51 protein-coding genes and 2 tRNA genes are annotated in these 56,548 nt (G+C 65.0%); 26 read left to right on the forward strand and 27 right to left on the reverse strand.

All coding sequences use genetic code 11. The features are described 5' to 3' along the window. Positions 1-155 precede the first annotated feature (155 nt). The 3 genes from AC1DHL_RS13225 to polA form a co-directional block, all read right to left on the reverse strand. Positions 156-1,058 (reverse strand): LysR family transcriptional regulator, encoded by a 903-nt coding sequence (locus AC1DHL_RS13225; RefSeq protein ID WP_478162252.1) that lies wholly within the window; start codon positions 1,056-1,058, stop codon positions 156-158. 18 nt (positions 1,059-1,076) lie between these two features. After that, on the reverse strand, positions 1,077-2,375 hold the full coding sequence (locus AC1DHL_RS13230; RefSeq protein WP_478162253.1) for a M20/M25/M40 family metallo-hydrolase: 1,299 nt from the start codon (positions 2,373-2,375) through the stop codon (positions 1,077-1,079). 133 nt (positions 2,376-2,508) lie between these two features. Then, positions 2,509-5,301: a DNA polymerase I gene (gene polA / locus AC1DHL_RS13235; RefSeq protein ID WP_478162254.1), complete on the reverse strand. Its 2,793-nt coding sequence runs from the start codon at positions 5,299-5,301 to the stop codon at positions 2,509-2,511. A 98-nt stretch (positions 5,302-5,399) separates the two neighbouring features. On the opposite strand from polA, the gene AC1DHL_RS13240 reads away from it, so the two are divergent. From AC1DHL_RS13240 to AC1DHL_RS13250, 3 genes are read left to right on the forward strand one after another with little or no spacing between them, the layout of a single operon-like run. Next, positions 5,400-5,780 carry a hypothetical protein gene (locus AC1DHL_RS13240; protein WP_478162255.1) on the forward strand — a complete coding sequence of 127 codons (381 nt, stop codon included), beginning with the start codon at positions 5,400-5,402 and terminating at the stop codon, positions 5,778-5,780. Positions 5,781-5,787: 7 nt separating this feature from the next. After that, positions 5,788-6,831, forward strand: coding sequence for a homoserine kinase (locus AC1DHL_RS13245; RefSeq protein ID WP_478162256.1), 1,044 nt, complete (start codon positions 5,788-5,790; stop codon positions 6,829-6,831). 9 nt (positions 6,832-6,840) lie between these two features. Then, a complete protein-coding gene (locus AC1DHL_RS13250) occupies positions 6,841-7,635 on the forward strand; it encodes a BPSS1780 family membrane protein (RefSeq protein ID WP_478162257.1) in 795 nt (264 codons plus the stop codon). Between the two features lie 122 nt (positions 7,636-7,757). Here AC1DHL_RS13250 and AC1DHL_RS13255 read toward each other — a convergent pair whose 3' ends face one another. Continuing rightward, positions 7,758-10,160, reverse strand: a complete 2,403-nt coding sequence (locus tag AC1DHL_RS13255) for a UvrD-helicase domain-containing protein (RefSeq protein ID WP_478162258.1) — start codon at positions 10,158-10,160, stop codon at positions 7,758-7,760. Between the two features lie 211 nt (positions 10,161-10,371). Here AC1DHL_RS13255 and AC1DHL_RS13260 point away from each other — a divergent pair, with 211 nt between their 5' ends. Next, positions 10,372-11,349, forward strand: a complete 978-nt coding sequence (locus AC1DHL_RS13260) for a GMP reductase (RefSeq protein WP_478104830.1) — start codon at positions 10,372-10,374, stop codon at positions 11,347-11,349. A gap of 27 nt (positions 11,350-11,376) precedes the next feature. On the opposite strand, the gene AC1DHL_RS13265 is transcribed toward AC1DHL_RS13260, so the two are convergent. Beyond that, positions 11,377-12,243, reverse strand: a complete 867-nt coding sequence (locus AC1DHL_RS13265) for an alpha/beta hydrolase (RefSeq protein WP_478162259.1) — start codon at positions 12,241-12,243, stop codon at positions 11,377-11,379. A gap of 93 nt (positions 12,244-12,336) precedes the next feature. On the opposite strand from AC1DHL_RS13265, the gene AC1DHL_RS13270 reads away from it, so the two are divergent. Next, positions 12,337-12,412, forward strand: a tRNA-Ala gene (locus tag AC1DHL_RS13270). Positions 12,413-12,427: 15 nt separating this feature from the next. On the opposite strand, the gene AC1DHL_RS13275 is transcribed toward AC1DHL_RS13270, so the two are convergent. From AC1DHL_RS13275 to AC1DHL_RS13285, 3 genes are all read right to left on the reverse strand, one after another. After that, positions 12,428-13,765, reverse strand: coding sequence for a threonine/serine exporter family protein (locus AC1DHL_RS13275; protein ID WP_478104827.1), 1,338 nt, complete (start codon positions 13,763-13,765; stop codon positions 12,428-12,430). A gap of 35 nt (positions 13,766-13,800) precedes the next feature. Then, the gene (locus tag AC1DHL_RS13280; protein ID WP_478162260.1) at positions 13,801-15,183 is read right to left on the reverse strand and encodes a DUF1254 domain-containing protein; all 1,383 of its coding nucleotides are present in this window, start codon (positions 15,181-15,183) and stop codon (positions 13,801-13,803) included. 159 nt (positions 15,184-15,342) lie between these two features. Continuing rightward, positions 15,343-16,050, reverse strand: a complete 708-nt coding sequence (locus tag AC1DHL_RS13285; RefSeq protein ID WP_478104825.1) for an SDR family NAD(P)-dependent oxidoreductase — start codon at positions 16,048-16,050, stop codon at positions 15,343-15,345. A 97-nt stretch (positions 16,051-16,147) separates the two neighbouring features. Between AC1DHL_RS13285 and bktB the strand changes: the two genes are divergently transcribed. The 3 genes from bktB to AC1DHL_RS13300 all read left to right on the forward strand — a co-directional run bounded on the left by bktB (position 16,148) and on the right by AC1DHL_RS13300 (position 18,046). Continuing rightward, entirely contained in the window at positions 16,148-17,329 is a 1,182-nt protein-coding gene (gene bktB / locus AC1DHL_RS13290) for a beta-ketothiolase BktB (protein WP_478162261.1), read from the forward strand. Between the two features lie 65 nt (positions 17,330-17,394). After that, positions 17,395-17,470 (forward strand) — tRNA-Lys (locus tag AC1DHL_RS13295). A gap of 198 nt (positions 17,471-17,668) precedes the next feature. Beyond that, positions 17,669-18,046 (forward strand): helix-turn-helix domain-containing protein, encoded by a 378-nt coding sequence (locus AC1DHL_RS13300; protein ID WP_478162262.1) that lies wholly within the window; start codon positions 17,669-17,671, stop codon positions 18,044-18,046. Positions 18,047-18,448: 402 nt separating this feature from the next. Here the strand turns inward: AC1DHL_RS13300 and AC1DHL_RS13305 are convergent, their stop codons facing one another. Together AC1DHL_RS13305 and AC1DHL_RS13310 are read right to left on the reverse strand one after the other, a co-directional pair. After that, on the reverse strand, positions 18,449-18,688 hold the full coding sequence (locus AC1DHL_RS13305; protein WP_478162263.1) for a hypothetical protein: 240 nt from the start codon (positions 18,686-18,688) through the stop codon (positions 18,449-18,451). A gap of 15 nt (positions 18,689-18,703) precedes the next feature. Beyond that, positions 18,704-19,063 carry a surface-adhesin E family protein gene (locus AC1DHL_RS13310; protein ID WP_478162264.1) on the reverse strand — a complete coding sequence of 120 codons (360 nt, stop codon included), beginning with the start codon at positions 19,061-19,063 and terminating at the stop codon, positions 18,704-18,706. Positions 19,064-19,610: 547 nt separating this feature from the next. On the opposite strand from AC1DHL_RS13310, the gene AC1DHL_RS13315 reads away from it, so the two are divergent. From AC1DHL_RS13315 to AC1DHL_RS13330, 4 genes are all read left to right on the forward strand, one after another. Next, positions 19,611-19,982 carry a DUF2493 domain-containing protein gene (locus AC1DHL_RS13315; RefSeq protein WP_478162265.1) on the forward strand — a complete coding sequence of 124 codons (372 nt, stop codon included), beginning with the start codon at positions 19,611-19,613 and terminating at the stop codon, positions 19,980-19,982. Positions 19,983-20,186: 204 nt separating this feature from the next. Then, entirely contained in the window at positions 20,187-20,759 is a 573-nt protein-coding gene (locus tag AC1DHL_RS13320) for a TetR/AcrR family transcriptional regulator (protein WP_478162266.1), read from the forward strand. Between the two features lie 69 nt (positions 20,760-20,828). Beyond that, positions 20,829-21,302, forward strand: a complete 474-nt coding sequence (locus AC1DHL_RS13325; RefSeq protein WP_478104801.1) for a (2Fe-2S)-binding protein — start codon at positions 20,829-20,831, stop codon at positions 21,300-21,302. A 13-nt stretch (positions 21,303-21,315) separates the two neighbouring features. After that, complete coding sequence (locus tag AC1DHL_RS13330) at positions 21,316-23,568, forward strand: xanthine dehydrogenase family protein molybdopterin-binding subunit (protein ID WP_478162267.1); 2,253 nt, start codon at positions 21,316-21,318, stop codon at positions 23,566-23,568. A 24-nt stretch (positions 23,569-23,592) separates the two neighbouring features. Here the strand turns inward: AC1DHL_RS13330 and AC1DHL_RS13335 are convergent, their stop codons facing one another. Both AC1DHL_RS13335 and AC1DHL_RS13340 read right to left on the reverse strand, forming a co-directional pair. After that, on the reverse strand, positions 23,593-25,056 hold the full coding sequence (locus tag AC1DHL_RS13335) for an alpha/beta hydrolase (protein ID WP_478162268.1): 1,464 nt from the start codon (positions 25,054-25,056) through the stop codon (positions 23,593-23,595). Next, positions 25,053-25,724, reverse strand: coding sequence for a TetR/AcrR family transcriptional regulator (locus AC1DHL_RS13340; protein ID WP_478104797.1), 672 nt, complete (start codon positions 25,722-25,724; stop codon positions 25,053-25,055). The genes AC1DHL_RS13335 and AC1DHL_RS13340 overlap by 4 nt, the downstream gene beginning before the upstream one ends. Positions 25,725-25,840: 116 nt before the next feature. On the opposite strand from AC1DHL_RS13340, the gene AC1DHL_RS13345 reads away from it, so the two are divergent. The 4 genes from AC1DHL_RS13345 (at position 25,841) to AC1DHL_RS13360 (ending at position 30,434) form a co-directional block, all read left to right on the forward strand. After that, complete coding sequence (locus AC1DHL_RS13345; protein WP_478162269.1) at positions 25,841-26,677, forward strand: thioesterase family protein; 837 nt, start codon at positions 25,841-25,843, stop codon at positions 26,675-26,677. Positions 26,678-26,718: 41 nt separating this feature from the next. After that, complete coding sequence (locus AC1DHL_RS13350) at positions 26,719-28,353, forward strand: acyl-CoA dehydrogenase family protein (protein ID WP_478162270.1); 1,635 nt, start codon at positions 26,719-26,721, stop codon at positions 28,351-28,353. Between the two features lie 13 nt (positions 28,354-28,366). Beyond that, positions 28,367-29,878, forward strand: a complete 1,512-nt coding sequence (locus AC1DHL_RS13355) for a class I adenylate-forming enzyme family protein (RefSeq protein ID WP_478162271.1) — start codon at positions 28,367-28,369, stop codon at positions 29,876-29,878. A gap of 79 nt (positions 29,879-29,957) precedes the next feature. Then, complete coding sequence (locus AC1DHL_RS13360) at positions 29,958-30,434, forward strand: guanylate cyclase (RefSeq protein ID WP_478162272.1); 477 nt, start codon at positions 29,958-29,960, stop codon at positions 30,432-30,434. A gap of 15 nt (positions 30,435-30,449) precedes the next feature. On the opposite strand, the gene AC1DHL_RS13365 is transcribed toward AC1DHL_RS13360, so the two are convergent. Together AC1DHL_RS13365 and AC1DHL_RS13370 are read right to left on the reverse strand one after the other, a co-directional pair. Beyond that, complete coding sequence (locus AC1DHL_RS13365) at positions 30,450-30,965, reverse strand: DUF1697 domain-containing protein (RefSeq protein ID WP_478104791.1); 516 nt, start codon at positions 30,963-30,965, stop codon at positions 30,450-30,452. Positions 30,966-30,985: 20 nt separating this feature from the next. Next, positions 30,986-31,132, reverse strand: a complete 147-nt coding sequence (locus tag AC1DHL_RS13370) for a hypothetical protein (RefSeq protein WP_478162273.1) — start codon at positions 31,130-31,132, stop codon at positions 30,986-30,988. Positions 31,133-31,382: 250 nt separating this feature from the next. On the opposite strand from AC1DHL_RS13370, the gene AC1DHL_RS13375 reads away from it, so the two are divergent. From AC1DHL_RS13375 to AC1DHL_RS13400, 6 genes are all read left to right on the forward strand, one after another. Then, on the forward strand, positions 31,383-32,288 hold the full coding sequence (locus AC1DHL_RS13375; protein ID WP_478162274.1) for an SDR family NAD(P)-dependent oxidoreductase: 906 nt from the start codon (positions 31,383-31,385) through the stop codon (positions 32,286-32,288). Positions 32,289-32,368: 80 nt separating this feature from the next. Further along, positions 32,369-33,271 (forward strand): LysR family transcriptional regulator, encoded by a 903-nt coding sequence (locus AC1DHL_RS13380; protein WP_478104787.1) that lies wholly within the window; start codon positions 32,369-32,371, stop codon positions 33,269-33,271. A gap of 10 nt (positions 33,272-33,281) precedes the next feature. Continuing rightward, complete coding sequence (locus AC1DHL_RS13385) at positions 33,282-34,169, forward strand: LysR family transcriptional regulator (RefSeq protein ID WP_478104785.1); 888 nt, start codon at positions 33,282-33,284, stop codon at positions 34,167-34,169. Positions 34,170-34,270: 101 nt separating this feature from the next. Then, entirely contained in the window at positions 34,271-35,425 is a 1,155-nt protein-coding gene (locus AC1DHL_RS13390; protein ID WP_478162275.1) for a mandelate racemase/muconate lactonizing enzyme family protein, read from the forward strand. A gap of 29 nt (positions 35,426-35,454) precedes the next feature. Then, a complete protein-coding gene (locus AC1DHL_RS13395) occupies positions 35,455-36,468 on the forward strand; it encodes a Bug family tripartite tricarboxylate transporter substrate binding protein (RefSeq protein ID WP_478104783.1) in 1,014 nt (337 codons plus the stop codon). Next, positions 36,469-37,182: an arylmalonate decarboxylase gene (locus AC1DHL_RS13400; RefSeq protein ID WP_478162276.1), complete on the forward strand. Its 714-nt coding sequence runs from the start codon at positions 36,469-36,471 to the stop codon at positions 37,180-37,182. A 10-nt stretch (positions 37,183-37,192) separates the two neighbouring features. On the opposite strand, the gene AC1DHL_RS13405 is transcribed toward AC1DHL_RS13400, so the two are convergent. The 11 genes from AC1DHL_RS13405 to AC1DHL_RS13455 form a co-directional block, all read right to left on the reverse strand. Continuing rightward, a complete protein-coding gene (locus tag AC1DHL_RS13405) occupies positions 37,193-38,038 on the reverse strand; it encodes an HpcH/HpaI aldolase/citrate lyase family protein (protein WP_478162277.1) in 846 nt (281 codons plus the stop codon). A gap of 12 nt (positions 38,039-38,050) precedes the next feature. Then, a complete protein-coding gene (locus AC1DHL_RS13410) occupies positions 38,051-39,406 on the reverse strand; it encodes an MmgE/PrpD family protein (protein ID WP_478162278.1) in 1,356 nt (451 codons plus the stop codon). 46 nt (positions 39,407-39,452) lie between these two features. After that, positions 39,453-40,643, reverse strand: a complete 1,191-nt coding sequence (locus tag AC1DHL_RS13415) for a CaiB/BaiF CoA transferase family protein (protein WP_478104841.1) — start codon at positions 40,641-40,643, stop codon at positions 39,453-39,455. Positions 40,644-40,721: 78 nt separating this feature from the next. Continuing rightward, positions 40,722-41,882: an acyl-CoA dehydrogenase family protein gene (locus AC1DHL_RS13420; protein ID WP_478162279.1), complete on the reverse strand. Its 1,161-nt coding sequence runs from the start codon at positions 41,880-41,882 to the stop codon at positions 40,722-40,724. Positions 41,883-41,922: 40 nt separating this feature from the next. Beyond that, complete coding sequence (locus AC1DHL_RS13425) at positions 41,923-42,783, reverse strand: HTD2 family dehydratase (RefSeq protein ID WP_478162280.1); 861 nt, start codon at positions 42,781-42,783, stop codon at positions 41,923-41,925. Positions 42,784-42,818: 35 nt separating this feature from the next. Further along, a complete protein-coding gene (locus AC1DHL_RS13430) occupies positions 42,819-44,096 on the reverse strand; it encodes a class I SAM-dependent methyltransferase (RefSeq protein WP_478162281.1) in 1,278 nt (425 codons plus the stop codon). 66 nt (positions 44,097-44,162) lie between these two features. Then, the gene (locus AC1DHL_RS13435) at positions 44,163-45,644 is read right to left on the reverse strand and encodes an arylsulfatase (RefSeq protein WP_478162282.1); all 1,482 of its coding nucleotides are present in this window, start codon (positions 45,642-45,644) and stop codon (positions 44,163-44,165) included. A 162-nt stretch (positions 45,645-45,806) separates the two neighbouring features. Then, the gene (locus tag AC1DHL_RS13440) at positions 45,807-46,205 is read right to left on the reverse strand and encodes a hypothetical protein (RefSeq protein WP_478104772.1); all 399 of its coding nucleotides are present in this window, start codon (positions 46,203-46,205) and stop codon (positions 45,807-45,809) included. A gap of 36 nt (positions 46,206-46,241) precedes the next feature. Beyond that, positions 46,242-47,249, reverse strand: a complete 1,008-nt coding sequence (cydB, locus tag AC1DHL_RS13445; RefSeq protein ID WP_478104770.1) for a cytochrome d ubiquinol oxidase subunit II — start codon at positions 47,247-47,249, stop codon at positions 46,242-46,244. Further along, positions 47,246-48,655: a cytochrome ubiquinol oxidase subunit I gene (locus tag AC1DHL_RS13450; protein WP_478104769.1), complete on the reverse strand. Its 1,410-nt coding sequence runs from the start codon at positions 48,653-48,655 to the stop codon at positions 47,246-47,248. The genes cydB and AC1DHL_RS13450 overlap by 4 nt, the downstream gene beginning before the upstream one ends. A 15-nt stretch (positions 48,656-48,670) precedes the next feature. Next, positions 48,671-50,479 (reverse strand): outer membrane protein assembly factor BamB family protein, encoded by a 1,809-nt coding sequence (locus tag AC1DHL_RS13455; protein WP_478162283.1) that lies wholly within the window; start codon positions 50,477-50,479, stop codon positions 48,671-48,673. 189 nt (positions 50,480-50,668) lie between these two features. On the opposite strand from AC1DHL_RS13455, the gene AC1DHL_RS13460 reads away from it, so the two are divergent. The 4 genes from AC1DHL_RS13460 (at position 50,669) to AC1DHL_RS13475 (ending at position 55,307) form a co-directional block, all read left to right on the forward strand. Continuing rightward, positions 50,669-51,304, forward strand: a complete 636-nt coding sequence (locus AC1DHL_RS13460) for an FABP family protein (protein ID WP_478104767.1) — start codon at positions 50,669-50,671, stop codon at positions 51,302-51,304. Positions 51,305-51,498: 194 nt separating this feature from the next. Then, positions 51,499-52,320 carry a methyltransferase domain-containing protein gene (locus AC1DHL_RS13465; RefSeq protein ID WP_478104765.1) on the forward strand — a complete coding sequence of 274 codons (822 nt, stop codon included), beginning with the start codon at positions 51,499-51,501 and terminating at the stop codon, positions 52,318-52,320. A gap of 94 nt (positions 52,321-52,414) precedes the next feature. Beyond that, positions 52,415-53,380: a tripartite tricarboxylate transporter substrate-binding protein gene (locus AC1DHL_RS13470; protein ID WP_478104764.1), complete on the forward strand. Its 966-nt coding sequence runs from the start codon at positions 52,415-52,417 to the stop codon at positions 53,378-53,380. 76 nt (positions 53,381-53,456) lie between these two features. Then, positions 53,457-55,307: a GAF domain-containing sensor histidine kinase gene (locus AC1DHL_RS13475; RefSeq protein WP_478162284.1), complete on the forward strand. Its 1,851-nt coding sequence runs from the start codon at positions 53,457-53,459 to the stop codon at positions 55,305-55,307. A 100-nt stretch (positions 55,308-55,407) separates the two neighbouring features. On the opposite strand, the gene AC1DHL_RS13480 is transcribed toward AC1DHL_RS13475, so the two are convergent. Together AC1DHL_RS13480 and AC1DHL_RS13485 are read right to left on the reverse strand one after the other, a co-directional pair. Beyond that, positions 55,408-55,686 carry a hypothetical protein gene (locus AC1DHL_RS13480; protein ID WP_478104761.1) on the reverse strand — a complete coding sequence of 93 codons (279 nt, stop codon included), beginning with the start codon at positions 55,684-55,686 and terminating at the stop codon, positions 55,408-55,410. A gap of 411 nt (positions 55,687-56,097) precedes the next feature. Then, a complete protein-coding gene (locus AC1DHL_RS13485) occupies positions 56,098-56,544 on the reverse strand; it encodes a c-type cytochrome (protein WP_478104760.1) in 447 nt (148 codons plus the stop codon). Between the last annotated feature and the right edge of the window lie 4 nt (positions 56,545-56,548).

Genomic DNA, 56,548 nt, shown 5'->3' on the forward strand with positions numbered 1-56,548 from the left:
AGCGCAGCGGTACGCGGATCAGGGCTGCGCGTGTTTGAGCGAAGCGAGTTTCGCGCGGACCCCGCGTACCGTGAGCAGCGCAGGGCAGCCGCGAAGCGGCCGGTGACGTCGGCCGGCCCAGCGCACACCGCCCGCCTCCGCCACCCCAAGACCCTCTACCTCATCTCCTCAATAGCTTCCCGCATAAACCGTGTGATGCTCCGCACAGCCACAGAATCCGGCCGTCCCGCAAACCGCAGCGCCCGAATCGGCACCGGAATGTGAGGCTCCAGCGTCAACACATCCACTTTCTCCCGATCCGCCGAACAGGCCGTGCATCCATCAACCAGCGCAACCCCGAGCCCGTGATGCGCCATCGCAAGCGCCGCGTGATAGGTCTGCACCGTGACCACCGCCTGCTGAAAGCCAACCCCCGCCTGACGGCAAGCCTGGCTCAGGCTAGTGCCGACCGGATCGCGACTGTCGAGCCCCACCACCGGCAGATTGACCAGATCGTGCAAGGCCACCGACCCATTGCGCAGAAGCGCGCGTGACAGCATCCCCTTCGGCGCGATGCACACCATGCGGCTGTCCGCCAGCGCTTCTTGCGTCAACGAAGGATGCACCGCCGGACTGAACGCAAAGCCCACGTCTGCCTCCTGTAGAAGCAGCGCCGACATGATCTGCGGCGAGTGCAGTGACTCCACCGTCACAGCCACGCCCGGATGCTTCTCCCGGAAACGCTTGAGCGCGCGCGGCAGCACTTCATAGCTCAATGCCAGCACCGTGAGGATGCGCAACTCCCCCGCATCACTGGCCGTGCGCAGGTTCGCCGCCAGCCGCTGCACCTCGTCGAGCTGCGCGAAAAGCCGCTCGATGTGCGGATACAGCGTCAACGCCTCCGTCGTCGGCGTCAGTCGTCCCTTGGCGCGCTGGAAAAGCGCAAACCCCAGTTGGATCTCCGCATGCTGCAAGGTCCGGCTCACTGCCGGCTGCGTGATGTTGATGAGTCGCGCTGCCGCGCTCACGCTCCCGGTGAGCATGATCGCGTTGAAAACCTCGATGTGACGTAGGCGCATCGCGAGAGAAGCTGCGCCTCAGTTGGAAGCAGGCCCGACCTTGCCGCGCGACACGTCCATGATCATCTGCGTCGCCAGATAGAGCCGCGGTTCGATCGAATCGATCAGTACATATTCGGCATCCATCGAATGCGCGCCGAAGCCCTGGAGGCCGAAGCGCTCCACCACCGCCGCCTTGGTCTTCAGTGCGGCAAAGGCGGCGTCGGTGCCGCCGCCGGCGACCTTGTTGTCCGCGCCCAGCGGCAGGCCAAGCTCCCTGTAGATCTGCTGCGCATGCGCTGCCAGCGCGCGCGATGCATCCGTGGCCTCCAGCGGCGGACGACGGCGCTCGAACTTGACCTCGACCTTGGCCTGCGGAATCAGCTGATTCTTCGCGCGCTCCCGCACCTGCTGCTCGATGCGGTCGTAGTCGCTCACCTTCAGCACCCGCACATCTGCGCCCGCCGTCGCAGTGGCTGGAATCACGTTGCGATTGGTGCCGGCGCGCGAGATGGTCCAGTTCATCTTCAGGCCGGTCGCCGGATCGGACAGGTCACGCATCTGCAGGATCTGATTCGAAAGCTCGTACAGCGCATTCACGCCCGCCTCGGGTGCCGAACCCGCGTGCGAAGCCTTGCCCGTGACGTTGAGCGTGACAGACGCAATGCCCGCGGTCGCGAGCGACAGCTTGTCTTCGCGAACCGAAGACCCCTCGAACGACATCACCACGTCATGCTCACCGCCCAGCCTCGTAATGAGTGAACGCGCGCCCGGCGAACTGATCTCCTCGTCGCCGTTGATCAGGACCGTCAATGTGCCGTAGTCCTTGAAGTTCAACGCTTTCAGCAGCGCCACCGTGTGAGCGATGACCGCGACGCCCTGCTTGTCGTCCGCAATCCCGAGCCCATAGGCCTTGTCGCCATCGATGCGAAACGGCTGCTGATTCGACATGCCGATCTGGTAGACCGTGTCCATGTGCGCGATCAGCATGATCTTCTTCGTGCCCGTCCCCTTGAACGTCGCACGCACCACCTTGCCGATCTTCTCGGGCGTGTCCTCCATGCGGTAGGCATCGGCCGACGGATCGATCAGTTCGACCTCGCCGCCAAGCGCCCTGAACTTCTCGACAATCAGATTCGCAATCTTGTCCAGCCCTTCCAGATCACGGCTCCCCGATTCCACAGAAACCAGCTGCTTCAATGTCTCCAGCAACGCCGGCTTCTCCTTCGCGGCAAGCGAAGCGAGACGCTCATCAGGCGCAGCAAAAGCGCAAGCACAAGCAAAACTCAGCGCCGTAAGGACAAAGGCCCGACGCCCAAAAGCAGTAGCAACATTCATTGTTCTCAGTTCTCCAAGAGAGGGACATTCCAGAAACACCGCGGAACCGGCTTCGCCGGGCCGCTGGTGTTGCCCCCGGTAGGGGGTGGGCGGCTACACGAAGTGAGCCAACCTGGGGGCGAGCGTATCTAGGCTAGTGTGCTTTATCCCAATTGGGCCCAAAGCCGATCTCCGCAAGCAGCGGCACCTTGAGTTCCGCAACGCTCGCCATGATCCGTGGGATCTCGATGCGAACCCACTCGACTTCATCTTCAGGCACTTCGAACACCAGTTCGTCGTGCACCTGCATGATCATCTTTGTCCCGCGCTTCTCGGCGTCGAGCACGTCCTGCACTTTCACCATGCTGAGCTTGATGAGATCGGCAGCGGTGCCCTGCATCGGCGCGTTGATGGCCGCACGTTCGGCGCCGCCTCGACGCGGGCCGTTGGGCGAGTTGATCTCCGGCAGATAGAGACGGCGGCCGAACACGGTCTCGACGTAACCTTTCTGCTTGGCCAGCGCCTTGGTCTCGTCCATGTACGCCTTCACGCCGGGATAGCGCGCGAAGTAGCGCTCGATGTAGGACGCCGCGGCCTTGGTCTCGATGCCCAGGTTGCGCGCAAGGCCAAAGCTGCTCATGCCGTAGATCAGCCCGAAATTGATCACCTTCGCGTAGCGGCGCTGCTCGCTCGACACCTGGTCCACCGCGACGCCAAACACCTCGCCGGCCGTCGCCCGGTGCACGTCGATGCCTTCGGTGAATGCGCGCAGCAGCGATTCGTCGCCGCTGATGTGGGCCATGATGCGCAGTTCGATCTGCGAATAGTCGGAGCTCGCGATCACACTGCCCGCCGGCGCGACAAAAGCCTCGCGCACACGGCGGCCCTCGACCGTGCGGATCGGGATGTTCTGCAGATTGGGGTCGTTGCTGGACAGCCGCCCCGTCACTGCAACGGCCTGCGCGTAGTGCGTGTGCACCCGACCGCTGCGCGGATTCGCCAGCAAGCCAAGCTTGTCGGTGTAAGTGCCCTTGAGCTTCGACAAACCGCGATGCTCCAGGATCTTGGCAGGCAACGGGAAATCCTCGGCGAGCTTTTCCAGTACCTCTTCGTCGGTGCTCGGTGCGCCGCTCGGTGTCTTCTTGACAACCGGCAGGCCCAGCTTGGTGAAGAACACCTCGCCGATCTGCTTGGGCGAACCGAGATTGAAGGGCTGGCCCGCGAGTTCGTAGGCCTCCTGCTCCAGCGCCATGATGCGCTTGCCGAGTTCGTTGCTCTGCGCGGCCAGCGTGGGCGCGTCGATCAGCACGCCATTGCGTTCGACGCGGTAGAGCGTCTCGCTGGATGCGATTTCCAGCTCGTAGATGAAGCGCAGCTTCTCGTTGGCTTCGAGTTGCGGCCAGAGGACGCGATGCACGTCCAGCGTCTGGTCGGAATCCTCGCACGAGTATTCGGCGGCCTTGTCGATCGACACCTGGCTGAACGAGATCTGGTGTGCGCCCTTGCCGCAGAGGTCTTCGTAGTCGATGCCCGTACGGCCCAGGTGCCGCTCCGCCAGACTGGCGAGGCCGTGCGGCTTGTGCACCTCCAGCACGTAGCTCTGCAGCATCGTGTCGTGCGCATAGCCTTGCACCTCGATGCCGTGGTTGGCGAACACATGGCGGTCGTACTTGATGTGCTGGCCGAGCTTTTTCTTCGTGCCGTCTTCGAGCCAGGGCTTGAGCTTTGCCAGGACTTCATCGCGCGGCAGTTGAACGGGCGCGTCGGGATAGTTGTGGCCCACCGGGATGTAGGCCGCCTCGCCCGGCGTCACGCTGAAGCTCAGGCCGACGATTTCGGCGCGCATCTCGTCGAGCGAGTTGGTCTCGGTGTCGATCGCCACGAGCTCGGCCGCCTGGATTTTGGCCAGCCAGGTGTCGAAGGCCTCCCAGGTCATGATCGTGTCGTAGGCCAGGTTGGAGACCTTGGCCGCGGCTTGGAAACTGGGATCGTCGAAGAGGCCGGTGCCGCCTTCCGGTCCCTTGCGCTTCTTGTTCTCCTCGATCAGTTCGGGCTGCACCTCGTGGGCTTCCAACGTCTTCACCAGGGACTTGAAGCCGTACTGTTCGTAGAAGGTCTTCAGGGCATCCGTCTGTTGCGGTCCGATGGCGATGGCGTCCAGCGAGGGCAGCCCGCTCACATGCTCGCCGAGGTCGCAATCGGTCCGGATGGTCACCAGCCGACGGCCTTGCGGCAGCCAGTCGAGCGCCTTGCGCAGGTTCTCGCCGGCCTGGCCCTTGACCTCGCCGGCACGTGCGATGAGCGCATCGAGCGAACCGTATTCGAGCAGCCACTTGGCGGCTGTCTTCGGACCGACCTTCTCGACGCCGGGGACGTTGTCGACCGTGTCGCCGACCAGGGTCTGGTAGTCGATCATCAGGTTCGGCGGCACGCCGAACTCGGCCGTCACGCCGGCCACGTCGCGCTTCTTGCCGTTCATCGTGTCGATGATGGTGACGTGCTCGTCCACGAGTTGGCTCAGGTCCTTGTCGCCGCTGGACACCGTGACTTCAATGCCCTGGACGGCGGCGGTCCGGGCGAGCGTGCCGATCACGTCGTCGGCCTCGATGTCGGGCACGCAAAGGACCGGCCAGCCGAGCATCCGTACGACCTGGTGGATCGGCTCGACCTGGCTGCGCAGGTCGTCCGGCATCGGCGAGCGATTGGCCTTGTAGGCGGGGTACCAGTCGTCGCGGAACGTCTTGCCCGGCGCGTCGAAGACGCAGGCGGCGTAGTCGGCCCGCACCTCGCGGCGCAAGGCCTGCATCATGTTGATCATTCCCCGGATGGCGCCCGTGGCGGGACTGCTGTTGTCGCCGGGTACGGCGCGCAGGTCGGGCATCGCGTGAAAGGCGCGATAGAGATAGCTCGATCCGTCGACGAGCAGCAGCGTTTTCTTGTCGGTCATCAAGGCATTTTGCCGTGCCGCGACCGGCCGTCCGGAAGGTGTGCCGGAACGCCACGGACTTGTATCCCTGAAGCGAGCGCGGACCTACAATCCTGATCATGTCTTCCACGTTGCTTCACGTTTCCCGCATTCGCCTGGCCACGCTGATGTTCGCCAGCGTCGCGGCGATTGCCGCCGTACAGGCCCAGACCCCCCCGCCGGCGCAGCAGCCGGCCCCGGCGGGCAAAACGGAAGCGGACAAGGAAAACGGCCGCCAAAACCAGAAGATCGAGCACATCCATACCGAAGACAGCGGCGCCACCGTCGACGAGGTTCGCGTCGGCGGCCAAACGATGAGCATCACCGTCAAGCCCAAGAACAACGCGCCGGCGTACAACGTCATGCCCAACCGCGAACAGGGCAGCAACATGCAGGGCCAACCCGATTCGAGCAACTCAGACCCCGGCTCGCGGGTCTGGTGGAACGTCTTCAAGTTCTGAGCGCACGGTGGCAGTTTTCACGGAAGTCGGATTCGACGAAGCCGACGCGCTGGTGCAGCGCCTGGGACTCGGCCCGCTGAGCGAACTTCGAGGCATCGAAGGCGGGATCGAGAACACCAACTACTTCGCGACCACCGCGACGGGTGAGTTCGTGCTGACCTTGTTCGAGCGCCTCGGCCCCGAACAGCTTCCGTACTACCTTTGTTTGATGAAGCACCTCGCGGCACGGGGTATTCCGGTGCCGGAGCCAGTGGCCGATCCGAAGATCGAGCCGATGCAAGGGCACCCGCTTTCGATACCCGCCAACGCGCCTTGCGAGTTGCTGCACACGGTGGCCGGCAAACCTGCCGCCGTGGTGCAGCGCCTTCAGGGCAAGAGCGTACTGGCACCCACGGCACGACACTGCGCTGAACTCGGCCGCCTGCTGGCTCACATGCACATTGCTGCGCGAGACTATCCGCGCATCCAACCCAATCTGCGCGGCCTGCCGTGGTGGAACGACACCACGCCTGTGGTCTTACCCTATTTGGAGGCCCCGCAAGCCGCACTGTTGCGCAGCGAACTCGCCTACCAGAACCACATCGCCGAATCCTCGGCCTACGCCGCGCTGCCGCGCGGGCCGATCCACGCCGACCTGTTCCGGGACAACGCGATGTTCGACACCCACGCCAGCGCCGACGCGCCACGGCTGACGGGCGTCTTCGACTTCTATTTCGCCGGCACCGACACATGGCTTTTCGACGTGGCCGTGTGCCTGAACGATTGGTCCATCGACCTCCAGACCGGCCGCCACGATGCCGCACGCGCCGCCGCGCTGCTCGCCGCCTACGGCACCGTGCGCCCCCTGACCGGCGCCGAGCGCGCCCTGCTGCCGGCCATGCTCAGGGCCGCCGCGCTGCGTTTCTGGATTTCGCGGCTGTGGGACTATCACCTGCCGCGTGAAGCAAGCATGCTCAAGGCGCACGATCCGACGCACTTCGAACGCGTGCTGCGCGAGCGCGCCCATGCGACCTTCGAGTTCTCACATGGCGACGAACTGCAGGCCGCCTGACCCGACCCGATGAAACTCAACCTTGTTCCGGCACGCACCGGCGTGCTGTGGGTCCGCAGCGGACTCAAGGCCTTCGCGCGACAGCCGCTGGCCTTCATTTCGCTGTTCTTCTTCTTCATGGCGCTGGTGTCGATCGCCTCGCAACTGCCGCTGATTGGTGCGGCGATTGCGTTGATGCTGCTGCCGACCATGACGCTGGGCCTCATGGCGGCGGCTGCGCGGGCCGCCGGGCCTGAAAAGCCGCCTGCGGGCACCGTGTTCATGGCGGCGTTGAATGCAGTCCGTTCCGACGTCCGGCCCATGGCCGTGCTCGGCGCGATGTACGCTGGCTTGTTCCTCGCGGTCATGGCGATCTCCGCGCTGGCCGATGGCGGGCAGTTCGCCCGGGTGTACCTGCTCGGCGGCCCGCTCACGCGCGAATTGGCGGAAACCACCGAGTTCCAGGTAGCGCTCTGGATCGCGATGGGTCTTTACCTGCCGCTATCGCTGGCTTTCTGGCACGCGCCGGCGCTCGTGCACTGGCACCGCGTGCCACCGGCCAAGAGCCTGTTTTTCAGCTTCGTGGCCTGCTTCAAGAACTTCGGCGCGCTCACCGTCTTCGGACTGGTCTGGACCGGTGTCTTCATCGGCGCAGGCATCGTGTTGAGCCTGATCGCGACCTTGCTCGTGGCTGTCGGCGCGATGGGCATCGGCGCGGGCGCCTCGGCGGCCGGCGGCGCGGTGATGGTCGGCGGCGCGCTGGTGATGGCAGCAATGTTCTTCACCAGCACCTGGTTCACCTTCAGGGATTCATTTCAAGAATAGCTCGCCCCCAGGTTGGCTCACTTCGTGTAGCCGCCCACCCCCTACCGGGGGCAACACCAGCGGCCCGGCAAAGCCGGTTCCGCGGTGTTTGACCAACAGGCCTGGCTGCGCCGGCCGTTTGGTCAGACCGGGGTTAGCTTTGCTACTGAGAGGGCCAGCCACTTGACGCCGTGGCGGGGGAAGTTGACTTGGGCGCGGGCGTCGTCGCCGCTGCCTTCCAGCGCCAATACGGTGCCTTCACCGAACTTGTTGTGGAAGACCTGCATGCCTGAGCGCAGGCCGTGGGATGGCGCGGCTTTTTGGGGCGGGACGGGAGGGCTGGCGAAGGTTTCCTTGCCGTAGTTGCCTCCACCGCTGCCGCGCGTGCTTGCGTAACCGCCGCCATAGCCGAAGGCCGAGGGCGTGAAACCCTGGTTCTTGGGGGTGAGCCACTTGAGGGCGCTCTCGGGCAGTTCGTCGAAGAAACGGCTCTTGACGTTGTAACGGGTCTGGCCGTGCAGCATGCGGGTCTGCGAATGGCTCAGGTACAGGCGCTTGCGTGCGCGGGTGATGGCCACGTACATCAGGCGGCGCTCTTCCTCGAGGCTTTCATAGTCGCTCATCGAGTTCTCGTGCGGGAACAGGCCCTCTTCCAGGCCGGTGATGAAAACGCAATCGAATTCCAGGCCCTTGGCGGCGTGCACGGTCATGAGTTGTACTGCGTCCTGGCCGGCCTGGGCCTGGTTGTCGCCGGATTCGAGGGCGGCATGGGTCAGGAACGCCGCGAGCGGGCTGAGCGTCTCGCCCGTTTCCGCATCGGGCGCGAGCGGTTCGTCGGTGACGGGGCGGTTCGGATCGATGCCTTGACTGACCGGTGATTGCCGCAGTTCGTCGACGGGCAGCGCCACCGCATCGCGGCCGAAGCCTTCCTGCGTGACGAAGCTTTCGGCGGCGTTGACCAGTTCTTCCAGATTCTCGATGCGGTCGGCGCCTTCGCGGTCGGCCTTGTAGTGCTCGATGAGGCCGCTGTGGTCCAGCACCAGTTCGATGATCTCGCGCAGCGACATGCCCTGCGTCTGCTCGCGCAGCACGTCGATCTTCGCGACGAAAGCGGAGAGATTTCCGCCGGCCTTGCCGCCGACCGCGCTGACGGCGTCGTGCAACGAGCGGCCGGCCGCGCGGGCCGCGTCCTGCAACTGCTCGATGCTGCGCGCGCCGATGCCGCGCGGCGGAAAGTTGACGATGCGCAGGAAGCTCGTGTCGTCGTCCTTGTTCTCCAGCAGCCGCAGGTAGGCCAGTGCGTGCTTGATTTCGGCTCGCTCGAAGAAGCGCAGGCCGCCATACACGCGGTACGGCACAGCGGCATTGAAAAGCGCCGTTTCGATCACCCGGCTCTGCGCATTGCTGCGGTAGAGCACGGCCATCTCCTTGCGATCGATGCCGTCGCGCACCAGCTGGCGCATCTCCTCGACCATCCATTGCGCTTCGGCGAAATCGCTGGTCGACTCGTAGACGCGCACTGGTTCGCCCGGGCCCTGGTCGGTACGCAGGTTCTTGCCGAGGCGCTTCTTGTTGTGGCTGATGAGTTCGTTGGCCGAATCGAGGATATTGCTGTAGCTGCGGTAGTTCTGCTCCAGCTTGATCTGGTGCGACACGTTGAATTCGCGCACGAAATCGGCCATGTTGCCCACACGCGCACCGCGGAATGCATAAATGCTCTGGTCGTCGTCGCCGACCGCGATCACGCTGTTGTCGGCAGGTGCGAAACGGCCGTCGACCATGGTGCCGGAGAGCATCTTGATCCACGCGTATTGCAGGCGGTTGGTGTCCTGGAATTCGTCGATCAGGATGTGCCGGAACCGCCGCTGGTAGTGCTCGCGCACCGGATCGTTGTCGCGTAGCAACTCGTAGCTGCGAAGCATCAGCTCGCCGAAGTCGACCACCCCCTCGCGCTGGCATTGCTCCTCGTAGAGCTGATAGAGCTCGACCTTCTTGCGGTCGTCATCGCTGCGGATCTCGACGTCGCGCGGGCGCAGGCCGTCTTCCTTGGCACCGGCGATGAACCATTGGGTCTGCTTGGCCGGAAAACGCTCGTCGTCGACGTTGAATTGCTTCATCAGCCGCTTGATGGCGGAAAGCTGGTCCTGCGTGTCGAGAATCTGGAAAGTGGAAGGAAGCCCTGCGAGCTTCCAGTGCGCACGCAGGAAGCGATTGCACAGCCCATGGAAGGTGCCGATCCACATCCCGCGAACGTTGACGGGCAGCATAGCGGTCAGCCGCGTCATCATTTCCTTGGCGGCCTTGTTGGTAAAGGTCACGGCGAGGATGCCGCCGGGCGACACCTGGCCGGTCTGCAGCAACCACGCGATCCGTGTGGTCAGCACCCGGGTCTTGCCCGAACCGGCGCCGGCGAGGATCAGCGCATTCCCGGCAGGGAGCGTCACGGCTGCAAGTTGCTCCGCGTTCAGGTTGGCGAGCAGGGGGGACGCGGCGGGCGCTTCGCCCTGGGCGTCGGGCGCGCCGGAAAACAAGTCATATGGGAGCATGTGCCCATTGTAGAAACGCCCCACCCGCCGTGGGGCGAGCGGGTAGAATCAGTCACCGGGCCCAAGTTTCTTGACGTCCGGTTTTTTTGTGCCTGCGCATTGCAGGGTTCGGTGACGCCGCACGGCGCACCCGCAAAACCGGGCTCCAAGCCAAGCGCCCCATCGCCGCCGAAATCCTTCGGGGACGACCTTTCAAGGAGCTTGGAATCTCATGCAAATCTTCGACTACGACAACATCCTTCTGCTGCCCCGCAAATGCGTGGTGGAAAGCCGCTCCGAGTGCGACGCCAGCGTCACCCTCGGCGGCCGCAGTTTTCGCATTCCGACAGTGCCCGCCAACATGAAGACGGTGGTCGACGAGACCATCTGCACTTGGCTCGCGAAGAACGGCTACTTCTACGTGATGCACCGCTTCGACCTCGACAACGTCAAGTTCGTCAAGGACATGCACGCGCAGGGGGTGTTCGCCTCGATTTCGCTGGGCGTGAAGAAGCCGGATTACGACACGGTGGACCAACTCGTTGCTGCCGGCATGGCGCCCGAGTACATCACGATCGACATCGCGCACGGCCACGCCGACAGCGTGAAGAACATGATCGCGTACCTCAAGAAGAAGCTGCCGAAGTCCTTCGTGATCGCTGGCAACGTCGGCACGCCGGAAGCAATCATCGATCTGGAAAACTGGGGCGCCGACGCGACCAAGGTGGGCATCGGCCCCGGCAAGGTCTGCATCACCAAGCTCAAGACGGGGTTCGGCACCGGCGGTTGGCAGTTGTCGGCGCTCAAGTGGTGCGCGCGTGTGGCGACCAAGCCGATCATTGCCGACGGCGGCATCCGCGACCACGGCGACATCGCCAAGAGCATCCGCTTCGGTGCCTCGATGGTGATGATCGGCTCGCTCTTCGCGGGTCATGAGGAATCGCCGGGCAAGACGGTGGAAGTCGACGGCGTGCTCTTCAAGGAATATTACGGATCGGCCAGCGACTTCAACAAGGGCGAGTACAAGCACGTCGAAGGCAAGCGCATCCTCGAGCCGATCAAGGGCAAGCTGGCCGAGACGCTGATCGAGATGGAGCAGGACATCCAGAGCTCCATCAGCTATGCGGGCGGCCGCAAGCTCATGGACATCCGCAAGGTTAACTACGTCACGCTGGGCGGCGACAACGCGGGCGAGCACCTGCTGATGTAGGCCCGCGCCGCTGCTCGACGGCTGCGCTCAAGCGTCGAGCAGTTGCATCGCCAGCGCGTGCAGGCGGTGCGTGGGGTCGGCCAGAGCGTCCACGACGCCGAAGTGGTCGAGACCCGGCAGCACTTCGCTGACCGGCACCGCGGTGGATCCCCACGCGTCGCGAATCAGGGCGTTCTGGCGGATGAATTCCTCGCTCTCCCCGCTGCCGACAACCGTATAGAGCTTGCCGCGCTTCGGCGCCGGCCAGAACGCGGGGCTGAGGCGCAGCGCTTCGGCCTCGGTGAGGCGCAGCGCATCCGCGATGAAGGGCGCGTGCTGAAGCGGCCGAAGGTCATGGACGCCGGAAATCGAAAATGCGTTGCGCACCAGTTGCGCGGGCAAGTCCGGCGCGACCGCCTTCCAGTCGCATCCCAGCAGCATCGCCGCCAGGTGTCCGCCCGCCGAATGGCCGGAAACCGTGATGCGCGAAGGATCGCCGCCATGCGCCGCGATGTTGCGCCAGGTCCATTCGAGCGCGCGAACCATTTGCAGCGCGATATCGGCGACGCAGACCAGCTGCTCGACCGAACCGGGGCAAAGCGCGTAGTTGGGCACAACAACGCAGACGCCACGGTCGACGAATGCGGGGGAAACCATGGAAGAGTCGCTCTTGTCCAGCGAACGCCAATAACCGCCGTGGATGTACACCAGCACCGGCGCATTCGGAACCGTTGCAGGAAACACGTCGAGCGTCTCACTCGGCCCGTCGCCATAAGGCAGATCCAGCCTGCAATCCAGGGAAGCGCGCGCGCTGGCGGACTTCGAAGCCCATCGCGCCAGATGCACGGGGTGCTCCGGCACACGGGCCCGGTTGTTGTACATGCTGTCCAGCCAGGCGGGGTCGTACAGCGCCATTCTTCTGTCTCCTTTTTCTTGAAAAGGAGCGCATCTTGGCATGGTCATGCCGTGCAACGGGCGGCCGCTTCTGGTTAGAATTTGCGCTGCGTTGGGGGGGTAGCTCAGCTGGGAGAGCGCCGCGTTCGCAATGCGGAGGTCGTGAGTTCGATCCTCATCCTCTCCACCAACCTTCATTCGCTGCTCAACGCCGCAGCCTCAGGTACCGCAGCATCACATCCGTCATGGTGCCGGCCCGCTGGAACACGGGTTCGAACAGTGCGTTGTAAACCCCGGTACCAATCACCGACCCCAGCCCGATCGAGACAATCGTGAACAGCGTCGCCACGAAATTCTCGACGCCCGCCAGCCGGTTGGTGCCAACCAGCTCGGCCATCCCGATGAGCCCCAGCGAACCAGGCACCAGCAGCCACATCGCCGGCGTGAACGTCACCATCGAAGGCGGCCCACCGAGTCGGTACTGCACCATGTACGACGCCGGGGTGATCAGCATCGCCGCGAAGAAGCCGCTCATGTAGCCGCCGAACGCGGCATTGCCGATCAACTGCCCGATCTGCGCGACGAACAGAAGCGCCAGCAACCACGGCAATGTGCGCAGTCGCGCAGAGTAGTGCAGCACATGCCCCACCCCGAACAGCAGCACCCCTACCCACGGCGCCCATGCGCGCAATGCGCCCTCGGACTCAGGTTCGAGCAACTTGTCCGGCGGTAGCCCGACGATCGACGTCGCGGCCAGCATGCCGAGGACGAGGAACACGAGTTGCAGCAGCCCCGAAACGAATCGCGTGCCGCCCGAGACGATGTCGCCGTAGGCGAGTTCGACGGTCGCCGTGGCGAGCGTGCCGCCCGGCAGGAAAGTCACCAACGACGCGACGAGCACGTAGATGGGGCTGGCCCTGAACCCATGCTGGGCGGCCAGCAATGACACCAGCGCCACGACGAAAGCGGCAACAGTGGGCATCAGCGTCGTGATGATCCCGCGGTCGCGCGCCAGGACCTTGAGGACGCCGACGATCAGCCCGAAAAATGCTGCGGCGCCCACCACGTCGGATGCCGGCCGCAGCACGAGGGCGATCCCGACGGTCGCAAGCACATGCCCCAGAACGCCCCACATCAACCCGAAACGCGCAGGCAATGACAGGATGGCGTTGATCCGCTTCAAGCCCTCGGACGGATCGATCGGCTCGCGTTCGGCGTCGCGCGCCAGCTCGTAGGCCCCTTCGATCTGGTCGTATCGAAGCACGAGCCCCTGTTCAGAGGTGAACTCGATCTGCAGGGAGTCTTCCTCGGCGAAATTGACGAACACGACCGTCGGCAACGCGAGCGCGTTGAAGTGGTCGACGCGGTTGACGCGCGCCACGCGACGCAGGGTTGTCTCCACAAGCCCCGCGGGCGCGCCGGTCGCCAGCAGGAGGTGGCCGAGTCGAAGCAGAAAGCGCAGCAGATGCCGACGCTCGGCCAAGCTGCGTTCGCCGACGCCATCGTCGATCCGCAAACTGGAATGCTGGAGATCCGCGCTCATTCGGGAAGGACCATGAATCCATCCAGTATGCGCCGCTAAGGCACCCTGACAACCGCTGGCGGCGTCCAATGGCCATTCAACACGGGCTCTTCGGGCCAGTACGAACGGATGTAGAGGGAGAACTCGCTCGTGCCATCAGCCGGAGCGGGCAGCCAGTTGCCCTCCTCCTCGGCGCCCGGCGAGTCGGCCTGCACGCGGATCGTCAGCGATCCGTCCGTGTCATAGCGAAGCGCCTTGCTCTTGGTGCCGACCGAATAGCGCGCAAGGCGGTTCGGCTCGAAGAAGTGGTGCTTGTTGTAGAGCGTGAGCGACCAGAAGCCCTTGACCGGCGGAGTCTCTCCGCGAGGGAAGGTGACCGTGTAGCGACGGGAGGCATTCAGCCGCGCGCCTTCCGCGTCGAGGTCCTGGTAGAAATATTTCGTCTCGCGCTGCCTGTTGACGAAGATGTTCGATTTCGCAACCGCGGTGCGCGTGAAGTAGTCGGTGCCGAAGCCCGCGCCGTTGGCGATGGTGGACCAATGGTGCGGCAGTTGCCGGCCGTAGTTGCGGAACTCGAAGAGCGGATCGACCAGTTCCTTTTCCGCTGCGACCACCGCCCGGTCGAACACGTCCCGGACGTGCGGTTCCCTTGCAGCCGCATCGACCACAGCGAGCACCTGCGCGTAGCGGGCCGACTCCCCGGGCAGCGGCTTGGCGTCGGCAAGCGCGCCCGGCAGCAGGTCGCGGAACGCCGCGGGCGGCACCCAGCGGGTTTCCGCGCCGTCGCCCCCGCTCGCCGGATTGCTCGCCACGGGCACCTTGCGCCAGTCGGTGATCTTCGTTTTTCCGTTGAACTCGGCGACCGGGTAGAGACCGATCCGGTTGATGACGGACTGGACCGCCGCCAGATCCTGCGGTGTGTCTTCGCGAAACACGCGCGGAACCACGACGCCCGTGCAGGTCTGCGACGCGAACACCTTGCTGATGCCATGCGGCACCGTGCCGACCCAGTTCGGCCCGACCAGCAGATAGAAGCCAGGCCGAGTGCCGTACATCTTTCCCAGTTCGGCGAAGCTGTCGGTTCGAGAATCCACCACCTGGTACACCCAGAAGCGGTCGCCGAAATCCGGGACCTGCAGCACGACCGGCGACTCGTCGAGCGCAACGATCCCGTTGCCGTACACCACGTCCTGGTTCGGGCAGGCGACCGCACGCTCGGCCGGATCGATGTAGTCGGTGAGCATCGTCAGCGTGTTCACCGGCCCGACCGGCAACACGCCGCCGAGGAGCATCGGGTGCGGCAGCTGGCCGAAGGTGCTGCGGCGGTTGTAGACGTTGACGATCGGCCACGCCCAGAAGAAGGCGTCGCGCGCGACGAGGCGGACGTACTCGTCGCTGAGCTTCATTTGCGTATCGGGTCCGGGGATCACGTGCGCCATCGTCATCTCCTCCTCGAATCAATCGGCGCGGCAACATTCGCCGCGCCGAAGCACCCACCCGATAGCATGCGCAGGTCGCGGGCAAAGCGCACTTGTCCGATGGTGAAGCGCTGATTGCCCCTTGGTGCACGTACCCGGCGCGAAACCGGGCCGAGCCGGTCAGGCGTCGAGCGTCAAATGCTGGCCGTGCAGTGCGGCCGCCGCGGGAGAAACCAGGAAACCGATGGTCTGGGCCGCCACGCTGGTCGACACCCATCCGGCCGGATTGGCGTCCGGCATGGCCTGCCGGTTGGCCGGTGTGTCGAGCACGCTGGGCGCGATGCTGTTGACGTTGATGCCATGCGGCGCAAGTTCGGCCGCCGAGGCCTCGACGAGGCGCTGCAGGGCGCTCTTCGATGCAATGTAGGCGGCCATGGCCGGCAGGCCGCGCATCGCCGTCTTCGCGGTGACGGCAACGATGCTGCCGGTCTTGCGCTCGATCATCGACGGCGCCAGCGCCTGCGAAACCGCCACGAACGACCATGCGTTCAGGTTCATCATGCGGTCCCAGGCAGCACGGCTCAGGGCGTGCACCGCCTCTCCCATCTCGAAGCCGCCCGCGATGTGGACCAGCGCATCGACCTGCTTGAAGGCGCCGAGGATGCGCGTTGCCGCGTCGGCCATCGCCGGCACCGATGTGACATCCGCCTCCAGCAGGAGGTGCTGCGAGTTGTCGAGCCCGGGAAAGGCACTGTTCAGGTGCTCCATCCGATGATCGATCAGGGCCACGCGGGCACCCGCGTCGAGAAAATGCCGCACTACGGCGCGACCCAGTGCGCCGGCGGCGCCCGTCACGACGATGTGACGGGCGGCGTTCGCTTCGTTCATTGAAGGCTCCTAGTAAGGGCACGGATCGTAACGCCGCCATCACCCCGGTGGCGCGCGTGCTGGCATCATCGAGGTTTTGTTTGCACGGAGAGTCGTCATGAAAGAAGTGGTTGTCGTCAGCGGCGTTCGCACCGCCATCGGTACTTTTGGCGGAAGCCTGAAGGATGTTCCCCCCACCAAACTGGCCGCGTTGGTTACCAAGGAAGCGCTGGCGCGCGCTAAGGTCGACGGCAAGGACGTGGAAAACGTGGTCTTCGGCCACGTCATCAACACCGAGCCGCGCGACATGTACATGGGCCGCGTGGCCGCGATCGAAGGCGGCTGCGCACAGGAAACGCCCGCGCTCACGGTCAACCGCCTGTGCGGCTCGGGCCTGCAGGCCATCGTGAGCGCAGCGCAGAGCATCCAGCTCGGCGACGCCAAGGTGGCCGTCGGCGGCGGCGCCGAGAGCATGAGCCGCGCGCCCCTTTCCTCGCTGACCGCTCGCTGGGGCGTTCGCATGGGCGACACCAAGCTCGTCGACATGATGATCGGCGCGCTGCACGACCCGTTCCAGAACATCCATATGGGCATCACGGCCGAGAACGTGGCCAAGAAGTGGGACATCAGCCGCGAGACGCAGGATCAGACCGCGCTCACCAGCCATCAGCGCGCCCAGAAGGCCATCGAGTCCGGCTACTTCAAGTCGCAGATAGTTCCGGTGCCGCTCGAAAGCCGCAAGGGCCCGACGCAGTTCGACACCGACGAGCACGTTCGCTTCAACGCGAAGATGGAAGACATGGCGAAGCTCAAGCCTGCCTTCCTGAAGGAGAACGGCACCGTCACGCCCGGCAATGCTTCCGGCCTCAATGACGCAGCCGCTGCTGTGGTGCTGATGGAAAAGGAAGAAGCCGCACGACGCGGCCTCAAGCCGATGGCGCGCATCGTGGCCTACGCTTTTGCCGGCGTCGATCCGGCCTACATGGGCATCGGGCCTGTGCCGGCCTCGCGCAAGGCGCTCGAAAAAGCCGGGCTCAAAGCCTCCGACATGGACGTGGTCGAAGCCAACGAAGCTTTCGCGGCGCAGGCCTGCGCGGTGACGAAGGACCTCGGTCTCGACCCCGCGAAGGTGAACCCGAACGGCTCGGGCATCTCGCTGGGCCATCCGATCGGCGCAACGGGTGCGCTGATCACGGTCAAGGCGCTGTACGAGCTCGAACGCATCCAGGGCCGCTACGCGCTCGTGACCATGTGCATCGGCGGCGGCCAGGGCATCGCGTGCATTTTTGAGCGGGTGTGACGAACTGCTCAAAAAGTTGTGGCTATAATCGTCGGATTGCCTGAAACGACAGAAATGTTGATCAGGGGCTCTTAGCTCAGTTGGTAGAGCAGCGGACTCTTAATCCGTAGGTCGAGTGTTCGAGTCACTCAGGGCCCACCAGCAAACCCACTCTGGTAAAGAAACGGCGCTATCAAAACGGTAGCGCCGTTTTTATTTGGGCGCCCGAAATGAGACGCCAATGTGACGCGTCACATATCCAGTAGCGCTCGCGCGTGCAGGCGTACCGGACGCCAGAAAGGTCTCGATTGGCCGCACGAAGGTGGATCGCAGCGTTGACCAGTTCAAAGGAGCCTGATCATGGAAGTCAAAGCCATCCGCACTGAAGCCGACTATCTCGCCGCGCTGGAGCAGGTATCGGCGCTGATCGACATCGACCCGGCGCCCGACACTCCCGAGGGTGAGCGTCTGGATGTGCTGGGCACGCTCGTGCAGGCTTACGAAGCAAAGCACTACCCGATCGACCCGCCCGACCCCATTGAGGCGATCAAGTTCCGCATGGATCAATCGGGCATGAACGTCAAAGACCTTGTGCCGTACATCGGCCCGCTGAATCGCGTGTACGAAGTACTCGCGCGCAAGCGACCGCTGACGCTGCACATGATCCGCCGGCTGAGCGACGGCCTGCACATTCCGGCCGAGGTGCTGATCCGCGAGTCGGAAGCAGTCGCAGCCTGATAGCACAGACCGGGGTCGATCGAAGGCCCCGATTTGCACGGACCCGCAAACTGTCCGCCGCCCGCGGGCTTTTTCATGCGTATCTGCGAGTGAGGGCGGACACCGTCGTCCTGGGCCATCATGCGTCGGATCGCAGGGGACTCAAAATCCCCCGCCGCAAGGCGCGCCGGTTCGGCCGACGCTGGCGTTAGGCGTCGACCTTGCGGGTGCTGACGAGCACGACTTCGCTCGGCGACTTGGCTCGCGCCGCCGCAGCGGCCAGCAGTTCGTTCGTCTTCTTCTGCTCCGCGATCAGCGTGCGCAGCAGCGGTTTTGTGCCGAAGATCGCGAACCCGCACTACCGGCGTGACAGGCCGGTATTCCACAGCGCGGCGAATACGGCCTGCGCCCCCGACATCGGACCTACCTCAGTTTCAGCGCAGGCGCCATTCCCAGGAGAGAAAGCAGCCCCCAGAGGATCAACGCTGCACCGCCGCACATGTACAGCACCAGAAAGATGCGGAACGCCAACGGGTCGTCATCCCTGTTGGGACGGTAGGGGCGGAGGAAATTGGAGCCAGCAGGTAGCTCACCATCGCGATAGCCGCGCCAGGCGACGACAAGCAAGCCGGCACCCATCACGAGCAGAAAGAGTGCGCCCAACGTTCTCACCGCGGCTTAGCCGATCGACTCCAACGCATCGGTTCCGCAGAGCGACTTGATCAGCCTGGTCGGCCGCCCGTCAGCGGTCACCCAACAGACCACCGGCATCCTGCCCTCGACGTATACCTGAACCTTTACCGGGGCGCCTCCGAAATTCGGCCTGTCGAAGTAGCTCGCCCTCGCATAGCTCGCCGAGCCGCGCTTGCAGTTGACAACGGCAGTGGCGTCAAAGGAGCGATAGGCAAAGCCATCCATCCCTTGCGCGTCGGCCCGACTTGCACGCACTCCCACAAATCGAAGGTCGCCGCTTTTTTGGATCGAATCAGGGTTGAACTGAAAGTAGTCGCTGGTTGGATCCCCGGCGACGCCGGCCATCGTCAACCATTCTGAGTGAGCGGCGCTGGAGAGGCACACGGCAAGCGAAAGGAAAATCAACTTCGGTCGCATCGCGTCATTTTGCCTACAGCCTCTACTCCACGTCGATCTCCGTCACGTTGGTCTGCAACTGCGCGCACGGGCCGCATGATGATGGCCTCTTAATCCGTAGGTCGAGTGTTCAAGTCACTCAGGGCCCACCAGCAAACCCACTCTGGTAAAGAAACGGCGCGATCGCAACGATAGCGCCGTTTTTTTTGGCGTCCGACAAAGAGCCGCCGAGACTTGCATCTGGGCGGGTTGTTCTGGAAGCACCACGCCCCTCCTTGAAGTGCCTTGATTCCGTGCGAAACCACACGCCAATCGCCGCAAAGGCCGTGCCCTCCATGCTTCAGTCTGGCTACATTGCGTCCTGGACGTGCCGGTCACTGAGCACGCGATCGCCTTTTCCTGCTCAAACTTCCCCATGCACACATCAAGAGCCCACAGACATGAAGGACGCCCAGATGAAGACGTGGCCTACTGCATGGACCCGTTGAGCTGATCCGTGAGAGTGCTCGTCTGCGGCGGTCGCAACTTCGACGACTGGCCCTTCATCGTCCATGTGCTCGACCGCATGCATGCGCGTCAGCCCATCACGACCCTCATCGAGGGCGGAGGCACGGGTGCCGACGAGTTCGCGCGTCGATGGGCCAGGACACGCGGGATCAAGATCGCCACTTACCCTGCAGACTGGGAACGCTACCCGGGTCGTGCTGGGCTCATCAGAAACGCTCAGATGCTGCGCGAGGGGCGTCCAGAACTCGTCATCGCATTCAAAGGTGGTCGCGTGACCGCGCATATGATCACTATCGCGTCGGCAGCGCTCGTACCGGTGTTGAAGACCTGGAGGTTGAAGGGTGAGTCACGGTCGGCTTGAATCGCAAACGGCATTGCCGCCCGCTCCAACTGTCAAGTAGCCCGAAGCGCGAAGTCCGCGGCCGCGTGGATCGCTGCATCAACGTCGTCGGGCAGCGCCTTTCCATAGGCCAGGAAGCCATGGTTCACCCCTGATGCTTCGCGTTCCGCGACGTCATTGAATGAATTCTTGTTCACCCAAGAACAAAAAACTAAGATCGGCGCCGTGAAACTCAAAGACGACGAGAAGCTCCGCGCCATCGCCCAGGCGACGTTCACGCTCGTCGGGCAAACCGGCTTGAGCGGCCTGACCATGGCCGCCATCGCCCGCGAAGCGGGCCTGGCCACCGGCACGCTGTACGTCTATTTCAAGTCGAAGGAAGAGTTGATGGTCGCGCTCTACGAGCAGGCCAAGACTGCAACCGCCGCCAGCCTCATGCATGGCGACAACCCGAAGGCGCCGTTTCGCAGTCGCTTTCGACACATGTGGATGAACTGGCTCGAACACCGCCTGACGCACTATGCGCAAGTCGTGTTTCTGGAGCAGTACTACAACTCCCCCTGGTTCAGCGAAGAAAGCCGCAACCTGTCGGCCCGGCTCATCAAGGATTGGGTCGACCTGGTCGAAGAAGCCAAGGCCGAGCAGATCCTGAAGGACGTGCCGACCGTGCTGCTGATCAACAGCTTCGGCGGCTCGGTGCGCGAGACCGCGAATCTGCTGCGCTCCGGCACGTTGGCCCACACCAACGCCAATCTGACGATGGCTTTCGGACTCTGCTGGGACGGCATCAAGGCCTGAGTCGCTTGACCGCGAGAAGCGACAGGTCTATCGTTTGGCCGAATTAATGTTCGCCCAAAGGACCCCGCGATGACGACGCTCCATATCAACGGCCAGGACCGACAGGTCGACGCCGACCCTTCCACCCCCATCCTCTGGGCGCTGCGTGACACGCTCGGCATGACGGGTACCAAGTTCGGCTGCGGCGCAGCGCTGTGCGGCGCCTGCACGGTACATCTCAACGGCCAGGCGATCCGCTCTTGCGTGACGCCGATCTCCGCGGCCGCGGGACAGAAGATCTCCACCATCGAAAGCGTCACCGACGGCAGCGACAAGGTCGGCAAGGCCGTTCACGAGGCCTGGGTCAAGCATGACGTGGCGCAATGCGGCTACTGTCAGAGCGGCCAGATCATGTCGGCGACCGCCTTCCTCAAGACGGTCCCGCCGGGCAAGCTACCCAGCGAGGCCGATATCGATTCGGCCATGGCCGGCAACATCTGTCGCTGCGGCACCTACGCGCGCATTCGCGCCGCGATCGCCGATGCCGCCAAGACGCTGGCCTGAAGGAGATCACATCATGAACTTCGATCAGACCACCTTCGAACTGCCCGCCAACCTGCGGGCGCTGATGACACGCCAGGACGGTGCCCCCGAATCCCGAGGCCTCCCGCGGCGCAGCTTCCTGAAGCTCACCGCCATGAGCGGCTTCGCGCTCGGCGTCTTCCCGATGAGCGCGCTGGCGCAGGACACGACCGCCGCAGGCGCCAAGCCGGCCGGTCTGAAGCCGTTGCAGCAGCCGTCGGCCTTCGTGCGCATCGACCGCGACGGCACGACCACCATCACCATCAACCGGCTCGAATTCGGACAGGGTGTGCAGACGTCGCTGCCGATGATCCTGGCCGAGGAACTCGACGCCGACTGGTCCAAGGTCAAGAGCGTTCATGGAAGCAACGATCCGGCGTATGTCGATCCAGCGTTCGGCATGCACATCACGGGCGGCTCGGGCTCCATCAAGAATTCGTACACGCAGTACCGCGAGCTCGGGGCACGCACGCGCGCCATGCTCGTCAGCGCGGCGGCGGCACAGTGGAAGGTTGACGCGGCCACGCTGCAAACGCGCAATGGCGTCGTCATCGGCCCTGGCGGCAAGCAGTTCGGCTATGGCGAGCTTGCAGAGGCGGCAATGAAGCAGCCGGTGCCGGAGACGGTCAAGCTGAAGGACCCCAAGGACTTCCGCCTCATCGGCAAGCCCACAGGCCGGCTCGACGCGCAAGCCAAATCCAGCGGCCACCAGAGCTACGGCATCGACATGCGCCTGCCCGGCATGCTCACCGCCGTCGTGGCGCATCCGCCGGTGTTTGCTGCCAAGCTCAAGTCCGTGGATGACAGCGCGGCAAAGTCGATCAAGGGCGTCAAGGCCGTGCTGCGCGTCCCCGTCGATCGCGGCGGCGAAGGCGTGGCAGTGATCGCCGACGGCTACTGGGCCGCCAAGCAAGGTCGCGACGCACTCAAGCTCGAATGGGACAGCAGCAGCGTCGAGAAGGTCGACAGCGAGAAGCAACTCGCGCAATACCGCGACCTTGCGACGAAGCCCGGTCCGCGCAAGTACGACGCCGACGTGTCGAAGCTCGCCAGTGCGCCGCACAAGATCAACGCCGAGTTCGTGTTCCCCTACCTCGCGCACGCGCCGATGGAGCCGCTCAACTGCACGGTCAGCCTCGCGGGCGACAAGGCCGAAGTCTGGACCGGCACGCAAATGCCCGGGATCGACGGCATGGCGGCCGCCAAGGTCCTCGGCGTGCCGCCGCAGAACGTCAAGGTCAACGTGCAGATGGCGGGCGGCGGTTTCGGTCGTCGCGGCCTGCTGACCAGCGACTTCGTGGCCGAGGCCTGCAGCGTCGTCAAGGCGGCGCAGGCGGCGGGCATCACCGCGCCGATCCGCACGCTGTGGAGCCGCGAAGACGACATCAAGGGCGGGTACTACCGGCCGATGCATCTTCACACCGCGAAGATCGGCTTCGACGCGCAGGGAAAGATCACCGGCTGGGACCACGCGATCGTCGGCCAGTCGCTGCTGATGGGCAGCATGTTCGAGCCGATGATGGTGAAGGACGGCATCGACGCCACCGCCGTCGAGGGCATGAAGGAGCCGTACGACATCCCGATGCGCCTCACGGTGCATCACCCGAAGCTCAACGTGCCGGTGCTCTGGTGGCGCAGCGTGGGCTCGACCCACACCGCATTCGTCATGGAAACACTGGTCGACGAGATCGCCCGCACCACCCGGCAGGACCCGGTCGCCTATCGCATGAAACTCATCGGCGACCAGCACCCGCGGCACAAGGCGGCGCTGCAACTGGCGGTGGACAAATCCGGCTACGGCAAGAAGAAGCTCGAAGCGGGCCGGGCCTGGGGCGTGGCCGTGCATGAATCGTTCAACTCGGTGGTGGCGTATGTCGTCGAGGCCTCGGTCAAGGACGGCACGCCCACGCTGCACAACGTGACGGCGGGCGTGCACTGCAATCTGGTGGTCAATCCGCAAAGCCTGGAAGCGCAGGTGCAAGGTGCCGCGGTCATGGGCCTGTCGATGTGCCTGCCCGGCGCCGCGATCACGCTCAAGGACGGCGTGGTGCAGCAAAGCAATTTCGGCGACTTCGTCGTGCCCCGCATCAGCGACATGCCGCAGATTGCCGTGTACACGGTGCCGAGTGCCGATGCACCCACAGGGATGGGCGAGCCGGGCTTGCCGCCGCTTGCTCCGGCGTTCGCGAACGCCGTGGCTTCGATCACCGGCAAACCCGTGCGCGCGCTGCCTTTCAAGCTCGCCTGACCTGAATGCGCGGATGCGGCATCCCTACCGTTGCGGGCGTTGCGGGATGCCCTCCTCGATTCGCTCGGCCATGTAGGGATAGAACGGATTCGACAGCAGCCTCGTGAGGAAGTCCGAGCTGACGACCATCGCGCGGTTCTCTCCTCGCACGGCCAGGGCGCCGAGGTTGATGCCGAAATCCTCGCTCCCGTCCGGCTGCAGTCCGTACAGCGCATCAGTCACTGGAAACGGCAGCGCCACATGCGACAGCGAGAACACCTGGCGCGGAAATGCGAGCCCCAATGGCCGGGTCTTCTCCGCCACGGCGCCGGCATCGACGCTGCGCTCCACCACGGACAACGAGCCCACGTCGTCATTGGTGATCCACGTCGACCTGAATGACCTCGGCGCGGGCGGGAGCAAGCGGGCCGGCTCCGGATCGCTCGCATCGTTCAGCAGCGGACCAAACTTGGCGCTGCGGTTCATGTCGAAGAGCACCAGTTCGCTGCCGTTGGCCGGAAGACGCGCGTACAGGGCGGTCACGATCGCGCGCGTGCTGACCGTGGCGTCGACGACCGACTGGAAGGTGAGGATCGGCGGCAACTTGGCGAGGCGCCCGGAACTCTCCTCGCGCGCAATGTGAGCCTGGAGGTCCCGCGTCAACAGCGACGATTGCCGCGCGCCGTTCACGGGGAACGAGTTGTACTTGAAGGGATTGAACTCGGGCGTGATGCCGAGCCACGCCGCTTTCTCGAAGGCCGGGAAAATCGCGGGCCACCCGAGCACGCCTGCGAAGCGCGAGAGTTCGGTCACGCCGATCATCGGCGTGATGAGAACGAGCCGATCCGGCCGCGCGAGGCTTTCGTCGTCCAGCGCGTCGAGTGCGTACTTCATCGCGAGCGCGCCGCCGTTGGAGTAGCCGACGATGTGCAGCGGCAGTGGCGCCGGCACACGGCGGCGGGCCTCCCGGACCGCGAGGCGCGTCGCTTCCGACCAGTCCGCCCAATCGACGTTGGTCAATCCTGCGGGCACGGTGCCGTGACCGGGCATGCGGATCGCGACGGCGACGAAGCCGCGGTCGCGGTACAGCTTGGCGATATGCCGCAGGCTGTACGGCGAATCCGTCAGTCCATGCAGCAAGACGACGGCGCCGAGAGGCGGTCCCTTCGGCTCGAGCACGAAAGAGCGATTCCAGTCCCGCGCGAAATGCGCCGCATTGAGCGGGCTCGCCTCGTAATAGCGGTTGCCGGGCACTTGGTCGCCTGGAGGCAGCTTGTCCATGACCTCCGTTCGCACTTCCGCGAAGACCGCGTTCTCGGCAGCGAGGTAGGCGGCCCAGTCGGCCTTGCGAAGCTCATTGCGGGAGAGTTCGTGCGGCACATGTGTGTGCCAGGGTTCGAGCGCTGGCCCGCTCTGGATGCTGTAGATGCGCCCACCGACCAGCACGACCACGGCAGTGACCGCGATGAGGCCGATCCGCTTGAGGATCCTGATCCATCGAGGCGTCATTGCGGTCCTCTCGTGAGTCTCGTCGCTGGCGAAGCAGCGCAAAGGGATGCCAGATAGGCGTTGATCGCCGATCGCGCCTGCAGCGACAACGCCTGCAGATCGGGCTTGCCGCGGGCGCCGATGTGCGCGTGGGCGAAGAGGCCGTACATGATGGTGAAGCCGACACGCGCCGCCTCTTCCTTCGCGAGCGTCGGCGGAACGTCGGCGGCGGCATCGAGCGCGCCGAGCCATTCATCGACGAAACGGTCGTACATCTTGCGATAGGCCTCGGGCCCGGAAAGATGCCGCTCCAGCAGGTAGTGGGCACCCCATTCGAGCGGATGCTCCCGGTGCGCCTCGATCTGCGATTGGATCAGCGCATCGACGATCTCGCGCAGCGGCCGGCCCGTGTGCCGCTCGACAGCGTCGTGCAGCGCCATCAGCAACGCCTTGGAGCGCAAATGCAGACACACGCGCGCCAAATCTTCCTTGCTCGCGAAATACTCGTAGAAACTACCCAGCCCCGTGCCGGCGACCGCGACGATCTCCCGGATCGTGATACCCGCGTAGCCGCGCTCGACCAAAAGCCGAACAAAGGCTTCCTGCAGGGCCAGGGAGGTATGGCGCGCGCGCGATTGACGCGGCTTTCTCCTGGGCACGGCGGCAGAACGGCCGGCCTTGGCTTTCATGCGGCGGAACCCGAACACCCTCGGCGCATGTTCTTCCTAGAATTTTCGATGGCCATCGGACGCATTTTGCAGTGCGCCCGAAGGCGTGGAACGCACCCCGCTGCGCAGGAGACAACATGACCGACAACATCCCTACCACCCAGACCGAGTCCGCGCTCGCGGTGTACACCCGCAATGGCGAGATTTGGCAACCCGGCGACCTTTCGCGAGGCCCCTGGGATCCTCGTGCGCAACACGGCGGCGCACCGTCCGCGCTGCTGGCGCACATCGCGGAGAGCGCGATGACCGAGCCCGGCTGGCAACTGTCGCGGCTGACCGTCGAACTCGTCAGGCCGGTGCCGATCGCGCCGCTGACCCACCGCAGCACGGCACAGACCTCGCGCTCGACCGCCCGGGTGAGCATCGACCTGCTGGCGGGTGACACGCTCGTCGCCCGTGCGCACGCGCTGATGCTTCGCGGCCAGGCATTGGCCTTGCCGGCCGGCTTGCCGGGTTGGTCGCCACCGAACCTGGCGCCGCTGCCGGACGCCTGCAAGGATCGCGTTCGCATCCCTGGCCTGCCGGACGGCATGTACTTCCATCGCCAGGCAGTGGATTCGCGTGTGGCGCATGGCGATCCTGCCAATCCGGGGCCGGCTGCCGCATGGTTCCGGCTCATCGTGCCGATGGTGCAAGGCGCCCCCACCTCGCCGGCCATGCGCGCGGCGGCTGCGGCGGATTTCGGCAACGGCCTGAGCTGGGTCCTGCCGCCCCAGCGCTACCTGTTCTCCAACGCCGACCTCAGCATGCACCTGCACCGTGCGCCTGTGGGCGAATGGATCGGCCTCGCGTCCGAGACGCAGGCCGACGGCAGCGGCGCGGGCACGACGCTTTCGCGCCTCTACGACGAGCGCGGACCGATCGGCGTCGCCATCCAGACGCTGGTGCTGCGCGAGCGCGGCGCCGGCGCATAGACACATCCCCAACTCCATCCATCGACCCATCGAAACACATCATGATCGGCATCCATCCAGACAACCAGGTTCCCGAACTCAAGGACTACAACGTCTACACCAGCGACCCGGCACTGCGTCGCGCCGTGACACGCGGCGGTGCCGATTGGCGCGACGACGAACTCGTGCGCCAAGGCGCGGAATACGGCGCCGAAGCCACGCTTCGCGCCGCCGAGGACGCCAATCGCCACGAGCCCGAACTGCACACCCACTCGCGCACCGGCGAACGCATCGATCTCGTGAAGTTCCATCCCGGCTGGCACACCATGATGTCGATCGCGCGGCGCAACGGCATCGCCAACCTGCCCTTCTTCGACGAGCGTCCCTCGGCCTGGACCGCCTACGGCGCCTCGCTCTACATGCACAGCCAGATCGAATCGGGCTCGACCTGCCCGACGACGATGACCAAGGCCTGCATCCCCGTGCTGCGCCACAACGGCGCACTCTTCGGTGCCGTCGGCGGCAAGCTCGCATCGATGGAACACGACGCGCGCGACCTGCCGCTCGAACAGAAGCGCTCCATCACCGTCGGCATGGGCATGACCGAAAAGCAAGGTGGCAGCGACGTGCGCACCAACACCACGCGCGCCGTGCCTGTCGGCCAGGGCCCGTGGGGCAGCGAGTTCCTCATCACCGGCCACAAGTGGTTCTTCTCGGCGCCGATGTGCGACGGGCACCTGGTGCTCGCCAAGACCGACGAGCGCGGCTCATCGTGCCTCTTCGTGCCTCGCTGGCGGCCGGACGGCAGCAAGAACCCGATCCACATCCAGCGCCTGAAGGACAAGGTGGGGAACCGCTCCAACTCCAGCAGCGAGGTCGAGTTCAAGGAAGCCTGGGGCGTGCTCGTGGGCGAGGAAGGCCGCGGCATCCCGACCATCATCGAGATGGCGACCTACACGCGGCTCGATTGCGCGCTGTCGAGCGCGGGCTTCATGCGCCAGGCGTTGGCGCAAGCGCTGCACTACACGCGCAACCGCCATGCCTTCGGCAAGGCGCTGGTCGACCAACCCGTGATGACCGAGCTGCTCGGCGACATGGCCCTCGAATCCGAGGCCGCGACGCTGCTCGCGATGGACCTCGCCTCGCATTTCGGGTCCACCGATCCGCTGGACGTCGCATGGCGCCGGCTGATGACGCCCGCCGCCAAGTTCTGGAACTGCAAGCGCGCGGTGTCGCTGACCGGCGAGGCCATGGAAGTCTTCGGCGGCAACGGCTATGTGGAGGACGGCCCGATGGGTCGCCTGTTCCGCGAAGCGCCGGTCAACTCGATCTGGGAAGGCTCGGGCAATGTCATGAGCCTGGATGTGCTTCGCGCCGTGTCGCGCAACCCGGACGATGCCCACCTCGTGCTCGACCATCTGCAGGCCGTGGCGTCGCAGGACGCCCGCGTGCGGGCCCAGGTGCAGACGTTGCGCGACGCCGTCCAGCTGTCGCCGGTCGAACTCGAACGCCAGGCTCGCCGTTTCACCCAGCGTCTCGTGCTCACGGCGCAGGCTTGCCTGATGCTCCAGCACGCGAGTCCCGAGGCCTCGGCCGCCTTCATCGGCAGCCGCTTCGATCCGGATTGGGGCCCGGTGACGGGTATCAGTTCCGGCACCAGCGACCCGGCTGCGCTGCTTCGCGCAGCCTGGCAGTGAGGCGGAGGCATCGATGACAGATTTTGTTTCGGTGATCGACCAACACGCGCGCGTGCAGGCCGACAAGGAATGCCTGCGTGCCGCCGGCCGTTCGATCAGCTATGCCGAGTTCGCCGACCTGACGCGCCGCGCAGCCACCGTGCTGCGCGACAACGGCGTGGGCCCGGGAGACAAGGTCGCGCTGCTGTGCTTCAACACGCCGGGCTTCGTCATCGCGCTGTTCGGCGCATGGCGACTCGGTGCGGTCGTGGTGCCGATCAACCACAAGCTCCAGGCGCCGGAGATCGACTACATGCTCGTGCATTCCGGCAGTCGTCTTTGCGTGGTGGACGGCGCGCTCGCGACGGTCGCACAGCGCATCGAGCACGCGGTGACCTGGATGGCGACGGACAGCGCCGCCGCCGGCATGCCGCTGTTCGAAGATCTGCTGGAGCGGGCCGAACCTTGCGCGGCAGGTGCTCCGCCCGCCGCCGAAGCGCTGGCCGAGATCCTCTACACCTCGGGAACCACCGGCAAGCCCAAGGGCTGCCTGCACTCGCACGGCAACGTGTTCCTGGCCGCGATCTGCGCCGCCGCGAGCACGGGCCTCTCACGCAATGAACGCACACTGATCGCGATGCCCGTGTGGCATTCGTCGCCGCTCAACAACTGGCTGCTCGGCACGCTGCTGATGGGTGGCACCGCCGTGTTGCTGCGCGAATACGCGCCAAAGGCCTTCCTCGACGCGCTGGCGCAGGAACGCATCAGCTTCGCCTTCGGTGCGCCCATCGCGTTCCTGGCGCCGCTGTCTGTGGTGCCGGACGTGGGCTCGTACGACTTCGGCGCGATGCGCATGTGGGCCTATGGCGGTGGGCCGCTGGGTGCGGACATGGCGCGCAAGCTCGCCGCGAGCTACCGCAGCGACCGCTTCGTGCAGGTCTACGGCATGACGGAGTCCGGCCCGCTGGGAACCGTCTTGTACCCGGAGGAAGCCATCGCCAAGGCCGGCTCCATCGGCCGCTCGGGCGTTCCGGGCGTGGCGATCGAAGTGCGCCGGGCCGACGGCCAGCGCTGCACGGCCGGGGAGGTCGGCGAGATCCACCTGCGCTCGCCAGCCGTCATGAAGGGCTACCTCGACAACCCCGAGGCCACCGCCGCCGCCTTCGATCCGCAGGGCTGGTATCGCACGGGCGACCTGGCGCGCGTCGACGAGGACGGCTTTCTCTTCATCGTCGACCGGCTGCGCGACATGATCATCACTGGCGGCGAGAACGTGTATTCGAAGGAAGTCGAGGACGCGCTCGCGACCCATCCCGACGTGCAGGATGTCGCCGTCATCGGTCGGCCGCACCCGGAGTGGGGTGAGACGGTGACGGCGGTGCTGGTCGCGCGCACAGGTCGCACGCTCGACGAGGAAGCCCTGCGCGAATTCCTCGCGCCGCGCCTGGCACGCTACAAGATCCCGCGCGCCTACGAGTTCCGCGACACCGTGCCGCGGACGGCAACCGGGAAGCTGCTGAAGCACCTGCTGCGGCCGTCGGCCTGAAACAAAAAGGAACGCGGGCGTTCTTTGCGCACTGCGCGTTTGCTCTATAGTCATTCGAGCCCCTTCCAGGTGAGCAAGGATGATTACTCTGGCACCACGAAACATCGATGCGTTTTCAGCGGTGCTGCTCAGCGAAGGGCCGGCCGCCGCGCTGGAGTACCTGAACAGGGGCGTGCCTCATCGCTACACCGCCGTCTACAGGTTCGACGACAACCTGTTGCGCAATGTGTTGCTGCACGACAAGCGCGATGAGCTTCGCCCGCAATTCCTGCTTGCCGTGCCCTTCGAACACAGCTTCTGCCAGTTCGTGCGAAAGGATCAATCGTTTCGCACGGACGATTCGGGCCGTGACCAAAGGCTGGAGGGCCACCCCTATCGCGGGGTGGTCGTGTCCTATCACAGCGTTCCGCTGTCGAACGATTTCGGCGAGCTATGGGGAACGCTGAGTCACTTCGACATGGTGAGACAGCCGATGCCGGACGAGGAGTTCGACCTGCTCGAACGCGCGGCCCGCATCCTGGGAAGTCACCTGGACAAGCCGATCACCGAGACCTGAGGGCCAACCGTCCGTTCAGGCGGCGGCGCATTTCCTGACCGTGTCCCAGGTGCGGGTGGTCACGCCGTCGCCGAACGTCTTCTCGATCAACGCCATGAACACCGGGCCGCGGGGTCCCGGAACGTAGGCCGAAAAGACTTCGCCTCCATTCATCGCCAGGATGCGCGCAGCATCGAACTCGATCGGGAGCGAAAGCTTCGCTTCCTGACGGTTGCGCAGGAAGGTCACGACCCGTTTGGCGTTCGCCGGCAGGCTGAAGGCGGCGTAGGGATCGGCGTCAAGAAGGGCAAGCAACGCATCGACCGGCCGCACGATGGTGCGGAATGTGCGGTCCAGGTGCTTCGCCATGGCCGCCTCGGCCTTGCGTTCGAGCGCTGCGTCCGCCGAAGTCCGCGCGTTGAAAACGACGTTGCCGCTCGACAGCACCGTCTTCACGTCGGTGAAACCCGCGCTCTCGAAGCAGCGCTTCAGTTCCGGCATCCTGGCGTTCATCGGGCTCACGCCACGAAGAAATGCGACGTAGCGAGGCATGGTGCGAGAGCGGGTCGCCGTCAGTCGCAACGATAGGTGACTTCCCCCTCCGGCGTACCCGGCCCCTTGGTGTTGAGGAAGCGCATCGGTGCGCCGAAATTGCGGCAATAGGCTTCGGCTTCAGCGGCGGTGGGCGACTTGAGCACGCCGTCGCCGAGAAAAGTCACGCGGGGCGCTTGCCGGGACGACGCACACCCCATGACGAGGGTCGCAAGGACGAAGACGGAAAGAGTGGCGAATCGGCGCATGGGGAAACGCATTGCTGCGGACTGAAATTTCGGAAGTGGCGCAACTGTAATCGCACTGCCTGGCCACCGCCGGGCTGCCGAAGCGCCAGTTTTCGGAAAGACGAACCGCGGATGGCGCCTCCCGTGACATCCTTTGCCGGCTATTCCGCAAGGATTCCGGAGATGTCTCATGGTTGAAGGAAAAGTCGTGCTCGTCACGGGCGCAGGCGGCGGCATCGGTCGGGACATCGCGCTCGCCATGGCCAGCCACGGTGCGAGGGTGGTCGTCAACGACATCGGCGCCGCGGTCGACGGCGAAGGCCGCAACGCCGGGCCGGCGCAGCAGGTGGTCGACGAGATCCACGCGCTGGGCGGCGAAGCCGTTCCCAGCACCGACAGCGTGGCGGACGCCGCGAGCGCGGCGAAGATCGTGCAGTGCGCGGTCGACAATTTCGGCCGCATCGACGCCGTCGTGAACAACGCCGGCATCCTGCGCGACCGCTTCTTTCACAAGATGTCGGTCGACGAGTGGGACTCGGTCATCAAGGTCCATCTCTACGGCACCTACTTCGTGAGCCGCGCCGCCGCCGTGTTCTTCAAGGAACAGGCTTCGGGCGCGATGGTGCACATGACGTCGACCTCGGGGCTGATCGGCAACTTCGGCCAGGCCAACTATTCGACCGCCAAGCTCGGCATCGTGGCGCTGTCGAAATCGATCGCGCTCGACATGCTCAAGTTCAACGTGCGCTCCAACTGCATCGCGCCCTTTGCCTGGAGCCGGATGATCGGAGCGATTCCGACCGACACCGAAGAACAGAAGGCACGTGTCGCCAAGATCCAGCAGATGACGCCGTCCAAGATCGCGCCACTCGCGGTCTATCTCGCGAGCGATGCCGCGAAGGAAGTCAACGGCCAGATCTTCTCGGTGCGCAACAACGAGATCTCGCTGATCAGCCAGCCGCGCCCGGTGCGCTCCATCCACCGCTCCGAAGGCTGGACGCCGCAGACCATTGCCGATCATGCGATGCCGGCAATGCGCGCGAGCTTTTATCCCTTGGATCGATCGGCGGACGTATTCAGCTGGGACCCAGTATGACCCTCCCTGCTGCCCGGGGTTTTCGCGGGACAATCGCGGTTTCCTGATCCAGCGCCGCGGCGCCTCCGCACCCTCTTCCCTTGAACCTGCATTTCGACCTCTTCGACCTGAAACTGTTCGTCTACGTGGCGGATGCGAGGAGCTTGACGCGCGGCGCGGACAAGGCCTGCATCTCGCTCGCGGCGGCATCCACGCGCATCAAGCAGATGGAAGAGGCCGTGGGCGGCAAGCTGTTGCATCGCAATGCGCAGGGGGTGAGCCTGACGGCTGCGGGCGAGGCCCTGCTCTACCACGCCAAGCGCGTGATGCAGCAGATGGAGCACTTGCGCATCGACATGCAGGACTTCGGCAAGGGCATCAAGGGCCATGTGCGCGTCTTCGCCAACACCACCTCGATCACCGAATACCTTCCGGAAAAGCTGGCCGGCTTTCTCACGCGGCATCCGGCCGTGCAGGTGGACCTGCGCGAATACCTCAGCGAGGAAATCGTGCGCTCGGTGGCCGATGGCACCGCGGACATCGGCATCCTCGCCGGCGACGTTCACACGGGCGACTTCGACGCGCGGCCTTTCGGGCGCAACCAGCTCGTTCTCGTCGTGCCGGCCACGCATCGGCTTGCGGGCGCGAGTGGGGTGTCCTTCGGCGACACGCTCGAAGAACAGCACGTGGGCCTGCACCACGGCAGCGCGATCCATCGCTTCCTGCTGCTCAAGGCCGAGCTTGCGGGCCGGGGCTACAGCCCGCGCATCCAGGTGGGCAGCTTCGAGGCCATCTGCCTGATGATCGAGGCAGGTGTCGGCGTCGGTGTGTTGCCGGCTTCGTCCGCCCGGCGCCATGCCCGCTCGATGCGGATCGTGACGGTGCCGCTTGCCGATGCCTGGGCCGAGCGCGAATTGAAGATCGTCGCGCGCAATCGCGAGCTGTTGCCGGCTTCGGCGCGCGAGCTGTTCGACTATCTGGCACAGCCAGCCGAGAAGCCGTAGTGCATTCCTGATGTCGATCGATCCGAAGTCGTTGCGCCTGTTCACAGCCGTCGCGGACCACGGCAGCATCAGCGAAGGCGCCAAGCGCTGCCACATCGCTCTGGCGGCAGCCAGCAAGCGCATCTCCGACCTCGAGGCGCGGGCACGGCTGCCGCTGCTGGTCCGCCATGCGCGCGGCGTCACGCTCACCTCGGCCGGCCACGGCCTGCTGCTGCATGCCCGCGCCGTGCTGTCGGCGATGGACCGGCTGGGCGCCGAGCTCGACGATTTCCAGAACGGCGTAGCCGGCGTGGTCAGCATCACGGCCAACGCGTCGGCCATTGCCCAGTTCCTGCCGACGCAGATCGGTTCCTTCCTGCGGCACCACCCAGCGCTCAAGATCGATCTTCAAGAGCGCGCAAGCACCGAGGTGGTCAAGGCGGTGGGCGCCGGCCTGGCCGACATCGGCGTGATCGAGGGCCATACGGCGCGCGGCGAACTCGAGTGCCTTCCCTACCGCAGCGACGAGCTTGCCGTGATCGTGGCGCGCGACCATCCGCTGGCCCGGCGCAAGCGCATCGGAGTGGACGAAGTACTGCGGCACGACCATATCGTGGTCCGCGAAGGCACGGCCCTGCACCGCTTGCTGCTGAGCGCCGCGCTCGAAGCGCAGGCACCGCTCAAGGTCCGCATGCAGGTCGGCAGCTTCGACATGGTGTGCCGCATGGTCGAACAGGGCATCGGCATCGGCGTGCTGCCCTATGCCGCGATCCTTCCTCAGTTGCAGATCCTTCGTCTGCGCTGCCTGCGGCTCGACGCGCCCTGGGCCCGGCGCCAGCACTTGCTCTGTGTGCGGCGCGAGCAGGATCTGACCTCCGCCGCTCGCTCGGTGCTGGAGCACCTGCGCCAGCCCGCCTGAGCCTTCGCCAAACGCGAAGCCTCGCGCCCGCCAGAAACGAATTGTTCTCCGCGGCCCGGGCATCAAGAATGGTGCGAGCCAATCGCGAAAGGGGACATTTCTTGAAAATCATCCGCGTCAGCGCCACGCCGCTGAACATCCCGGTCACCATCGAGGTGCTGGGTCTCGACAAACAAACGTCGCTCTCGCTCTGCCTGACCGAGATCGAGTCCGACACCGGACTCGTCGGGTACGGCATGACCGCCATCACCGAGGAGGAAATCATCGCCGCCGCCGTGCGCGAAGTGGCGGGCCCTGCGCTGATCGGCGAGGACCCGATGGCCACGGAGCGCCTCTGGAGCAAGCTCTATTGGCTGCTCTCGCCGCGCGGCCAGACCGGGTATGCGAGTCACACCATCGCCGCGCTCGACATCGCGCTGTGGGACCTCAAGGCCAAGGCGCTCGGGCAGCCCCTGTGGCGCCTGCTCGGCGGCGCGCGCTCTCGCGTGCCGGTCTATGCGACCTTCGGCTTCGGCTTCTTCGAGCGCGACCAACTCGCCGCCGCCGCGAAGCTGTGGGTTTCACAGGGCTTCCAGCGTCTGAAGATGACGGTCGGCGGCCACGCGCTCGCACGCCGCGACGAGCCGCGCCCGATCGACGAGGTGATCGACGAGGACGTGCGCCGCGTTGCCGCGGTGCGCGAGGCCGTCGGCCCCGACGTGAAGCTCTACGTCGACGCCAACTGCGGTCTCGACCTGTTCCATGCAGCCGATCTCGCGCGCCGCATCGAGCCCTACGGCATCAGCTTCTTCGAGGAGCCGTTGACTCAGAACGACGTGCGCCAGATGGCCGACCTGCGCACCCGTACCACCATCCCGCTCGCGTGCGGCCAGAACGAAGGGCTCGCCTTCCGCTTCCGCGACCTGCTGGTCGGCCAGGCCGCCGACGTGCTGCAACCGAATGTGACGATCTCCGGCGGCTATTCGCAGTGCCTGAAGATCGCAGGCATGGCGCAGGCCTTCAACGTGCCGATCGACAACGGCGGTGCGTGGCCGTTCCACAATATGCACCTGCACGCGGGCGTCTCGAACGGCGGGATGGTGGAGTACCACTATGTGGCGGTGCAGATGCTCAAGCAGATCTTCGACGGCCTGCCGGTGCCCGACCAGGGCTGGTTGACGCTGCCCGAGACACCAGGACTCGGTTTTTCGCCGAACGCTGACCGCGTGCGCGAATTCGCCAAGCTGCCGACATCCCACGGCAAGGGCAAAGCCTAGCGGCAACAAGAAAAGACAACGGAGACACGATGGAACAGAGACCAGTCATTCGATCGGCACGCCGGCATGCATTGCGTTGGGCGGCGATGGCAGCGGCGCTCGGCATGGCGGGAACGCTCGCCGCCCCCGCCGCATGGGCGCAGAAGTACCCGGACAAGCCGATCCGGCTCATCGTGGGTTACTCCGCGGGCGGTGGCGTCGATGCGGTCGCGCGGCTGCTCAGCGCGCGCCTGCCGGCGGTGCTGGGACAACAGGTGCTGGTCGAGAACCGCACCGGCGCGACCGGGCTGATCGCCGCGGATCTCGTCGCCAAGTCCCCGCCGGACGGTTACACCTTGATGATGGGCGACAGCGCCCTGCTCATCGCCAAGCTGCTCCAGCCCAAGATCGGCATCGATCCGCTCACGAGCTTCAAGCCCGTGGCCGGCGCGTTCATCTCGCCGCTGATGATCGTCACGGGCAACGACTTCCCGGCCCGCACACCCACGGAACTGGTCACGCTGCTGAAGGCTCATCCGGGCCAATACTCGTATGCCACCTCGGGCGTCGGCACCGTGCAGCACCTTGGCTTCGAGATGCTCAAGCAGAGCACGGGCGCCTTCGTGGTCCACGTGCCGTATCGCGGCGCCGCGCAGATCGTGCCCGACGTGATCGGCGGACAAGTGCCGATCGGTGTCGTGAGCGCCACCGCCGCGATGTCGCAGGCGAAGGCCGGCAAGCTGCGCGCAGTGGCGCTGATGAACACCACACACCTCGAAGGCGCCGACAACGTTGCGCCGCTGGCCTCCGCACTGCCGGGCTTCGATGTCGCGCCGCGCATTTTCCTGCTCGCACCGGCCGGCACGCCCGACGAGATCGTCGACAAGCTGTCGGCCGCGGTGAAGACGGTGCTCGACACGCCCGAGGCCGCGACAACGGCGGCTGCGCAAGGCACCCTGCGGGCCTACAGCACGCCGGAACAGTTGCGAAAGGACATGAAGGACGAAACCGCACGATGGAAGCGGACCATCGCCGACCAGCACATCACGATGGAGGGAAGCTGAATGCCGCAGCCGAAGCCGCAGCTGGGCCTGATCGTTCCACCCGCCGCGGGTGCTGTGCCTGTCGACGGGCCGCTGCTGTACGGAGACCGCATTCGCTTCAGCGCGCGCGGACTCGGCCTGGGCGAAATCTCCACGCGTGGCTACACCGAAGTGATCGATTCGGTCGTCGGCAAGGCCCTTGAGCTGGCGGGCGAAGGCGTCAGTGCCGTCTCGCTGATGGGCACTTCGCTCAGCTTCTTTCGGGGCGCGGGTTTCAATCGTGAACTGCAGGCTGAAATGGCGCGCGCCACTGGCTTGCCGTGCAGCACGATGAGCAATGCCATCGTCGGCGGCTTGCGGACGCTCGGCGTACGCCGGGTTGCCGTGGCCACGGCCTACATCGACGAGGTCAACACACAGCTGCGCCGCTACTTGCAGGACAGCGACTTAGAGACGCTCGCGCTGGAGGGCCTCTCGATTTCGGACGTGCAGGCGGTCGGCAAGGTGCCGACGCAGGTGCTGGTCGATCTTTGCGTGCGCGTCTTCGAAGCCAGCCCCGGCGCGGACGGCATCCTGATCTCCTGCGGAGGCTTGGTCACGCTCGACGCAGTGAAGGAAGTCGAGGCGTCACTCCAGGTGCCGGTCGTTTCGAGTTCGCCCGCGGGCTTCTGGGATCTGGTGCGCTGCGGCGGACTGGACCCGCGCTCGCCGGGCCACGGCCGCCTCTTCGCCTGAACGCGTCGGCTCAGTGCCCGGCCGCGCGCAGGATCGACCGCGCCTTGAGCACCACGGGCCGGTCGACCATCTTGCCTTCGACCGCGACCGGTGCGCCGCCGCTGGCTGCATCGGCATCGATCACCCGCCGTGCCCAATCGATCTGCGCGGGCGTTGGAGAGAAACCCTGGTTGACGACGGCGACCTGTTTCGGATGGATGCAGAGCTTGCCGCCGAAGCCCAGGTGTCGCGCGTGCAGCGCATCGGCCTCGATGCGCGCCGGATCGTCAATCGTCGTGCTCACGCCGTCCACCGGCGGCTGCAGCCCCGCGAGCCTCGAAGCCAGCACCATGCGCGAACGGAAGTAGAGCAACTCCTGCCCATCGCCTTCGATATCGAGATCGGCCTGGAAGTCGACGGTGCCGAACACCAGCCGCTGCACCCCGGGCGCCGAAGCGATCTCGTCCATCCTGGCGATGCCGCGCGCAGTCTCGACCAGGGGCAGCAACGCCACGGCGGGGTGCACTTCGGCGATGGCGTGAAGCACGGCAGCGTCCTCCGCCTTGGGCAGCATCAGCGCATCGATGCGCGCTTCGACAAACAAGGCCAGATCGGCGGCATGCCAAGGCGTATCCGCGGCGTTGATGCGGACGGCAACAAGAACGCCGGTGCTGCCGGAGCCTGCGCGTCCAGCAAGCCACTGCGCCACCTGAGTGCGCGCTTCGTCCTTGCGGTCCGGCGGTACGGCGTCTTCGAGGTCGAGCACGATCACATCGGCGCCGCTCTGGGAGGCCTTGTCGAAACGCGCGGGCTGGTGGCCGGGTACGAACAGCAGGCTGCGCGCAACAGCGCGTTCGGAAAGCGAAGCGTTCGACATCGGCTTCACTCCTCAGCTGAGCAGGCGCGTGACGCGAGCCTCGTCGGCAAGACGCCAGATGCGCACGCACAGCGCCTTCGCCTCCTGCGCCGTGGCGCCTTCGCCGTATTGCGTGAGGCGCTGCATCTTGTCCTCGATCTCGGCACGGCTCAGCGTGTTGCCCGGGTCGCCCTTGGGTTCGTCGACGCGACCAGGGAAGGTGCGGCCGTCGGTCGTGGTCACGCTCACCTTGCCGATCCACCGCCCCGGGTAGGCCGTGTCGACCTCGCGGTCGAGTTCCATCATGACCTTGTCGCGGAACGAGGCGACTTCGGGCGCGAGGAAGTCGCGATCGAATTCGGTGAGACCCGCGCGGCCATGCACCGCGATGAGCCCCAGCACCGTGCCCATCGAGAACTTGGCCTGGTGCACCGTGGCCGGCACGACGACGCGGCCGAGCACGTCGATGGCGCCCTGGTGAACATGCGTCACGACGCGGGCGATGTCGCCGGCCTTCAGGTCGTTCTGCTTCATGACTTGCAGCAATGCATCGGCCGCAGGATGCGTGTGGCGGCACGAAGCGTGATATTTGAACGAAGTCTCCGCCAGCGTCCAGCGCGTGCCAAGTCCGTCCGTGAGCCGCGACGGGTCAGCGTCGGTCGACATGCCCACGCCGAGGCCTTGCGGGCCTTCGAGCACATGGGCCGCACCAGTGAAGCCATCCTGCGCCAGATAGGCCGACATCAGGCCACTCGCCGCCGCATGTGCGCAGTGCAATTGCTTGGAATCGGCCGCATCGCGCAGGAACTCCCACACGCCCGCCGACTGCGTGCCTGCCGAGCCGAAGGCATGCAGCATCTGCGAGGGTGTGAGTTCGAGCAGGCGTCCGGCCGCCGCGGCAGCGGCAAGCGTGCCCGCCGTGGACGTGGTGTGAAAGGTGCGGTAGTGCGAGCGTCCCAGGAACTCACCCACGCGGATGCCGACTTCGTAGCCCGCGACCACGGCCGTCAACAGTTGCGCACCGCTCGCGCCGACGGCCTGTGCCGTTGCCAGTGCCGGCGCGAACGCCACTGCCGCGGGATGGAACACCGAACCGTTGTGCACGTCGTCCTGCTCGACGTAGTGCGAGGCTGCTGCATTCACGAGCGCGGCGAAGACCGGCGATGTCGTGCGGCGCGAGTTCAACACTTCACTCGGCCCCTCGGCGGGCCCCATCATCTCGGCGAAGCGCTGGATGCTGCGCACAGGTCGCGCCGAACGGGCGGCGAGCACCGAGCCCAGCCAGTCGAGCATCAGGTCCTCGGCGCGCCGGATCGCCGGCGCGGGAATTTGCGCGAAGGCGAGTTCGGCGGCAAAGGTGGCCAGAGTCTGGCTGGGATGCTGGTTCATGGCGAAGGTTGAATGGAGAGGTGAAACAAGGGCGCCGGGGTCGATCTCAGACCGCGCCTTCGGCGCGTAGTGCGGCGATGGTTGCTGCGTCGTAGCCGGCTTCGGCCAGGATCGCATCGGTGTGCTGGCCCAACGTGGGCACCGCGTCCATCCGCGGATCCCATTCGCGCGGAACGCCGGGCGGCCACAGCGCGGAAACCGGACCAGCGCCCGTTCCCACTTCGGTCCAGCGTTCTCGCGCCCTCAGTTGAGGATGGTTCCAGACGTCCTGCATGGTGTTGACCTGCGCATTGGCGATCTGCGCGGCGTCGAGCCGCTCGATGATCTGCGCGGCACTGAAAGCCGAGAACGACTGCACGATGATCTCGCGCAAGGCCACGCGGGAAGCCGTGCGCAGTGTGTTGGACGCAAAGCGCGCATCGGTCGCGAGGCCGGGCTGCTCCAGCACCTTCGCGCAGAACGCCTGCCATTCGCGCTCGTTCTGGATGCCCAGCATCACTTGCTTGCCATCGCCGGCCGGGAACGGGCCGTAGGGATAGATCGTCGCGTGCGCTGCACCCGCGCGCGGCGGCGGCTCGGCGCCTTCGAACGCGTAGTACAACGGGAAATTCATCCACTCGACCATGCTTTCGAGCATGGAGACGTCGATGCGGCAGCCCTTGCCGGTCTTGCCGCGCTGCAGGAGTGCCGCGAGGATGTTGCTGTAGGCGTACATGCCGGCGGAAATGTCCGCGATCGAACAGCCGGCCTTGGCCATCTCGTCCGGCGTGCCTGTCACGGAGAGGAAGCCCGATTCGCTCTGGATGAGCAGGTCGTAGGCTTTCTTGTCGCGGTACCGGCCTGGCTGGCACGGGTCATCGCCGTAGCCCGAGATGTCGCACACGATCAGGCCAGGATTCGCCGGCGACAGCGCCTCGAAAGACAACCCCAGCCGCGCGGCTGCGCCCGGCGCGAGGTTCTGCACGAGCACGTCGGCGTCTGCAACCAGGCGCTTGAGAACCTCCTGCCCCTTCGGATGCTTCACGTCGAGCGTCAGGCTTTCCTTCGACCGGTTGGTCCACACGAAATGCGATGCGAGCCCGCGGACACGCTGGTCATACGCGCGCGCGAAGTCGCCGCTGCCCGGCCGCTCGACCTTGATGACGCGCGCACCCAGGTCCGCCAGCTGGCGCGTGCAGAACGGCGCCGCAATGGCGTGCTCGAGCGTGAGGACGGTGATGCCTTCGAGCGGGCGCATCTCAGTGCCCGCCCGGCCGCCCGAAGGGCACTGACCACCCCCTTGGGGGGGCGGCGAACGAAGTGAGTAAGGGGGGCATCAAAAACTCCTCGGCAAGCCCAGCATGTGCTCGGCGACATAGCTCAGGATCAGGTTGGTCGAGATCGGCGCGACCTGGTAGAGCCGTGTCTCGCGGAACTTGCGCTCCACGTCGTATTCGCAGGCGAAGCCGAAGCCACCGTGGAATTGCAGGCAGGCGTTGGCTGCTTCCCACGAGGCCTTGGCCGCGAGGTACTTCGCCATGTTGGCCTGCGCACCGCAGGGCTCGTGCGCGTCGAAGCGACGGCAGGCTTCATGGCGCATCAGGTCCGCCGCCTCGACCTCGATGAAGGCCTCCGCGATCGGGAACTGCACGCCCTGGTTCTGCCCGATCGGGCGGCCGAAGACGACGCGCTCCTTGGTGTAGGCCGTGACCTTGTCGATGAACCAGTAGCCGTCGCCGATGCACTCGGCCGCGATCAGCGTGCGTTCGGCGTTGAGGCCGTCGAGGATGTACTTGAAGCCCTGCCCTTCCTCGCCGATGAGGTTCTCGGCCGGAATCTCCAGATTCTCGAAGAAGAGTTCGTTGGTCTCGTGGTTGACCATGTTCAGGATCGGCCGCACCGTGAGCCCGTTGCCGATCGCCTCGCGCAGGTCGACGATGAAGATCGACATGCCCTCGGACTTCTTCTTCACGTCAGCCAGCGGCGTGGTGCGTGCCAGCAGGATCATCAGGTCGGAATGCTGGATGCGCGAGATCCAGACCTTCTGGCCGTTGATGACGTAGCGGTCGCCCTTCTTCACCGCCGTCGTCTTGATCCTGGTGGTGTCGGTGCCGGTGGAGGGTTCGGTCACGCCCATGGACTGCAGGCGCAGTTCGCCGGTCGCGATCTTCGGCAGGTACTTCTGCTTCTGCGCTTCGGAGCCGTGGCGCAGCAGCGTGCCCATGTTGTACATCTGGCCGTGGCAGGCGCCGGAGTTGCCGCCCGAACGGTTGATTTCTTCCATGATCACCGACGCCTCGGTGAGCCCGAGACCCGAGCCACCGTATTCGTGTGGAATCAGCGCGGCCATCCAGCCGGCCTTGGTCAGCGCGTCGACGAAATCGGCCGGATAGGCGCGTGCCTCATCGATCTTGCGGAAATATTCATTGGGAAACTGCGCGCACAGGTCGCGCACGGCATCGCGGATGTCCTGGTAGCGATGATTGGAGTCGTTCATGGGAATAGCGGTGAGTTGAATTCGGGCGTGGGGGTGAGCTTCATTTTTCCAGTCGGGCCGTGGCCTGCATCAGCAGCGCGCCCTGCCCGTCTTCGGCCCACAGCGAGACGGTGCCATCGGGCTGCGGAGAATGGCCGGCCACGCGCAACAGCTTGCCGCAGGTCAACGGGCGCACGGCCTTGAAGCTGTACGCGGCAACCGCACGGCCCGGATTGTGTTGCTGCGCGGCTTCGAGCAGGAGCGTGGCGATCAGCGGGCCGTGCACGATGAGATCGTCATAGCCTTCGATCTGCGTCACGTAGGGATAGTCGTAGTGGATGCGGTGACTGTTGAATGTCAGCGCTGAATAGCGGAACAGCAACGGTGCATCCGGCCGATGCTCCACCGCCCATGCCGCATCGGCCGGTGGCGCCTGCGGCGGTGCGGATTCGCCGGGCTTCGGCGCCTCGCGATAGACGATGTCGTGGAATTCGCGCAGCAGCAGCGTGCCGCCGGCATGCACTTCATGCTGCACCTTGACGAACACGAGCGCACCGCCCTTGCCCTGCTTGAGATTCACATCGACCACGCGCGACGTCTTCGTGGTGGGCGTGGCGAGCTTCAAGGGTGCGAGGAACTCGAGCTGGCTGCCGGCCCACATGCGGCGCGGCAGCGGCACTGGCGGCAGGAAGCCGCCGCGCGCGGGGTGGCCGTCGGGCCCGAGCCCGTTCTGCGGCGCGATCGGCAGGAAATAGCACCAGTGCCACAGCGGCGGCAGTGCCTGTCCGGGTTGCCAGTCATTCCCGTCGTTGCGCACGGTCGCGGCCATCGCGCTCGCAGTCCAGGGCGAGAGCAGTTCGTCTCGCGTCTCGGTGCGGCCGATCCAGCTGCGGAGGTGGTCCAGGTCGAGAGATTCGGTCATGGTGTGTGAATCTATCCCTCTGGCGGCGTCGCTGCTCAGTGATTGCCGAACCCTCCCTTCGGCAAAAGCGAACCGGACCGTGATCGATCGAACACCACCTGGTCGTACCACCATAGCCCCTCGAAAAGGACGCGCGCGACGGGGCGAAGTGCGTGCTCCGAGGCGATCTGGCCGATGGAGCGCTTGCCATCGATGGCGTCCACGAACTTCTTCTGCTGCGCGGTGATCGGTAGGTACAAGTCGGTGAAGGTGTGGTGCCGGTTGATCAGCACTGCCGCTGCGCCTGGCTGCAGCCGCTCCTGGACCATCAGCGTGTCGGGCAAGCGATGGGGCACGTAGTCAAGCCATGCATCGCCCTCGAAGTCGATGGGCTTGTGCTGCGCCCGGTCGTCGCGATACGCCACCACGCTGTGGCGGATCATCGACCCGCGGAAGAGTTCGACCGCGGCATACTGTTCCTCCCGAGGAAGCGCCGCCAGCAGCGGTTGGTGCGGGGACGACGCCAGCCCGCCGCACTGAGGCAGATAGGCCCCTTGCCCCAACCAGCGGCCAAAGCTCAAGCCGCCCGTTCGAAGGAAGTCGAAGAGTTGCGGGACCGAGTAGGCCCGGTCCTGAGGATGAAGCAGCGCATCCGCCAGCCCGGCCTTGTCCTTGAAATCCGGCGCACTGCGCAGCAGCGGCATCAGCGGGTGGTCTGGCGGCAACGCCCGGATGCTTGCCGCCAGCGCATTGATCTCATCCGTCGTCGTTCCGATACCCAGCCGGCGGCAGTAGTCCTGCAACAGGTACACACCGGCGCGGCCGTAAGGTGCATAGACCATCAGGTGCATGGCACCGTCCAGGTCGAGCACGTCGTGAAGGGCTCGCAACCCCGCGTCGGGGTCCGGCAAGTGATGCAGCACGCCCGTGCAGACGACATGTTCGAACGTGCGCCCCAGCTCGGCTGCGCGCTCCACTGGGAGATGGTGGAGTTCGAGATTGTCCAGTCCGTACTTGCGCCTGAGCCCTTCGGTCTTTTCGATGCTCGTCGCGCTGAAATCGATGCCGACCACCTTCGCGCGAGGCCAGCGCATCGCGTGCTTGGCCGCCTGGGAGGTCCCGCATCCGGCAACCAGGATGGTCCGGTCGTCCCGATACGGTTCGTCCGGCCAGAACATGAAGGACTCGGCGCGCCGCCGATCGTCGTTCCACAACTGCCGGTAGTGATCGAGATCGTCGACCGGCGGCGGATAGGGATGGCGTTCGTAGAAGGCGCTCACTTCCAGCGCCACCCGGGCACCATCCGTGCCTGTTGCCTCGCGGTCTTTCAACATGGCCCGTGCGCAGGTTGATGCAAGGCCCCGGGCCTTCCCCGGCCAACCTTGCACGACCCATCGATCTCAGGTGTTGCCGTGAATCGACACCTGCGCCAACACCGCGTCCAGGTTGAACGAAGCGGGCTTCTGCCGTGGCGGGAACTTGGCGAAGTCCGCGATCTGCCCCGCGATCACCGCCTGCATCAGATACATCTGGGGCGCGTGATCGACCATCCAATCCAGGTAGGTGTTCGAGTTGAACTCGGCCCGCTCGTACGGGTCGCGGCGCAGATTCATGATGTACGGCAGCCGAAGCTTCACGAACGGCTCGGCCCACTGTCGCATCGTATTCGCGCGCTGCACGGCCAAGTGGAACTTGTAGTCGCCAACCCGCACCGCGATCACTTCGCCGTCATCGCTGAAGTACACGATAGCGTTTCTCGGGCTCTCCTTCACGGCGCCGGTCAGGTAGGGGATCTGGTTGTAGCCGTCGAGATGGACGTTGAATTTCTTGCCGTCAACCGTACAGCCGTCGAGCAGTTGCTGTTTCACGTCAGCATTGCCGGCGGCCGCGAGCAAGGTCGGGAACATGTCGATGTGCGAGACGATGCCGTTCAGCACCGAGCCGGCCTTGATCTTGCCCGGCCAGCGCATGAAGCACGGCACACGCCAACCGCCCTCCCAGTTGGAGTCCTTCTGGCCACGAAACGGGGTGGTGGCGCCATCAGGCCAGGTGTCGTTCTCCGGGCCGTTGTCGGTGGAGTACATGACGATGGTGTTGTCGGCAATGCCCAGTTCGTCGAGCTTGTCGAGCATCTGTCCGATCTGCTCATCGTGGACAACCATGCGATCGCTGTAGGGGTCCTGTCCGCTCTTGCCCAGGTTCTTCTCGGCGACGTGCGTGCGGAAGTGCATCGCTGTCGAGTTGTACCAGAGGAAGAACGGCTGATCCGCCTTCGCCTGCTTTTCCATCCAGGCGATCGCGCCGTCAGTGATCTCCTCGTCAATGGTTTCCATGCGCTTCTTGGTCAACGCGCCGGTGTCCTCGATCGTCTGCCCGCCCTTGCCGTCAGATATGCAGTGAAGCACGCCGCGTGGACCGAACCGCTTCTTGAACTCGGGGTCCTTCGGATAGTCGGGGAGCTCGGGTTCTTCCTCGGCGTTCAGGTGATAAAGATTGCCGAAGAACTCGTCAAAGCCGTGCATGGTCGGCAGGAACTCGTCGCGGTCGCCGAGATGGTTCTTGCCGAACTGACCCGTGGCGTAGCCGAGCGGCTTCAGCAATTCGGCGATGGTCGGGTCTTCCTTCTGCAGACCGACCGTGGCGCCCGGCATGCCGACCTTGGTCAGGCCGGTACGGATCGGGTTCTGGCCGCAAATGAAGCAGGCGCGGCCGGCCGTACAGCTTTGCTGCGAGTAGTAGTCGGTGAACGTCACCCCTTCCTCTGCGATGCGATCGATGTTGGGGGTCCGATAGCCCATCATGCCTCGGCTGTTGTGGCTGATGTTCGAAATGCCGATGTCGTCACCCCAAAGAATCAAGATGTTGGGTTTCTTCGCTGCCATGATTTTTCCTTCGCATTGAATGAAGTTAAAGATGCTCGGCAAGGTGCTTGGCCTCGCGCCCCCCAATCCGGCAAGCCACGCCAGGCTCGCCCCGATTGATCGATGGGAACTTCGATGCCCCAAAGGGCAAGAACAAAGTCCCGTTTCATTTCGTCGCCTGACTCAGGTGTGCGGCCGGCGACGCAGCACGATATTCACCAGGCTGCGGAACAGCAGGTAAGGCACGACCGCGAGGACCGCCGCGACCATCACGGCCTCGCCGGGATAGACCCAACGCACCGAGATGAACTGATAGATGGCATCCATGACGATGGCGAAGATGAACACTTTCCCGACGTCTCGCCAGCCTTCGAGCAGCAACGCCTTGCGTTGCGTGCGATCGTGAACGAGCGCCCATAGGTAGACGGGCCTCCCGTCTCGCGCGTCCTGCCTGCCGGCCCTGAAAGCGAAGAAGGCGGCCACCGCCGGCTGCAGGATGAACCGGAACGAAAGCGGCGCATGCCGGCCGCTCGTGACGTCCGACCATGTGCGGACGAAGACATCCATCAGGGAATCGATCATGTGTGGCCTGCGCTATCCATGGCGACGTGTTCTTCCTCACCGGTAGCCGCTGCGGACCTTGCCGCGGAACACCCAGTACACCCCGAAGGTGTAGATCGCAATCACCGGCAGCACCACCGCGGCACCGTAGAACAGGAAGCGGAGCGATTCCTCCGGCGCAGCCGCACTGGCCACGGTGACCGCGTACGGGACCATGTAGGGCCAGAACATCACGCCGAGCGTCAGGTAGGCCGCCGCGATGAACACCACCGTCAGCGTGTACGCGACACCATCGCGGCGCGCACGAGCCCCCATGATGACGCCGATCAACGAGGCGACGGCCACCGCGACGAAGACCCATCCCCATGGCCGATCCTTCAGGTGACTCTGCGCGATCGCACCTGCATCGAAGCTCAACGACACGGCGAATGCCAGTCCGAGCACCACGAAGACGGCCACCGCGAGCCAGGGAATGCGGCGATAGGCCCAGTCCCGCAGATCGCCTTCGCTCTTGAGCACGATCCAGCCCGCACCCAGCAGCGCATAGCCAAAGACGAGGCCAATGCCGGTCAGGACCGAGAACGGATGCAGCCATTCGAGGGACGTGCCCGCGAACTGGCCATTCGCCACTGGAAGGCCCCGCATCAACGCCCCCACGGCGGCCCCCTGCACGAAGGCGACCACTGTCGATCCCAGGAAGAATCCCGTGTCCCACAGCCAGCGTGTCTTCACGCTGCGGAAGCGGAATTCGAAGGCGACGCCGCGAAAGATCAAGCCGACGAGCAACAACAGCACCGGCAGATAGAACGCCCCCAGGAACACGGCATACACCACCGGGAAGGTCGCGAACAGGCCCGCGCCGATGATCACCAGCCAGGTCTCGTTGCCGTCCCAGAACGGCGCGATGGTGTCCATCATGTGCAGGCGGTGGTCCTGCTCGCTGGTGGTGCCGAAAAGAATCCCCACGCCAAGGTCGAAGCCGTCCAGGATCACGTAGACCAGGATCGAGATGGCGATGACCGCCGCCCAGAAGAGCGCCAGGTCGCTGGGCACGGCCGGGCTCACCGCGTGCCTCCGGATCCGCCGTTGGGCGCAGCGTCCGTGCGCGCGGCGATGGCCAGCGGCCGGCTGCCGGTGACGTTGCCCGTGGCTTGCGTCTTGGCACGCGGTCCCTGGCGCAGGAGCTTGTAGATGTAGTAGATGCCGAAGGAAATGAAGAGCCAGTACACCACCACGTAGACGATTAGCGAGGTCAGCACGTCACCCGTGGTCAGCGAGGGGGTGACGGCGTCCTTGGTGCGCAGCAGGCCGTAGACCACCCAGGGCTGGCGTCCGATCTCCGCCGTGTACCAGCCGGTGAGGATGGCGACGAAGCCGGTCGGGAAGGCCGCGAAGGTGATCCACAGGAACCAGCGCGACGACTCCAGCTTGCCCCGCCATCGCAGGAAATTGCCGAGCCACGAGACGGCCAGCATGATGAGGCCCATGCCGACCATCAGCCGGAAGGTCCAGAAGGGAATCAGCACCGGCGGCCAGTCTTCGCGAGGAAAAGACTCGAGGCCGCGCTCGGGGGCGGTGAGGTTGCCCGATGCGATGAGGCTGCCGAGCTTGGGCACCGTGATGGCGAAGAGGTTGCGCTGGTTCGCCTCGTCGGGGATGGCGACCAGGACTTCGCTGGCGGGCTGCTCGTTCTTCCAGCGTGCCTCGATCGCAGCGAACTTGGCGGGCTGGTGGGCCAGCACGTACAGGCCCGTCAGGTGGCCGAAGAAGAGTTGGACCGGGATGAGCACGGCGGCCAGCCCGAGGCCCCAGTGGAGCATCATCCGGCCTTCGTCGAAGTGCACGCGGCGCAGGAGATACCAGGCACCGGTCGCCGACACGCACATCGAAGTCGTCAGCAAGGCGGCGAGCAGCATGTGCGGCCAGCGCACCATCTGTATGGGCCCCAGCACGATCTGCATCCAGTCGGCCGGAATGATCTTGCCGTCCACGATCGTGTGGCCCAGCGGCACCTGCATCCAGCTGTTGTTGGCCAGGATCCAGAACGACGAGAACATCGTGCCCAGCGACACCATGCAGCACGAGAAGAAATAGAAGCGCGGCGATACCCGGTCGCGCCCGAGCAGCATCACGCCGAAGAAAGTCGCCTCGAGCATGAAGGCCGTGAAGCCCTCATAGCCGAGCAACGGTCCTTGAATCGAACCGGTCTTGACGGCGAGCACACCCCAGTTGGTTCCGAACTGGAACGCCATCACGATGCCCGTGACCACCCCCATGCCGAAAGACACGGCAAAGATTGGCAGCCAGAAGTCGAACACCCTGCGATAGAGCGCGTTGCCCGTCGCCAGCCTGGCGCCTTCGATGGTGGCCAGCCAAGCCGCGAGCCCGATCGTGAAGGCGGGAAAGATGATGTGGAAGCTGATCACGAACCCGAACTGGATTCGCGACAGTGTCACGGGGTCGAGGTCCATGTTCGAACTCCCGTTTCATTTCTTCGCTGCGGCGCTGTCCAGGCCCAGGATGACGACCTTCGCGTGCCTCGGCTTCGTTGGCCATGCGACCATGGTGAATCCGTCGGCGACAGCAACCTTCTGCGCGCCATCCGCCGTGTACGTGATCACGCCGCCTCCGATCGCGCCGCCGCTTCCGAGCGGGCCTCCCCAGAGCTTCTCCCCGGTGGAGGCGTCAAGCGCATAGAAATTGCCGCCGAGGTCGGCAAAGAACACGATGCCCCCGGCCGTCGGCGTGATCCCGGCGACGATGGGATAGTTGGACTTGACCCGCCACTTCCAGACACCGGTGTCTGCGTCGCTGGCATAGATCCATCCGGCCCAATGTCCGTCGGTTTTGTCTTCCTTGCCGAACATGTTGATGGGATTGAGCGTTGCCATTCCGGTCCAGGGCTGGCCGACGGCCACTTTTCGCATCCTCTCATCGGTCTTGATCGTCACCGTATCGCACCAGTCGACGGTGCCGGTGATGACGAGATTCGTGGTCGGATCGAAACCTGGCGTGTTCCATTCGGTGCCTCCCACCGGACCCGGACAGAAGTGAACGTCCTGGCCGACGGCGAACGTGCCCTCGGCATTCTCGATTTGGGTGACCGGCACGCGGTAGATCAAGTTGTTGCTGGGGAGCTCGTAGCCATAGAGGTGCCCATCCTTCGGAGCGACCGACATGAGCTGCTTGCCGCCCATGGTCTGATGCAGGATGGGTGGACTGGACACATCCCAGTCATGCCAGTCCTTCTTCACGACCTTGAAGTTGTTCTTGTAGTCGCCCGTCTTGGCATCGAGGACCACGACCGAGTCCGTGAAGAGGTTTTCGCCTTCGCGTGCCCCTGAGGCGAAGTCAGGGGCCGGATTGCCTCCCGGGACGTACAGCAAGCCATTCTTGATATCGAGGGTGTACGAGGTCCAGGTGCCGCCGCCGCTGATCGGTATGCCTGGCGCGTTGTTCCAGGTCTTCCCGTCGAGCGGTGACTTGCCTTCCGGTCCACGGACGACGTCGCCCTCGGCCTTGGGAACGAGGAAGAACTGCCAGACGACCTTGCCGGTCTTGCCGTCGAGTGCGTAGACGTTACCCTTGCCACCCTTGTAGTCGCCGCCGGCATTGCCGATGTAGACGAGGCCATCCCAAGCGATCGGCGCCGAAGGCACCGACTCGCCGCGCTTCGGATCGCAGATGGTCGTCTCCCACACCTGCTTGCCGGTCTTGAAGTCGAAGGCCAGCACCCGGCAGTCCTGCGTCCCGCGGAACAGCAGGCCGTCCATGTAGGCGGCGCCGCGATTGGCCGGAAGGAGCCCGCCGGGATAGTCCAGGCGGGTGCGCCAGTTCTCGGCGCACGTGGTCGGATTGATGGAGAAGATTTCGAACTCGGCCGTGCCGATCAAGGCGTTGTTCACCATGATCAGACCCGATTCGAAAGCGGTGAAGATGCCGAGGTCGTACGTGCACTGGATCTTCAGGTTCCCGACATTCTTCGTGTTGATCTCGGTGAGCGGCGAGAAGCGCTGCGAGGTCGGTGTCCGGTTGTAGCTCGGCCAGTCTCCGGCGCTCGCGTTCGGCCAGGGCGCGTCGGCGACAGGCGATGAAGGCGCTGCGGCTGCGGGCGCCTTGTAGGCGGGATTCGATTCCACAGCCAGCGTGCCCGCCGGCGTAGACAGCGACTTGAGAAAGTTGAGTCCCATGCCGCCGTAGGTCGTCATCGGCACCGGGAACGCGGCATAGAGCGCTCCGGCGATGGCCCCGCCAACCACAACGAGCACGCCGATGATGGCGAAGATCCTTTTCATGCTTCTACCCCGATCGTGTAGGAACGCACCGACGATTGTGGCCACGGCGTCCGAGTACGCCATCCCAGCGGCCACCTACCTCCACGTACGTGGAAAGCGACCGGGGCCACCTGCGCGCCTTGAACCACTTGTCGTGGATCTGCTCGTAGACTTCGACGCATTCCGGTTGCCAACCTTCACGTCAATCCCATGCCCATGTTTCCGGACGACATCTACACCGAGCCTTCCAACCTCGATGGGCGAACCCTCGCCAACCTCGGCCCACTGCGCAGGATGGCGGGCGTTTGGCAGGGCGAGAAAGGCGTGGACGTCAAGCCCAAGGCGCAGGGGCCGAAGACGCAGGTCTATGTGGAGCACTACGAACTGCAGCCGATCGATCCACAGACCAATGGCCCGCAAGTGCTGTATGGCCTGCGCTATCACACCTTCATCCACAAGCCGGGCCTGACCAAGATGTATCACGATCAGGTCGGCTACTGGCTGTGGGAACCTGCCACCAGCACCGTCATGCTCACGCTGGCGATCCCGCGCGGCCAGATCGCGATGGCGAGCGGCCATGTGGATGCAGATGCGGACCGCTTCGAACTCGTCGCTGCGCGCGGGAGCCTCGTCAACGGCATCGTGTCCAACCCGTTCATCGAGCATGCATTCACCACGCTGGAGTGGCGCATCCAGGTGGCGTTCAATGCCGATGGCACCTGGGCGTACAACCAGGACACGGTCATGCAGATCCAGGGGCTGGCCGAGCCCTTTCATCACACGGACCGCAACACGCTCTCGAAGATCGGTGAGCCGACTCTCAATCCCTTGGCTATGCAGGGCTGAGGGATCTGCGGGCGAGCGACTACTTCGCCTTCAGAGTCAGGGCGCGAAGATGCTCGGCCAGATCGAGCGCGCCATCGTTGTCGGGATTGGCCTTGTTGAATTGATAGGACCTTGAAGGCCGGCAATGCCTGGCCGATACTGCCTTGACTCGGCTCCGTGCGATCCAGCGCCTAATACAGTCCCGGAGGTGGACAGTGACTGAAGCTGATCCCTACTTTCTAGGCTATCGCCAGGCGGAGCAAGATCGCCTGGGGCGACAAGCGGAAGAGCTTGCCGCCGATTCGAACTGGCTGTTCGATCACATCGGTGTAGCTGCGGGCTGGCGCGTGATCGAGATTGGCTGTGGCCCCCAGGGTTGTGTGGGCCTTCTCGCGGAGCGCGTCGGCGCGACGGGCCGAGTCGTCGGCGTGGAACGCAGCGCCGAGCAAGTGCAGCGTGCACGAGGCTTCGTCGCGGACTGCCATCTGACGAACGTCGAAGTCCTGCATGCCGATGGGCGCAAGACAGGTTTGCCTGAGCAGTCGTTCGATCTCGCGACCGCGCGGCTGGTTCTGGTCAACATTCCGCAACCCGAGGGCCTGGTGCATGAGATGGTCCGTCTTGTCCGACCCGGTGGCGTGGTGGCCCTGCATGAGGCCGAGGCAACCACGCAGCGATGCGATCCACCCCACCACGCCCAAACCCGTTTGCTTGATCTGCTCAACACGTCGGCTGGAATGGACGGGATTGACCGGACGATCGGCTCCAAGGTGCCGCGTTTGATGCGTGAAGCCGGGTTGGTGGATATTCGCGTGCAACCGTGGGTCCACGCGTACCCTGTGGGCCATGGGCGTCGAATGCTGCTGCTTGATTTCGTAGAGAACGCGCGGGCCAGGCTCCTCGATCAGCAACTGATCGGAGAAACCGAACTGAACGAGTTGGCGGCCCTTCTGAAGCGTCACCTCGAAGACCCTGAAACACTGGTGCTGTCGAGCGTCTTCATTCAGGCCTGGGGTCGCATGCCGGAGCGGCCATAGGTGCCATACTCCGGCCCTGGCGGACGATCCGAAGTAGCTCGCAATGGCATATCAGGTTCGTCCATCGCGCGAGCGCACTTCCGAAGGAGCGGCTATGCGTCTGGCCGAGGCCCTGAAGATCCTCACTCTTGTACTGGGCATCTGCCTTGCCGCCCCTTCACGTGCAGAAGACGGCGGGCCGGTCAGGTTCGTGGTGCCCTTCGAAGGCGGCTCTGCCGCGGCGCTCGCGCTCTACATGGCCGAACGTGCGAACGCGGATGACGGCTCCCACATCTATATCGATGAAAAGCCCGGCGCGAGCGGCCGCATTGGCGCCATGTTGGTCAAGAATGCGGCGCCCGACGGCAAGACCATTGCGCTGTTTCCCTTCGTGGTGCCCGTCCTGGCGCCGCTGATCTTCAAGGATGTCCACTACGACGCGGTGCACGACTTCGCTCCGGTCTCGCAGATTGCGACATACACCTTGGCGCTCGCGGTGCCGAACGATCATCCCGCCACCTCGCTCGCAGGGTTCGTGGCCTGGGCGAAGGACCATCCGACGCAATCGTTCTACGGAATGGGCGCCGCGGGAAGCCTGGCTCAGTTTCTCGGCGTCATGATCGCGCGGGAGACGGGCATCGAGTTGAAGCCTGTGGCTTACAAGGGCGCCGGGCCAATGACGGTCGATCTCGTGGGGGGGCATATTCCTGCCGGCATTTCATCGACCTCCGACTTCATCGAGATGCATCACGCGCACAAGCTTCGGATCATTGCGGTGTCGGGCGCGCAGCGCTTGGCGCAACTGCCGGATGTGCCGACGTTTGCCGAGCAAGGCTATCCATCGATCCAGGCCGCCGGCTGGGTCGGCGTCTTCGCTCCATCCGGAACCCCGAAGAAGGACATCGACCGATGGTCAACGGTGTTCGCGACGATCGTGCATTCGCCGCAATCGACGGCCAAATTCGCCGAGTGGGGACTCGAACCCACTGGCACCACGTCGGATGAACTCGCAGCGACCCTGGCAGCCGATATTGCGCGCTGGGCGCCCATCGTGAAGGCGTCGGGCTTTCACGCTGACTAGGGTCGCCCGAAACACGATCAACCGGACGTCATCGATGGCTGTGCGCCCCTCCAATGCCCGCACGACACCGACTGCCATGCGACTCGCTCCCGACTCGCTGGTGGCCCAGGTGCAAGGGCCGACGTCGGTCTCGGCGCACGACCTGCTGCGCTTCGAGCGCCTGCTGTCGGATCTGTCGGCGACATTCATCGCGCTGCCCTCCCAGGAAATCGACGGTGCCATCCGTGACTGTCTGGCGCGCATCGTCTCGACACTTGGCATCGATCGATCCACGCTCAGTCGGGTCTTCCCCTTGAGCGGGCGGATGGAGGTCACCCATACGTTCGCGGCGGAAGGTATCGGGCCGCCGCTGATGAACGTTGCGGCGCGCGAATTCGCCCCCTGGTCCCTCAGGATGGTGATGGCCAATCGGCCGGTGGTTTTCGAGCGCCTTGACGACCTGCCGCCCGAAGCCACCGTCGACAAGGAGACGCTGCGCAGCATCGGCCTCAAATCGCATGTGACGATGCCGATCATCGTGGCCGGCGAACTGCATGGCGCCCTGAGCTTCGGTTGCGTCCGCGCGGAACGCAACTGGCCGGACGACCTTCTGAGCCGCATGCGGCTGCTGGCGAACGTCCTCGGCAGCGCCCTGGCGCGCAAGCATACGCAGGAGCAGCTCGACCATGCGATCGGGTTCGAGCGGCTGGCCAGTGGCATCCTGGCCTCCCTGGTGCTGGCCGAGCCGGGCCAGACCGAAGCTGCGATCGGAATCGGCCTGCGCCAGATCGGCCAGTTCATGGAGGCCCAACGGGTCGGGCTCTGGGAACGCACATCCGGCGACGCCACGTTTCACTCCGTTCAGCGCTGGCATGCCGACGGCTTTGCGCCGCCGTTCGCCGTGGGCGACACACCCGATCTCCCCTGGACCATGCAGCGCCTGGCGGCAGGCAACGTCGTTCGCCTGCCTCGGGTCGGCGATCTTCCGCGCGAAGCCGAGGTCGACCGCATCGCGTTGCAGGCAGCCGGCGTTCGATCGTTGTTTGCAGTGCCGATCTCCGTCTCGGGCAAGGTCGCGGGTGCCTTGTCGATCGCGAGCACACAGCTCGAACACGAATGGCCGGACGCGCTGATGCCCGGCGTCAGCCTGTTGGCTGAAGTGTTCGGTAGCCTGCATGCGCGAGATACGGCCGAACGCCGCAAGCTCGCCGCGGAGGTCGAGGCGGCACATTGGCGCGAGCGGCTGGCGCACCTTGTCCGGGTTCATACGGCGGGCGAGATGTCAGTCGCGCTCGCCCACGAGATCACCCAACCGCTGGGCGCCATCGAGAACTACGCGCTGGCGGCGCGCCGGCGTGCCGGCGAATCGGCGCCTGACCTGACGCGCGTGTCGGAGTTGCTGGACAAAGTCATCGGACAGGCCACACGCGCCGGCGACGTGGTCACGCGCATGCGAAGCATGGTGCAGCGGCACGCGCTGGATCCGAAACTGATCGACATCGAACGCGCCATCGCCGAATGCATCGGCATGGTGAAGATGGACTGCGACCTGCGCGAGATCGATGTCCGTTTGTCGGCGCAGAGCGGACTGCCACCGGTCAAAGTCGACGAGATCCATTTGCAGCAGGTGGTGCTGAACCTGCTGCGCAACGCGATGGAGGCCATCGAGCAAGGTGGTGGCGAGCGCGTGATCAGCGTCTCCATTGCGCTCAACCAGCGCGAGGAAATCCAGGTGGAGGTCGCGGACACCGGCAGCGGCATTGCCGAAGGCGATCTGGAGCGGGTCTTCGAGTCCTTCTACTCGACCAAGCCGAGCGGCCTGGGGGTTGGCCTGGCCATCTGCCGCAAGCTGATCGAGGCGCATGGCGGCATGCTGTGGGCCTCGCACAATCCGACCGGCGGCGCCCTCTTCCGATTCACCATCCCAACCGCCGCGCAGGGCGACTGAAAAATCATGGCCGAATCCGGGCGAGTACGGCGTCCAACGCGAGGCCGCCAGTTTCCCTGGCCGGCCTGTCCAGCGTGCCCAGCGTCGGATCGCTTCAAGGCTAAGGAGCCTGCACCACGGAGCTTGCTGCTGTGCGGGCGATCTGCAATCGACGTTCGACTTCTGAATCGACGACCGCATGCAGCGCTGTCAATTCGGTGCGGGTGAAATAGCGCTGACTATCGCGTACGTTCTCCAAGTGCATGAGCAGGCAACGGACGCATGAGGCGGCGTGATACGCCTCATGCAATGCGTCGAAGGCTGCCGTAGCCTGCATGCGCGAAGCGGCGAAGGAGGAGACGTTCGGGTGGCGCGCGAGCGCGCAGGTAGGGTGTGCCATGAATGGCCTCCAAGGATGGCGGTTTGCTACAACCGCCGCACCCACTGCTAAACGGGGGCGGCGACTCGAACGGGTTAGCAGACCGGGCCATCCTTGCGGAAACCGGCAGGCCCTTGCGGGCCTCCCATCCGAGCCGCCAAAACATGGGGCACAGACAACGAAGCCGCACGATCTGCGGAACAGAACTGCGGCTTGCGTCGCAGGATGGCAATGGGCTGCTAAACCCGATCACGCCTTTTTTGACGTGACGGGCGCGAGTATATCGGCGCCCCTTTTCATGCTCGGACCACAGGGTCATCGTCATTGCCAGTCTGGTGAGCCTCACCTGCGCCATGCCTTGCGAGTCTTCGGATTCCGTGAAGACGCGAAGGTTCGATCGCCAATGGCTACTCCCGGCAACCTGGGGGCGAGCTACTTCTTCCTGAAGGTGTCGTGGCAGGTCTTGCAGGTCTCGCCCAACGGGCCCATGGCGGCTTTCAGTGCGTCGAGGTTGCCGGCTTTCGCGGCGACCAGGAGCTTCTCCGTGTCGGACATCAACGTCTCGCTCAGCTCCTTGAATTTCGCCTGCTCCTGCCAGATCTCAGGCTTGGCCTTGCCGCCTTCCGTGCCGGGCCCGAATCCGGCCCAGGGAAGCTTCGATATTTCGACCACGACTTCTGCGTTGGCCACCGCGGCCGTCGCGTCGTAGGGCACCCTGCCGGCGGCCATGGCACCCAGGCGGCCGACGTGCTGGCCCTGGATGAACATCGCGCTCTGACGGTACTTGATGGCATCTTCGGTCTTGGCGAACTGCGCGCCGGCCGACATGGAAAAGCCGCCGCAAGTGGCAACCAGGATGAAGGGGACAAGGGTTTTCATTCGT

It is taken from the genome of Variovorax sp. 10L426 (genome assembly GCF_056395305.1).

Excerpts from the sequence above, each read along its gene's own strand:
- AC1DHL_RS13265 (WP_478162259.1), bottom strand. The coding sequence starts at position 12,243 with ATGGCGCTGTACGACCCCGCCTGGCTGGACAGCATGTACAACAACCGG.
- AC1DHL_RS13275 (WP_478104827.1), bottom strand. The coding sequence starts at position 13,765 with ATGAGCGCGGATCTCCAGCATTCCAGTTTGCGGATCGACGATGGCGTC.
- AC1DHL_RS13480 (WP_478104761.1), bottom strand. The coding sequence starts at position 55,686 with ATGGCACACCCTACCTGCGCGCTCGCGCGCCACCCGAACGTCTCCTCC.
- AC1DHL_RS13395 (WP_478104783.1), top strand. The coding sequence starts at position 35,455 with ATGGAACAGAGACCAGTCATTCGATCGGCACGCCGGCATGCATTGCGT.
- AC1DHL_RS13250 (WP_478162257.1), top strand. The coding sequence starts at position 6,841 with ATGAAACTCAACCTTGTTCCGGCACGCACCGGCGTGCTGTGGGTCCGC.
- AC1DHL_RS13400 (WP_478162276.1), top strand. The coding sequence starts at position 36,469 with ATGCCGCAGCCGAAGCCGCAGCTGGGCCTGATCGTTCCACCCGCCGCG.
- AC1DHL_RS13230 (WP_478162253.1), bottom strand. The coding sequence starts at position 2,375 with ATGAATGTTGCTACTGCTTTTGGGCGTCGGGCCTTTGTCCTTACGGCG.
- AC1DHL_RS13440 (WP_478104772.1), bottom strand. The coding sequence starts at position 46,205 with ATGATCGATTCCCTGATGGATGTCTTCGTCCGCACATGGTCGGACGTC.
- AC1DHL_RS13285 (WP_478104825.1), bottom strand. The coding sequence starts at position 16,050 with ATGAACGAAGCGAACGCCGCCCGTCACATCGTCGTGACGGGCGCCGCC.
- AC1DHL_RS13310 (WP_478162264.1), bottom strand. The coding sequence starts at position 19,063 with ATGGCCGGCGTCGCCGGGGATCCAACCAGCGACTACTTTCAGTTCAAC.
- AC1DHL_RS13460 (WP_478104767.1), top strand. The coding sequence starts at position 50,669 with ATGCCCATGTTTCCGGACGACATCTACACCGAGCCTTCCAACCTCGAT.
- AC1DHL_RS13280 (WP_478162260.1), bottom strand. The coding sequence starts at position 15,183 with ATGGCGCACGTGATCCCCGGACCCGATACGCAAATGAAGCTCAGCGAC.
- AC1DHL_RS13240 (WP_478162255.1), top strand. The coding sequence starts at position 5,400 with ATGTCTTCCACGTTGCTTCACGTTTCCCGCATTCGCCTGGCCACGCTG.
- AC1DHL_RS13345 (WP_478162269.1), top strand. The coding sequence starts at position 25,841 with ATGACCGACAACATCCCTACCACCCAGACCGAGTCCGCGCTCGCGGTG.
- AC1DHL_RS13420 (WP_478162279.1), bottom strand. The coding sequence starts at position 41,882 with ATGAACGACTCCAATCATCGCTACCAGGACATCCGCGATGCCGTGCGC.
- AC1DHL_RS13330 (WP_478162267.1), top strand. The coding sequence starts at position 21,316 with ATGAACTTCGATCAGACCACCTTCGAACTGCCCGCCAACCTGCGGGCG.
- AC1DHL_RS13470 (WP_478104764.1), top strand. The coding sequence starts at position 52,415 with ATGCGTCTGGCCGAGGCCCTGAAGATCCTCACTCTTGTACTGGGCATC.
- AC1DHL_RS13260 (WP_478104830.1), top strand. The coding sequence starts at position 10,372 with ATGCAAATCTTCGACTACGACAACATCCTTCTGCTGCCCCGCAAATGC.
- AC1DHL_RS13485 (WP_478104760.1), bottom strand. The coding sequence starts at position 56,544 with ATGAAAACCCTTGTCCCCTTCATCCTGGTTGCCACTTGCGGCGGCTTT.
- AC1DHL_RS13340 (WP_478104797.1), bottom strand. The coding sequence starts at position 25,724 with ATGAAAGCCAAGGCCGGCCGTTCTGCCGCCGTGCCCAGGAGAAAGCCG.
- AC1DHL_RS13350 (WP_478162270.1), top strand. The coding sequence starts at position 26,719 with ATGATCGGCATCCATCCAGACAACCAGGTTCCCGAACTCAAGGACTAC.
- AC1DHL_RS13455 (WP_478162283.1), bottom strand. The coding sequence starts at position 50,479 with ATGAAAAGGATCTTCGCCATCATCGGCGTGCTCGTTGTGGTTGGCGGG.
- AC1DHL_RS13300 (WP_478162262.1), top strand. The coding sequence starts at position 17,669 with ATGGAAGTCAAAGCCATCCGCACTGAAGCCGACTATCTCGCCGCGCTG.
- AC1DHL_RS13475 (WP_478162284.1), top strand. The coding sequence starts at position 53,457 with ATGCGACTCGCTCCCGACTCGCTGGTGGCCCAGGTGCAAGGGCCGACG.
- AC1DHL_RS13255 (WP_478162258.1), bottom strand. The coding sequence starts at position 10,160 with ATGCTCCCATATGACTTGTTTTCCGGCGCGCCCGACGCCCAGGGCGAA.
- polA (WP_478162254.1), bottom strand. The coding sequence starts at position 5,301 with ATGACCGACAAGAAAACGCTGCTGCTCGTCGACGGATCGAGCTATCTC.
- AC1DHL_RS13430 (WP_478162281.1), bottom strand. The coding sequence starts at position 44,096 with ATGTTGAAAGACCGCGAGGCAACAGGCACGGATGGTGCCCGGGTGGCG.
- AC1DHL_RS13360 (WP_478162272.1), top strand. The coding sequence starts at position 29,958 with ATGATTACTCTGGCACCACGAAACATCGATGCGTTTTCAGCGGTGCTG.
- AC1DHL_RS13335 (WP_478162268.1), bottom strand. The coding sequence starts at position 25,056 with ATGACGCCTCGATGGATCAGGATCCTCAAGCGGATCGGCCTCATCGCG.
- AC1DHL_RS13325 (WP_478104801.1), top strand. The coding sequence starts at position 20,829 with ATGACGACGCTCCATATCAACGGCCAGGACCGACAGGTCGACGCCGAC.
- AC1DHL_RS13425 (WP_478162280.1), bottom strand. The coding sequence starts at position 42,783 with ATGACCGAATCTCTCGACCTGGACCACCTCCGCAGCTGGATCGGCCGC.
- bktB (WP_478162261.1), top strand. The coding sequence starts at position 16,148 with ATGAAAGAAGTGGTTGTCGTCAGCGGCGTTCGCACCGCCATCGGTACT.
- AC1DHL_RS13415 (WP_478104841.1), bottom strand. The coding sequence starts at position 40,643 with ATGCGCCCGCTCGAAGGCATCACCGTCCTCACGCTCGAGCACGCCATT.
- AC1DHL_RS13450 (WP_478104769.1), bottom strand. The coding sequence starts at position 48,655 with ATGGACCTCGACCCCGTGACACTGTCGCGAATCCAGTTCGGGTTCGTG.
- AC1DHL_RS13365 (WP_478104791.1), bottom strand. The coding sequence starts at position 30,965 with ATGCCTCGCTACGTCGCATTTCTTCGTGGCGTGAGCCCGATGAACGCC.
- AC1DHL_RS13375 (WP_478162274.1), top strand. The coding sequence starts at position 31,383 with ATGGTTGAAGGAAAAGTCGTGCTCGTCACGGGCGCAGGCGGCGGCATC.
- AC1DHL_RS13225 (WP_478162252.1), bottom strand. The coding sequence starts at position 1,058 with ATGCGCCTACGTCACATCGAGGTTTTCAACGCGATCATGCTCACCGGG.
- AC1DHL_RS13355 (WP_478162271.1), top strand. The coding sequence starts at position 28,367 with ATGACAGATTTTGTTTCGGTGATCGACCAACACGCGCGCGTGCAGGCC.
- AC1DHL_RS13385 (WP_478104785.1), top strand. The coding sequence starts at position 33,282 with ATGTCGATCGATCCGAAGTCGTTGCGCCTGTTCACAGCCGTCGCGGAC.
- AC1DHL_RS13435 (WP_478162282.1), bottom strand. The coding sequence starts at position 45,644 with ATGGCAGCGAAGAAACCCAACATCTTGATTCTTTGGGGTGACGACATC.
- AC1DHL_RS13410 (WP_478162278.1), bottom strand. The coding sequence starts at position 39,406 with ATGAACCAGCATCCCAGCCAGACTCTGGCCACCTTTGCCGCCGAACTC.
- AC1DHL_RS13405 (WP_478162277.1), bottom strand. The coding sequence starts at position 38,038 with ATGTCGAACGCTTCGCTTTCCGAACGCGCTGTTGCGCGCAGCCTGCTG.